General features: G+C 65.0%; 52 protein-coding genes and 5 tRNA genes (1 of these 57 running past the window's edge). 51 read left to right on the top strand and 6 right to left on the bottom strand.

What is annotated here, in order from left to right; translation table 11 throughout:
* The first annotated feature begins 167 nt into the window (after positions 1 to 167).
* From GBG68_RS10980 to GBG68_RS11080, 21 genes are all read left to right on the top strand, one after another.
* Positions 168 to 1,472, top strand: a complete 1,305-nt coding sequence (locus GBG68_RS10980; RefSeq protein ID WP_152147251.1) for a M18 family aminopeptidase — start codon at positions 168 to 170, stop codon at positions 1,470 to 1,472.
* Complete coding sequence (locus GBG68_RS10985) at positions 1,453 to 2,466, top strand: biotin--[acetyl-CoA-carboxylase] ligase (RefSeq protein WP_152147253.1); 1,014 nt, start codon at positions 1,453 to 1,455, stop codon at positions 2,464 to 2,466. The genes GBG68_RS10980 and GBG68_RS10985 overlap by 20 nt, the downstream gene beginning before the upstream one ends.
* Positions 2,463 to 3,191 (top strand): type III pantothenate kinase, encoded by a 729-nt coding sequence (locus GBG68_RS10990; protein WP_152147255.1) that lies wholly within the window; start codon positions 2,463 to 2,465, stop codon positions 3,189 to 3,191. The genes GBG68_RS10985 and GBG68_RS10990 overlap by 4 nt, the downstream gene beginning before the upstream one ends.
* Before the next feature lie 57 nt (positions 3,192 to 3,248).
* A tRNA-Thr gene (locus GBG68_RS10995) sits at positions 3,249 to 3,324 on the top strand.
* A 145-nt stretch (positions 3,325 to 3,469) separates the two neighbouring features.
* On the top strand, positions 3,470 to 4,846 hold the full coding sequence (locus tag GBG68_RS11000; protein WP_152147257.1) for a TIGR03013 family XrtA/PEP-CTERM system glycosyltransferase: 1,377 nt from the start codon (positions 3,470 to 3,472) through the stop codon (positions 4,844 to 4,846).
* Positions 4,847 to 5,049: 203 nt separating this feature from the next.
* Positions 5,050 to 5,694: an XrtA/PEP-CTERM system exopolysaccharide export protein gene (locus GBG68_RS11005; protein WP_152147259.1), complete on the top strand. Its 645-nt coding sequence runs from the start codon at positions 5,050 to 5,052 to the stop codon at positions 5,692 to 5,694.
* 25 nt (positions 5,695 to 5,719) lie between these two features.
* Entirely contained in the window at positions 5,720 to 7,171 is a 1,452-nt protein-coding gene (locus tag GBG68_RS11010) for an XrtA system polysaccharide chain length determinant (RefSeq protein WP_152147261.1), read from the top strand.
* Positions 7,172 to 8,038 carry a CpsD/CapB family tyrosine-protein kinase gene (locus tag GBG68_RS11015; protein ID WP_152147263.1) on the top strand — a complete coding sequence of 289 codons (867 nt, stop codon included), beginning with the start codon at positions 7,172 to 7,174 and terminating at the stop codon, positions 8,036 to 8,038. It abuts the gene before it with no gap.
* A gap of 48 nt (positions 8,039 to 8,086) precedes the next feature.
* Positions 8,087 to 9,439 carry an outer membrane beta-barrel protein gene (locus GBG68_RS11020; protein WP_152147266.1) on the top strand — a complete coding sequence of 451 codons (1,353 nt, stop codon included), beginning with the start codon at positions 8,087 to 8,089 and terminating at the stop codon, positions 9,437 to 9,439.
* A gap of 5 nt (positions 9,440 to 9,444) precedes the next feature.
* On the top strand, positions 9,445 to 10,374 hold the full coding sequence (locus tag GBG68_RS11025) for a hypothetical protein (protein WP_152147268.1): 930 nt from the start codon (positions 9,445 to 9,447) through the stop codon (positions 10,372 to 10,374).
* A 23-nt stretch (positions 10,375 to 10,397) separates the two neighbouring features.
* The gene (locus GBG68_RS11030) at positions 10,398 to 11,282 is read left to right on the top strand and encodes an XrtA system polysaccharide deacetylase (RefSeq protein WP_152147270.1); all 885 of its coding nucleotides are present in this window, start codon (positions 10,398 to 10,400) and stop codon (positions 11,280 to 11,282) included.
* Complete coding sequence (locus GBG68_RS11035) at positions 11,275 to 11,640, top strand: hypothetical protein (protein ID WP_152765730.1); 366 nt, start codon at positions 11,275 to 11,277, stop codon at positions 11,638 to 11,640. Before GBG68_RS11030 ends, GBG68_RS11035 begins: the two co-directional genes overlap by 8 nt.
* Positions 11,640 to 13,619 (top strand): asparagine synthase (glutamine-hydrolyzing), encoded by a 1,980-nt coding sequence (gene asnB / locus GBG68_RS11040; protein ID WP_152147274.1) that lies wholly within the window; start codon positions 11,640 to 11,642, stop codon positions 13,617 to 13,619. The genes GBG68_RS11035 and asnB overlap by 1 nt, the downstream gene beginning before the upstream one ends.
* A gap of 1 nt (position 13,620) precedes the next feature.
* Entirely contained in the window at positions 13,621 to 13,884 is a 264-nt protein-coding gene (locus GBG68_RS11045) for an acyl carrier protein (protein ID WP_152147276.1), read from the top strand.
* 1 nt (position 13,885) lies between these two features.
* On the top strand, positions 13,886 to 15,388 hold the full coding sequence (locus GBG68_RS11050) for a class I adenylate-forming enzyme family protein (protein ID WP_152147278.1): 1,503 nt from the start codon (positions 13,886 to 13,888) through the stop codon (positions 15,386 to 15,388).
* On the top strand, positions 15,385 to 16,404 hold the full coding sequence (gene nadE / locus GBG68_RS11055) for an NAD(+) synthase (protein WP_152147280.1): 1,020 nt from the start codon (positions 15,385 to 15,387) through the stop codon (positions 16,402 to 16,404). The genes GBG68_RS11050 and nadE overlap by 4 nt, the downstream gene beginning before the upstream one ends.
* Before the next feature lie 13 nt (positions 16,405 to 16,417).
* On the top strand, positions 16,418 to 17,002 hold the full coding sequence (locus tag GBG68_RS11060; RefSeq protein WP_152147282.1) for an acyltransferase: 585 nt from the start codon (positions 16,418 to 16,420) through the stop codon (positions 17,000 to 17,002).
* Complete coding sequence (locus GBG68_RS11065; protein WP_152147284.1) at positions 16,999 to 17,697, top strand: hypothetical protein; 699 nt, start codon at positions 16,999 to 17,001, stop codon at positions 17,695 to 17,697. The genes GBG68_RS11060 and GBG68_RS11065 overlap by 4 nt, the downstream gene beginning before the upstream one ends.
* Positions 17,688 to 18,812, top strand: coding sequence for a glycosyltransferase (locus GBG68_RS11070; RefSeq protein ID WP_152147286.1), 1,125 nt, complete (start codon positions 17,688 to 17,690; stop codon positions 18,810 to 18,812). Before GBG68_RS11065 ends, GBG68_RS11070 begins: the two co-directional genes overlap by 10 nt.
* Positions 18,785 to 19,852 carry a glycosyltransferase gene (locus GBG68_RS11075; RefSeq protein ID WP_152147288.1) on the top strand — a complete coding sequence of 356 codons (1,068 nt, stop codon included), beginning with the start codon at positions 18,785 to 18,787 and terminating at the stop codon, positions 19,850 to 19,852. Before GBG68_RS11070 ends, GBG68_RS11075 begins: the two co-directional genes overlap by 28 nt.
* On the top strand, positions 19,842 to 20,960 hold the full coding sequence (locus GBG68_RS11080) for a glycosyltransferase (RefSeq protein ID WP_152147290.1): 1,119 nt from the start codon (positions 19,842 to 19,844) through the stop codon (positions 20,958 to 20,960). Before GBG68_RS11075 ends, GBG68_RS11080 begins: the two co-directional genes overlap by 11 nt.
* Here GBG68_RS11080 and GBG68_RS11085 read toward each other — a convergent pair.
* Positions 20,905 to 21,612: a polysaccharide deacetylase family protein gene (locus GBG68_RS11085; RefSeq protein ID WP_152147292.1), complete on the bottom strand. Its 708-nt coding sequence runs from the start codon at positions 21,610 to 21,612 to the stop codon at positions 20,905 to 20,907. The genes GBG68_RS11080 and GBG68_RS11085 overlap by 56 nt on opposite strands.
* 345 nt (positions 21,613 to 21,957) lie before the next feature.
* On the opposite strand from GBG68_RS11085, the gene GBG68_RS11090 reads away from it, so the two are divergent.
* From GBG68_RS11090 to GBG68_RS11115, 6 genes are all read left to right on the top strand, one after another.
* Positions 21,958 to 23,283, top strand: a complete 1,326-nt coding sequence (locus tag GBG68_RS11090) for an O-antigen ligase family protein (RefSeq protein WP_193222311.1) — start codon at positions 21,958 to 21,960, stop codon at positions 23,281 to 23,283.
* Between the two features lie 4 nt (positions 23,284 to 23,287).
* Complete coding sequence (locus tag GBG68_RS11095; protein WP_193222312.1) at positions 23,288 to 24,802, top strand: lipopolysaccharide biosynthesis protein; 1,515 nt, start codon at positions 23,288 to 23,290, stop codon at positions 24,800 to 24,802.
* 2 nt (positions 24,803 to 24,804) lie between these two features.
* A complete protein-coding gene (locus GBG68_RS11100) occupies positions 24,805 to 25,635 on the top strand; it encodes an aspartate/glutamate racemase family protein (protein WP_152147298.1) in 831 nt (276 codons plus the stop codon).
* 2 nt (positions 25,636 to 25,637) lie between these two features.
* Complete coding sequence (locus GBG68_RS11105) at positions 25,638 to 26,669, top strand: ATP-grasp domain-containing protein (protein ID WP_152147300.1); 1,032 nt, start codon at positions 25,638 to 25,640, stop codon at positions 26,667 to 26,669.
* Positions 26,670 to 26,783: 114 nt separating this feature from the next.
* Positions 26,784 to 28,160 carry a phenylacetate--CoA ligase family protein gene (locus GBG68_RS11110; protein WP_152147302.1) on the top strand — a complete coding sequence of 459 codons (1,377 nt, stop codon included), beginning with the start codon at positions 26,784 to 26,786 and terminating at the stop codon, positions 28,158 to 28,160.
* Positions 28,160 to 29,593, top strand: a complete 1,434-nt coding sequence (locus GBG68_RS11115) for a hypothetical protein (RefSeq protein WP_152147304.1) — start codon at positions 28,160 to 28,162, stop codon at positions 29,591 to 29,593. Before GBG68_RS11110 ends, GBG68_RS11115 begins: the two co-directional genes overlap by 1 nt.
* Positions 29,594 to 29,666: 73 nt before the next feature.
* Here GBG68_RS11115 and GBG68_RS11120 read toward each other — a convergent pair whose 3' ends face one another.
* The 5 genes from GBG68_RS11120 to galE form a co-directional block, all read right to left on the bottom strand.
* Positions 29,667 to 30,998, bottom strand: coding sequence for a right-handed parallel beta-helix repeat-containing protein (locus tag GBG68_RS11120; protein WP_152147306.1), 1,332 nt, complete (start codon positions 30,996 to 30,998; stop codon positions 29,667 to 29,669).
* Positions 30,999 to 31,087: 89 nt separating this feature from the next.
* Positions 31,088 to 31,618, bottom strand: coding sequence for a hypothetical protein (locus tag GBG68_RS11125; RefSeq protein WP_152147308.1), 531 nt, complete (start codon positions 31,616 to 31,618; stop codon positions 31,088 to 31,090).
* 320 nt (positions 31,619 to 31,938) lie between these two features.
* Positions 31,939 to 33,267 (bottom strand): right-handed parallel beta-helix repeat-containing protein, encoded by a 1,329-nt coding sequence (locus tag GBG68_RS11130; RefSeq protein ID WP_152147309.1) that lies wholly within the window; start codon positions 33,265 to 33,267, stop codon positions 31,939 to 31,941.
* 10 nt (positions 33,268 to 33,277) lie between these two features.
* Positions 33,278 to 33,721 (bottom strand): hypothetical protein, encoded by a 444-nt coding sequence (locus GBG68_RS11135; protein ID WP_152147311.1) that lies wholly within the window; start codon positions 33,719 to 33,721, stop codon positions 33,278 to 33,280.
* 247 nt (positions 33,722 to 33,968) lie between these two features.
* A complete protein-coding gene (galE, locus tag GBG68_RS11140; protein ID WP_152147313.1) occupies positions 33,969 to 35,006 on the bottom strand; it encodes a UDP-glucose 4-epimerase GalE in 1,038 nt (345 codons plus the stop codon).
* 177 nt (positions 35,007 to 35,183) lie between these two features.
* Between galE and GBG68_RS11145 the strand changes: the two genes are divergently transcribed.
* The 24 genes from GBG68_RS11145 to rplV form a co-directional block, all read left to right on the top strand.
* Positions 35,184 to 35,268, top strand: a tRNA-Tyr gene (locus GBG68_RS11145).
* A 43-nt stretch (positions 35,269 to 35,311) separates the two neighbouring features.
* Positions 35,312 to 35,385 (top strand) — tRNA-Gly (locus GBG68_RS11150).
* A 36-nt stretch (positions 35,386 to 35,421) separates the two neighbouring features.
* A tRNA-Thr gene (locus GBG68_RS11155) sits at positions 35,422 to 35,497 on the top strand.
* Between the two features lie 77 nt (positions 35,498 to 35,574).
* Positions 35,575 to 36,765 (top strand): elongation factor Tu, encoded by a 1,191-nt coding sequence (gene tuf, locus GBG68_RS11160; RefSeq protein ID WP_152147315.1) that lies wholly within the window; start codon positions 35,575 to 35,577, stop codon positions 36,763 to 36,765.
* A 65-nt stretch (positions 36,766 to 36,830) separates the two neighbouring features.
* Positions 36,831 to 36,906, top strand: a tRNA-Trp gene (locus GBG68_RS11165).
* Positions 36,907 to 36,963: 57 nt separating this feature from the next.
* On the top strand, positions 36,964 to 37,329 hold the full coding sequence (gene secE, locus GBG68_RS11170) for a preprotein translocase subunit SecE (protein ID WP_152147318.1): 366 nt from the start codon (positions 36,964 to 36,966) through the stop codon (positions 37,327 to 37,329).
* A gap of 4 nt (positions 37,330 to 37,333) precedes the next feature.
* The gene (gene nusG / locus GBG68_RS11175; RefSeq protein ID WP_152147320.1) at positions 37,334 to 37,867 is read left to right on the top strand and encodes a transcription termination/antitermination protein NusG; all 534 of its coding nucleotides are present in this window, start codon (positions 37,334 to 37,336) and stop codon (positions 37,865 to 37,867) included.
* A gap of 91 nt (positions 37,868 to 37,958) precedes the next feature.
* Positions 37,959 to 38,390: a 50S ribosomal protein L11 gene (rplK, locus tag GBG68_RS11180; protein ID WP_152147322.1), complete on the top strand. Its 432-nt coding sequence runs from the start codon at positions 37,959 to 37,961 to the stop codon at positions 38,388 to 38,390.
* A 3-nt stretch (positions 38,391 to 38,393) separates the two neighbouring features.
* Complete coding sequence (gene rplA / locus GBG68_RS11185) at positions 38,394 to 39,089, top strand: 50S ribosomal protein L1 (protein ID WP_152147324.1); 696 nt, start codon at positions 38,394 to 38,396, stop codon at positions 39,087 to 39,089.
* Between the two features lie 262 nt (positions 39,090 to 39,351).
* Entirely contained in the window at positions 39,352 to 39,873 is a 522-nt protein-coding gene (rplJ, locus tag GBG68_RS11190) for a 50S ribosomal protein L10 (protein ID WP_152147326.1), read from the top strand.
* A gap of 62 nt (positions 39,874 to 39,935) precedes the next feature.
* On the top strand, positions 39,936 to 40,316 hold the full coding sequence (gene rplL, locus GBG68_RS11195; RefSeq protein ID WP_152147328.1) for a 50S ribosomal protein L7/L12: 381 nt from the start codon (positions 39,936 to 39,938) through the stop codon (positions 40,314 to 40,316).
* 218 nt (positions 40,317 to 40,534) lie between these two features.
* Positions 40,535 to 44,599 (top strand): DNA-directed RNA polymerase subunit beta, encoded by a 4,065-nt coding sequence (gene rpoB / locus GBG68_RS11200; protein WP_152147330.1) that lies wholly within the window; start codon positions 40,535 to 40,537, stop codon positions 44,597 to 44,599.
* 62 nt (positions 44,600 to 44,661) lie between these two features.
* Entirely contained in the window at positions 44,662 to 48,945 is a 4,284-nt protein-coding gene (rpoC, locus tag GBG68_RS11205) for a DNA-directed RNA polymerase subunit beta' (protein WP_152147332.1), read from the top strand.
* Between the two features lie 137 nt (positions 48,946 to 49,082).
* On the top strand, positions 49,083 to 49,457 hold the full coding sequence (gene rpsL, locus GBG68_RS11210; RefSeq protein WP_152147335.1) for a 30S ribosomal protein S12: 375 nt from the start codon (positions 49,083 to 49,085) through the stop codon (positions 49,455 to 49,457).
* A 46-nt stretch (positions 49,458 to 49,503) separates the two neighbouring features.
* Complete coding sequence (rpsG, locus tag GBG68_RS11215; RefSeq protein ID WP_152147337.1) at positions 49,504 to 49,977, top strand: 30S ribosomal protein S7; 474 nt, start codon at positions 49,504 to 49,506, stop codon at positions 49,975 to 49,977.
* Between the two features lie 17 nt (positions 49,978 to 49,994).
* Positions 49,995 to 52,094 (top strand): elongation factor G, encoded by a 2,100-nt coding sequence (gene fusA, locus GBG68_RS11220; RefSeq protein ID WP_152147339.1) that lies wholly within the window; start codon positions 49,995 to 49,997, stop codon positions 52,092 to 52,094.
* A 51-nt stretch (positions 52,095 to 52,145) separates the two neighbouring features.
* Complete coding sequence (gene tuf / locus GBG68_RS11225; protein ID WP_152147315.1) at positions 52,146 to 53,336, top strand: elongation factor Tu; 1,191 nt, start codon at positions 52,146 to 52,148, stop codon at positions 53,334 to 53,336.
* 8 nt (positions 53,337 to 53,344) lie between these two features.
* On the top strand, positions 53,345 to 53,656 hold the full coding sequence (gene rpsJ, locus GBG68_RS11230) for a 30S ribosomal protein S10 (RefSeq protein ID WP_152147341.1): 312 nt from the start codon (positions 53,345 to 53,347) through the stop codon (positions 53,654 to 53,656).
* Between the two features lie 71 nt (positions 53,657 to 53,727).
* Positions 53,728 to 54,378 carry a 50S ribosomal protein L3 gene (gene rplC, locus GBG68_RS11235; protein ID WP_152147343.1) on the top strand — a complete coding sequence of 217 codons (651 nt, stop codon included), beginning with the start codon at positions 53,728 to 53,730 and terminating at the stop codon, positions 54,376 to 54,378.
* The gene (rplD, locus tag GBG68_RS11240) at positions 54,378 to 54,992 is read left to right on the top strand and encodes a 50S ribosomal protein L4 (RefSeq protein ID WP_152147345.1); all 615 of its coding nucleotides are present in this window, start codon (positions 54,378 to 54,380) and stop codon (positions 54,990 to 54,992) included. Before rplC ends, rplD begins: the two co-directional genes overlap by 1 nt.
* Complete coding sequence (rplW, locus tag GBG68_RS11245) at positions 54,989 to 55,285, top strand: 50S ribosomal protein L23 (protein WP_152147347.1); 297 nt, start codon at positions 54,989 to 54,991, stop codon at positions 55,283 to 55,285. The genes rplD and rplW overlap by 4 nt, the downstream gene beginning before the upstream one ends.
* Positions 55,286 to 55,303: 18 nt before the next feature.
* Positions 55,304 to 56,128, top strand: coding sequence for a 50S ribosomal protein L2 (rplB, locus tag GBG68_RS11250; protein WP_152147349.1), 825 nt, complete (start codon positions 55,304 to 55,306; stop codon positions 56,126 to 56,128).
* A gap of 24 nt (positions 56,129 to 56,152) precedes the next feature.
* The gene (gene rpsS, locus GBG68_RS11255) at positions 56,153 to 56,428 is read left to right on the top strand and encodes a 30S ribosomal protein S19 (RefSeq protein ID WP_152147351.1); all 276 of its coding nucleotides are present in this window, start codon (positions 56,153 to 56,155) and stop codon (positions 56,426 to 56,428) included.
* Between the two features lie 9 nt (positions 56,429 to 56,437).
* A protein-coding gene (gene rplV, locus GBG68_RS11260) for a 50S ribosomal protein L22 (protein WP_152147353.1) crosses the window boundary here: on the top strand, positions 56,438 to 56,651 show its 5' portion. It continues 119 nt past the right edge of the window; the window shows 214 of its 333 coding nt (coding positions 1-214); it begins with the start codon at positions 56,438 to 56,440; its stop codon lies off the right edge, out of view.

A 56,651-nucleotide genomic window follows, 5' to 3' on the forward strand; every position in this document is an offset into this window, starting at 1 on the left:
GAAACCACTCAGCGCCGATGATAGTGCAGCCTCGCTGTTGTGCGAAAGTAGGTCATCGCCAGGCTCTTAATACCAAAACCCCCGAAGGAAATACCTTCGGGGGTTTTTCTTTGCGCGGGTGCGGGGCAGAATCGGGTTCCCTGCCCCGCTTACAGGAGATCTAGCCGATGCACGTCGAATCCAGGGACGCCGCCAGGGAGCTGCTCCAGTTCATCGACCGCTCTCCTAGCCCGTGGCACGCCGCCGCCAATATGGCTCAGGAGTTGCGGGCGGCCGGATTTCGGGAACTATCGGAAGCCCAGCCGTGGGATCTGCAGGCAGGGCAGGACTACTTCGTCCGCCGCGACGATTCTTCTCTGGTGGCGTTCAGGGTCGGCAAGCTGCCAGGTAGCAGCTTGCGCATCGTCGGTGCCCATACCGATTCACCCGGCTTTCGCGTCAAGCCCCAACCCATCATTGCTTCGGACGGCATGCTGCGGTTGGCCGTAGAGGTCTATGGCGGCCCGATCATTCCCAGCTTTACGGATAGAGAACTGGGCCTGGCGGGGCGTGTTCATTACCGCACGGCTGATGGAATCGTCCGCCGCCTGGTACACATTGACCGACCACTGCTACGCCTGCAGAACGTCGCCATACACCTCAACCGGGACGTTAACGAGCAGGGGCTGAAGCTGCAGCGCCAGGATCAGCTGCAATTGCTCCTCGGATTGGAGGCCGATGAGAAGGCCGGCCTGAATGCCTTCCGAGGGCTGCTCGCCGAGCAGGCCGGATGCGATGGAGCGGATGTGCTCGGTTGGGAGTTGGCGGTCGTCGATACCCAACCAGGCGCCTTCTTCGGCATGGCGGACGAGTTCATCGCCAACGGGCAACTCGACAATCTGGCCTCCTGCCACGCGGGTCTTCGGGCATTGCTCCAGGCCAGCGATGCCGGTACCACGCGAATCCTTGCGTGTTTCGATCATGAGGAGGTCGGCAGTGAAAGCTACGCTGGTGCTGGCGGCAATTTCCTCGAAACGGTGCTGGAGCGCATGCGGGATGCCCTAGGGGTCCCCCCTGCCGAGTGGGCTATTACCTGCAGTGATAGTCTGCTGCTCAGCGCCGACATGGCCCACGCCTACCATCCAGCCTATCCCCAGTTACACGACCCCCAGCACCGGGTCTACGTGAACGGCGGGCCGGTGATCAAGCACAACGCCGCACAACGATATGCAACGGACGGGGTGGGCGAAGCCTTCTTCACGGCCCTATGCCAGGGGCTCGGTTTGCCGGTGCAGCACTATGTGCATCGGAACGACCTTCCTTGTGGGAGCACTATCGGCCCGATGTCCGCGGCCCGACTCGGCTTGCGCACGCTGGATGTGGGGGCGGCGATGTGGGCGATGCACAGCGCCCGTGAGAGTGCGGGTGCCGCCGATCACCTGATGATGATCCGGGCCATGAGCGGGTTCTACGGTGCAGACAGCATTGGCTGAACCCGCGCCCAGTCTCAATGCGCCGGCGTATCGCGTGTGGAAGGTGCTCGCTGATGGCACTTTCCGCTCCGGCGAGGACTTGGCCCGAGCCGAGGGTGTGAGCCGTGCGGCCATCGGCAAGGCGGTGAACCGCCTGCGGGCGTTGGGCGTTGGAGTGCAGGCCGTCACCGGCCGTGGCTACCGCCTGGAAGAACCGGTGGAACTCCTTGATGCGCGGTGGTTGGAGCGCGCGCTCGCGGTGCAGTCCCGCAGCCAGGATTTTGCTCTTCGTGTTGTCCCCAGCGCCGATTCAACCAATGCGGTTCTGATGTCGGCAGCACGCTCCGGCGCCGCTGACCAAGCGCTCTTCGCCGAGTGGCAGACACTGGGGCGCGGGCGCCGGGGGCGCGGCTGGATAGCTCCGCCGGGGCGCAGTTTGTGTTTTTCGATCCTGCTACAAATGCCGGTGCTTCCCTGCTCCGTCGCCGCGCTGAGCCTCGCCGTGGGTGTCGCTGTGGTCGAGCGGCTGGAAACCCTGGGGATAATCGGGTTGGCGCTAAAATGGCCGAACGACCTCCTGGCGCCCGAAGGTAAGCTCGGTGGCATTCTGCTGGAGATGGTCGGTGAGCCCGAAGGGCCGTGCACGGTGGTCGTGGGCATAGGGCTTAACCTGGCGCTGACGGCTGCAGAAAGGGACGTGATCCAGCAGCCGGCGAGCGATCTGCGCTCTCTCACTGGGCGATTACCGGGGCGCAACAGGCTGGCCGCTGAATTGGTGAGTGCGGTAAGGCAGAGCGCAGAGCTATACAAACAGGCCGGGTTTGCCCCGTTCAGGGAACGCTGGTCCGGCTATGATGCTTACGCCGGTCGTGAGGTGGTACTACACCTTCCCACGGGCACCGTCTCGGGAGTTGCCCAAGGCATAGACGAGCAGGGAAGTTTGCGGTTGAAGACCACACAGGGGTTGCGCCTGTTCGGCAGCGGCGAAGTGAGCCTACGGGGTTCCAAGCCATGATGTTGCTGATCGACCAGGGCAATACCCGGATGAAGTGGCGTTTTCTGGACGGCCGTGGTCTGGTGTCCGGCGGGGCATCTGGCAACGGTGGCGAATTGCCCACTTCATGGCGCAAGGCACCGCTGGAGGGCGCCTTGCTTGCCAGCGTTGCCCCAGCCGGCGTGGTCGCCGAGCTCGAAACCAGCCTCGCCACGCTGGGGCTACGCGCTGAACGGGTTCGGGTGGTATCGCCGCAGCATGGCATACGCGTAGCGTATAGCGAACCTGGGCGGTTAGGCGTCGATCGGTGGCTAGGCATGCTCGGGGCCGCGCGCCTGGGGCTGCTCCCGGCGTGCATCGTCGACAGCGGCACCGCAGTCACCATCGATGCCGTGGATCGGCGCGGAAACCATCTCGGGGGCATGATCGCGCCGGGGCTGGGGCTGATGCGTCGATCCCTGGCCTCGGGGACCGGGGCGCTGGACGATGTGGCCGCTGGCGAGGCGCCCCTGTTCGCCCAGGACACCCCGTCCGCGCTACGCAGCGGCACCCTGCGCGGCCTGGCCGCGCTGGTGGATGGTGTGGGTGAGCAATATCGGCAGGCACTGCGGCACGAAAGTGATGTTCACGGCTTGCTGGTCGGGGGTGATGCGGCCATTTTGCACCCCTATCTGCGCGGCTCATGGGAGGTGCAGGAAGATCTGCTTTTCCATGGGCTGGCCCTGCTCGCGGAGCACAGCACCTGATGTCTTCGCGCCGCGTTGTTCCGAGGCGGCGTTTTCGCTAGGATTCCGAGCCTTGATGCTGGCGTAGCTCAGTTGGTAGAGCGGCTGATTTGTAATCAGCGGGTCGCAGGTTCGACTCCTGTCGCCAGCTCCATATCCCTCCTCCGCGCTTGTCCCCCTCGCCGCGGACCGGCTTGCTTTCGCGACCCCTAGGCTCCAACTGTGAGCAGGAAAGCCAGGAACCGATCACTGCCTGTGCAGTGAATGATCCGGCGGTTTGTCTCACGGGGGGCAGAGCTATGGAAAGCCGGCATAACGGCAGAAAGCTGCTGCTGGGTTTGTTCTGGGTGGAAATCACATCGGCTGGGCTGTTGTTCTGGTTCCTGCGTGAGCTGGTCGGCAGCGGCGTCCCCCAGGTCGCCGGCATGGTTCGTTGGTGGCCGCAGGCGGTGCTTTACGCCGTCTTGCTGGTTTTCGCCATGCTGGGCGCGGGGCTCTATAGCCGCCACCTGCGCGAGAGATTGCCTGGTATTTTGCTTCGGCTGTTGCTCAGCGTGGTTCTGGCCGTTGCCGGCTGGGCGCTGCTGTCCAGCACATTCACCGGTCGCGTGGCCGTATCCGGTCTCTTGATGCTGGGGATAACGACGCTAGTTTTGCTGGTGCTGGTCCGCGGGGCCTTTCTGCATCTGTCCGCATGGGGCTGGCTGCAACGGCGCGCTATCGTCCTGGGGGCCGGGCGTCGTGCACTGGAACTCGAACGGCTGCGGCGGCGCACGGATCTCCTGGGGCTGCGCATCGTCGGTTATGTTCCCTTGCCCGGTGAGGTGCGCCGCGTGTCCCCCGAGCGCCTGCTTCGCAGCCAGGGCGGACTGTTGCGACTGGCCCGGCGACAAGGCGCGGAGCAGATCATCGTCGCGGCCGATGAAAGGCGCCAACGCCTGCCCAATGAACAACTGGTCGCGGCCCGAACGGCCGGGCTACACATTGTGGATCTGATGGATTTTCTCGAGGAAGAGCTGGGCAAGATCAAGCTCGAATTACTCCGGCCCAGTTGGTTGATCTTCGGCGGTGGCTTTCAAGGTGGCAGGGGTGCCGCGGCCGCCAAGCGCCTGCTGGACATCCTGGTCAGCCTGCTGTTGCTGGGTCTGGCAGCGCCCCTGATGATCCTGGCCGCGGTCGCTGTCCTCATTGAAAGCGGGCGGCCGGTCATTTACCGACAGGCAAGGGTAGGGCGCGGCGGGCGCGTGTTCCAGCTCTACAAGTTTCGCAGCATGCGCGCGGACGCCGAGAAGGGCGGCGGGGCGCAATGGGCGCGCACCGACGATGATCGGGTCACCCGGGTTGGCCGGGTGCTCCGTCGTTACCGCATCGATGAATTACCCCAGCTCTACAACGTCCTGCGCGGTGAAATGAGCTTTGTGGGCCCCCGCCCGGAGCGGCCCGAATTCGTGAAAGAGCTGAGTGCCAGCCTGCCCTACTACCAGGAGCGCCACCGGGTGAAGCCAGGGCTCACCGGATGGGCGCAGATACGCTATCACTATGGCGCATCGGAGCGGGACGCCTTCGAGAAGCTCCAATACGATCTGTTCTACGTGAAGCACCAAGGAGTGTGGCTGGATGTGGCCATTCTTCTGCAGACCGCGGAAGTAGTCCTTTGGGGCAGGGGCGCCCGTTAGGGTCAGGCCCCCGCCCGTGCCACCGCGCCCGGCAAGTCCACGCAAGCGCTTACTTGGAAACCTCCCGCGGCACCCCCACCCACAACGCTGAGTCCGCCATGCCCGAGGGTGCATCGTGCACGGTGGGCGCAAAACGCTACTAAGCAGGATCGGAGCCGAGTTCACCTTGCGGCGTGAGCCCGGCACGCCCGAGGGAGGGGTCAATGATGCGTTTATCCTGGATTATCGGCCTGGCCGGTCTGCTGCTTGCCGCCGGCTGTGTGCAGCGCTCGGAACTTCGCCAGGGCCACGCACCCCAAGCCTGGGCGGATGAGAGACCGGCTTCGGAGCACGTCTCCCCCAAGGCCTATCGCATTGGGACGGACGACCAGCTACAGGTGAATGTCTGGCGCAACCCGGATCTGTCCGTGGACGCCCCCGTGCGCCCCGACGGCAAGATCACGTTGCCCTTGATCGGCGACGTACAGGCCGCGGGCCGCACGCCCGAGTCGGTCAGCCAAGCGGTGGAGGAGGCGCTGAAACAATATCTCAAGGCACCCCGGGTGGCGGTTATCGTGACCGAGATGCGCAGCCATGATTATGCGGCCCGGGTGCGTGTCACCGGCGCGGTTACCGCGCCGATTTCCCTGCCTCACCGCCCGGGCATGACCGTGCTGGACGCGATCCTGGAAGCGGGCGGCCTGAACGAATTCGCCGCGGCCAATCGCGCGCGGCTCTATCGGCGAGAGGGCGATGCTTCCAGCGCCCGGGTTATCCGCCTCGGCGACATCATCGAGCGGGGCGATCTGGGCACCAACGTGGCGCTGCAGCCGGGCGACGTGATCAGCGTCCCCGAGCGCCTGTTCTAGACACATCCTGGCCAGGGACAACGTCATGCGAACGGATCTGGAACATGAGCTGGACCTGTTGCTCCGGGAGGCCAACGCTCGACGCCGCTGGGTGTTGGGGGGGTACCTGCTGGTGATCGCCCTGGTCTTGGCGGTGGGCTGGGCGTGGCCGAAAAGCTACCAGACGTCCACCAGCCTCTACGTGGACAACCAGAACATCATCGGCCAGTTGATGGAAGGCGCGGCGGTCAGGACCACTGTCGCGGACAGCGCCGACAGTGCGCGCTCCATCATCCTCGGCCACCAGAACCTGGCCTGGGTGCTGGAACAAGGCGGCTGGCTGGCGTCATCGCCTTCGCCCGCGGAGCAGGAACAGCTCATGGCGTCGATTCGTCAGCGTACCCGGATCAGCAATGAGGGCGAGAATATCCTGCGCATCAGCTATCGGGACAGTGATCCGCAGCGGGCGCTGCGCACCACCCGTTTGCTGGCGGACGTGTTCGTGCGGGAGGTGCGTGAGGCGAAGCACGAGGAAAGCAAGGCCGCCTATACCTTCATTGATCGCCAGGCTAGCCAGTACGAGCAGCAACTCGCCGACAACGAGGCGCGGCTGAAACGGCTGGGGGTGGACCCGGAAATGGCGCTGGAACCGGACTTTGCGCAGCGCGCCAACGCGCTACGCGAACGGGTGGCGTCTCTGCGCCAGGAATTGCGTAGCGCGGAAATCACCCAGACCACCGTGCGCGAGCAATTGGCGCGATACCCCCGCCGGGCGGAGGGCAACGCGGAGCTGCGACAGCTGCAGGCACAATTGGCGCAGCTGCGTACCCAGTACCACGAAGCCTACCCGGACATCATCGCGGTGCAGGAACAGATTGGCGAGCTGCGCCGGCAGGCCGTGGGGGGCGATAGCACCGACCCCGTGTATCAGGAACTGCGCCGCAACCTGTTCGAGGTCAACACCCGGATCAAGACGCTGGGTGACCGACTGGGGGCCGCCGAACTGGAGCTCGAGTCCGCGGCCGGGCTGGGCTCCAGAAGCGCCGACGCCGAGGAGTTGGAACAACTGGTTCGGGACTACCGCATGGGGCAGGAAATCTACGCCGACCTGCGCCGGCGCCGGGAGGCGGCCCGGGTATCGATGAAGCTCGATTCCGAACAACAGGGTCTGACCTTGCGCGTGAATCAGCCGGCCTACCTGCCCCACCAGGCGGAAGGCCCCCGGCTGCTTCATTTCGCCTTGGCGGGTCTGTTGCTCGGCGTGGCCCTGCCTTTGGGATCGGTTTATGCATTGGCCCGGATCGATCCCCGCGTGCGCCGGCCGGAGTTTCTTAACGAGGAGCTGGGCCTGCCCGTTCTGGCGGTGGTTCCCCCGCTGCGCACCGCCGCGGAGCGACGAGCCGATGCCCGCGCGCTGGTCTACGCGGGTCTGGTGTTGCTATCGGGCGTAATGCTGGTGGTCGTTGTGCTGCTGTTGCGAGCCTTTGGGGGGGAGTAGATGAGCAAGATCGAAGAGGCCATGCGTAAGGCGGGGCAGGCACCAGGAGCGGTGGTATCGCGGGTTCGCCCCCAGGAACAAGCGCGGCCGACGTTGGAGAGCAACACCACGGCGGGTGGCGCCATGGTCGGGCTTGGCGCCGCCGAGCAAATTGCCAGAATGCGTGAATCCAGCCCCCGCTCTCACAGCGATCTGGAAGCGCGACGCCTTATCGACGAGCACAGCAGTGGTGCGCCCGTGGGCGAGGCTTTCCGCACGTTGCGCACCTCCCTGCTGCAAATCACCCAGGGGCGGAACTTCTCCTTGTTGGTGAGTTCGGTCTGCGTGGATGGTGGCGCGAGCTTCGTGGCCCGCAATCTGGCGGCGGCCTTCGCCATGGATCCCGGCAAGACGGCGCTGCTGCTCGATTGCAATCTGCTTGCAGCTGGCGATGAAGAGAGCTCCGACAGCGGGGGGCTCGCGGTGGCGCCAGATGCCGCCCCTGGGCTCACCGATTATCTACAGCGCAGCACGATGAAGGCCGAAGAGATTCTCTACCCGAGCGGCGTCGCCCGCTTGCGGGTCATCCCCAGGGGAACCCATTCCACGGCCGCCGTGGAGCACTTCACGGCGCCGCGTATGGCTAGCCTGCTCAAGGAACTGCGGGGCCGCTACGCGGAGCGTTTCCTGATCATTGACAGCCCGCCCATCGCAGAGTCCGCCGATAGCCGCATTCTCGCCGAGCTTTGTGATTTCGTGCTGCTGGTCGTGCCCTATGGGGGGGCAAGCGCGGCGCGCATCAGCGCGGCGGTGGATGCCGTGCCCGACGGGAAGCTGATCGGCAGCGTGATGAACGGGCAGCCGGAGCGTCTGCTGGCAGCTCACTGAGGTTCTGCATTGCTCAGGGCACCCTAACCATAATGACGAGGTTGGACCATGGACGGGACCCATCGCCTTTCGCTGTTTTTCTTGGTGTTCTGCCTGTTTGAATCGGCCCAGGCCATGCAGGGGGCCGCGAATGCCGGTGTCGGTCTGGAGTACAGCGACAACCTGGCCCGCTCCAGTGCCGATGGTGACGGCACCTGGGGGGCCATTGCCTGGATGGGTGGAGAGCTGTATGAGGACAGCGAGCGTCTGCAGTTGAGTGCCGAAAGCGGCCTGCAGTACGAAAATTACTTCAGCAGCGCCATCGACGATGAACTGCTCTTCAGCCTGGATGGCCGGGGACGTTACTGGTTGCTGCCCGGCCGTCTGAGCTGGATGGCCGAAAATCACTTCCAGCAGGTGCGTATCGAACCACTGCGCACCCGTACGCCGGCCAACCGTCAGGACGCGAATCTCTTCTGGACCGGCCCGGAATTGCGCTGGCCGGTGAGCGCCGCGGACACCCTGACCCTGGGTGCCCGCTACGGGAACGTCTACTACGAAGATACGCCGGCGGATAATGATCGGCTGCTGGGGAGCCTGCGTTGGTCCCGGGCGCTGACCCCCACCACCGAGCTCTCCGTCAACTATCAGTTCACGGATGTGCACTACGATGAGAACACCGCGGTCTACGACCAAGGCCGACTGGTCATGGTCACCGATGATTACAGCCGCAGTGATCTCTACGCCCGACTCGCGTACCGGCTGCCGTTGTGGCGTCTGCGCATGGAGGCCGGGCTCACGGAGTTGGATCGGGAGCATCTGGACGATGCCGATGGCCCGCTGTTCGCCGCCCTGCTGCAACGGGATCTGCCACGAGAGGGTTACATCGGCCTGCGAGCCAGGCGCCAGTACACCGATAGTGGCGAGACTCTCGCCGGCGAGGCGGCGCTCCCCAGTTTGTTCAACCTGGCTGCGAGCTCCGTGTTGCAGGACATAATCCTCGAGCAGCGCCTGGATGTATTCGCCGAGCTGAATCGGGATGATTGGTCCCTGCTGGGGGGGGTCTATCGCACCGAAGAGAATTTCGAAGAGCTGGAACTTGACCGGAAAGCCTACGGGCTGAGCGCCGAGCTGGCCTATGCGCCCTGGCTGACAGCGCGGGGAGCGGTGTTCTTCCGCTACGAAGACGAGCGCTACAGCGACATTGACCGGGACGATAACACCTACGCGTTGGGCGTGCGCGCGCAAAAACGGCTGGCCCGTCGCTGGGAGCTGGGGGCCGAACTGGGCCACGTAGAGCGGGACAGTAGTGCGGCGGGCTTTGATTTCACCGAATCCCGTGCGCTGCTTTACCTGCGCTTCGGACCCGCCCGCGCGCTGGATCCGGAGCGCCGACGCCGTTCTGATTTCGAGCGCTTCTGAGCGCTATGCCCTTGGCCATTGCCATGCACCCACTGGAGCGGACGCAGCAGGTGACGAGTCTTTATCCCAGCCGCGCGATCCGCCGGGCGCGGGTCTTTATCGAGTATACCCTGCAACGCCCCGACGGTTTCCTTGCCCTGAGTGGCGCGCGCGGCGCCGGCAAGTCCAGCCTGCTGCGGGAGGTCACCGAATACCTCCCGGTTTCCACACGGCTCGTGCAATTTTCCGCAGCGGCGTTCGCGCAAGCCAGCGGGCCTCACGGGGCCACGGAGGCATTGCAGCGTCAATTGCGCGAGGCGCGCCTGGCGCCGCGGGAAGGCGAGCAGTCGGTCTTGCTCTGGGTGGACGATGCGCAGGCGCTGGGTGAGGCAGCGCTGGGCCGGGTGATGCACCTGGCCGCCGAGGCGAGGGATGTCGATTGGCCGATGCGCGTCATTGTCAGCGGGCAGGGGTTATCGCCCCGCCTGAGCGACCGCGCGGGCCTGGGCCAGCTGGATACGTATGCCCCATCGCCACTGTATTTGGAACTTTGTGGCCTGGAGGATGCCGAGGTGGCCGGCTATCTCGATCATTGGCGGCAAAGTGTCCGCGTAGCACGCGCCCCGCTGTTCCGGGCGGAGGTGCATTCCTTGTTGCACGAGGCCAGCGCCGGCATGCCCGGGCGCCTCGCTTCCCTGTGTGACAGCTGCCTGCGCCATGCCCGGGATGCGGGCTCCGAATGGGTCGATGAGGCAATGGTGGTAGAGGTGCTGGCAAGAATGGACCGGCAATCATCCGCTGGCCCCGTCTCGTCGGCTTCGGCCGGTGCTCGGGATCCGCGCTCCGAGGCCCTGCTGGCTGCCGTGGAGCGCCTGTCCGGTGTCCTGAATGAGTGCGCGGGCTTGATCGAGCATGAGCTGCGATCCATGTCGGAGGGAGTGCGGCCATCGCGCTGACGATCGGTACGGGGAGGGGCGGCATGCACAATGCCATGACAGTGGATGTGGAGGACTACTTCCACGTGGCGGCCTTCGCATCGCGAATCGACCCGGGGGATTGGGATCGATACCCCAGCCGCGTGGAGGCCAACACCCATCGCTTGCTCGCGCTGTTCGCGGAGCGCCAGGTTCGGGCGACCTGGTTCGTTCTGGGCTGGGTCGCCCGCCGACATCCGCAGCTGGTCAAGGCCATAGCCGCTGGTGGCCACGAGGTGGCCTGTCATGGCATGAGTCATCAGCTGATCTACCGACAGAGCGTAGCGCGTTTTCGGGCCGAAACCCTGGCCGCCCGGAAGTTGCTGGAGGATCTTTCCCAGCAGCCCGTGGAGGGTTATCGGGCCGCGAGTTATTCCATCACGCGCCGCTCCCTGTGGGCCTTGGACGTGCTGGCCGAAGCCGGCTTTCTGTACGATTCCAGCATCTTCCCGGTGCATCACGACCGATACGGCATACCCGGCGCGCCGCGTCGGCCGCATCGGCGGTCTACCCCCGGTGGCGCCTCCCTGGTGGAATTCCCTCCCGCCACGGCCCGCTTCGGGCCGCTTTGCCTGCCCTGCGCCGGGGGCGGCTATTTCCGGCTCTATCCCTATTCGCTCACGCGTTATCTGCTCAAGCGTTGCAATGGGCAGGACGGGCAACCGTTCATGTTCTATCTGCACCCCTGGGAACTGGATCCGGACCAGCCCCGCTTGCCCGCGGGGCGCTTGAGCCGCTTTCGCCACTATCTGAACCTCCACCGTTGCGAGTCGCGCCTTACGGCCCTGCTGGCGGATTTTCGCTTCACCACCGCCCGCCGCGTGCTCGAAGCCGCCGGCCTTCTCGCTGCCCCGGCAGTGCCTGGCGGGGCGGGCGCGGCCTATGCCTAGCCGGGCGCGCTTCGGGTTGCTCTGGGCGGTACTCGGGCTGATGACCGTCGTACTCAGCCTCTTGCCCGGGGGCGGGGACTGGTTGGGCCGTTGGACCAGTGCGGGGCATCTGCCGGCATACGCCGTACTTACCGCCGCCGGTGCCTGGGCACGGCCCGGCCTGTTGGCGTCCCGCGGAGCCAGCCTTGCCCTGGCGGCCGCTGGGGCGCTGCTGCTGGGTGTGAGCATGGAACTACTACAGCCGCTGTTCGGCCGGCAGGCCTCCTGGCTGGATCTGGGGCTCAATATGCTCGGCGTCGGCTTGGGGCTGGTGCTGGCCGAGCTCGGCTGGCAGCGATACGCTCGGGTGGGCGGCTGATGTGTGGGCTGGCGGGTATCCTGGCGTGGCGGGCGGCGCCGCCGCAGCACAGCGAATTGGCGAGCATGGTGCGCATGCTGGCGCACCGCGGCCCCGATGCGATAGGGCTGCACCGGGTCGGCCCGCTTGCCCTGGGGCACGCACGCCTGGGCATCGTCGACAAGGCGGGCGGTGTTCAGCCCTGGCTGGACAAGAAAAGTGGAATCGCCCTGGTTTTCGCCGGCGAGATCTTCAACTATCTCGAATTGCGCGAGGAGTTGCGCCGCCGCGGTGAGCACTTCGAAGGCCGCTCCGATACCGAGGTGCTGCTCAAGGCCTATCTGCGTCATGGCTCCGATTTCGTGCAGCGGCTCAATGGTCAATTCGCCATCGCGCTGTGGGACCCCCGCCCGCGCGAGCTGCTCCTGTTTCGCGACCGCGTCGGTATAGCACCGCTGTTTTACCGCGAGGATCAGGGCCGTTTGCTGTTCGCCTCCGAAGCCAAGGCCTTTCTGCCGGTACAGCGGGAGGCGCCGCGGCTGAATCCCGAGGTGCTCGACCAGATCTTCACCTTCTGGGCTCCCGGCGGCGCGGATTCCCTGTTTGCCTCGGTGAAAAGCGTGCCCCCGGGGCACATGCTGCGCGTACGCCATGGCCGGCTACGGCTCCAGCCTTACTGGGACTGGCGTTTTCCCGTGCAAGGCGATCATGAGCAAGGAGACGAAGCCACACTGGCCGAGCAGTTGCATGCCTTGCTCGACGACGCCGTGCGTTTGCGGCTGCGGGCCGAGGTGCCGCTGGCCGGTTATCTCTCCGGGGGGCTGGATTCGGCGGCCATCAGCGCGCTGGCCCGCACCGGCGGGCGGGGGCTGGCGACCTTTTCGGTCGCCTTCGATCAGGCACCCTTCGATGAGTCCGCAGAGCAAGGTTTTCTCAGCGCGGCGCTGGGTACTCATCACCACACACTGCGGCTCACCCCCCAGGCCATCGCCGAGGGCTTCCCGGCGCTGGTCTGGCATACCGAACAGCCGCTGCTGCGTACCGCGCCCGCGCCGCTCATGCAACTTGCCGCGCAGGTACGTCGGAGCGGGGCGAAAGTGGTCTTGAGCGGCGAGGGGGCCGACGAGGTGCTGGGTGGCTACGAGATCTTCAAGGAGGCGAAGATCCGCGCATACTGGGCGCGGCAGCCGCAATCGCGCCGGCGCCCCCTGTTGCTGCGGACCCTCTACCCGTACCTGCCCATGCAGAGCGCGCGCGGTTACGTGGAGCGATTCTTCGCCCAGGGCCTGGATCAGCCGGATAGCCCCTTGTTCTCGCATTTGCCGCGCTGGGCCAGCACCGCACGCGCGAAATACTTCTACTCCGATGCGCTGCGCCTGACGCTTTCGCAACGGGGGAGCGACCCGCTGGCCACCCTGCTCGCCACACTGCCCACGGCCATGAAGGAATGGACGGCGCTGGCGCGAGCCCAGTATCTGGAGGCCAGGCTGTTGCTGCCCGGCTATCTGCTCAGCGCCCAGGGGGATCGGCTGCTGGCCGCCCACGGCCTCGAGGGGCGTTATCCCTACCTGGATCATCGCCTGATCGAGTTCGCCGCGCGGCTGGCGCCGCGCCACAAGCTGCGGGTGCTGCGTGAAAAGCACCTGCTGCGCCTCGCTCTTCGCGCGGTGCTCCCCGAGCAGGCCCTGCGACGCGGCAAACACGCGTACCGAGCACCGGATGCTGAGGTGTTGCGGGCATTGCTCACCAGAGAACCCGCCGCGGACCTGCTATCGCCAGCGGCGCTGAGGGCGAGCGACCTGTTCGATCCCCGGCGAGTGCAGGGGCTGCGCCGAAAGATCGGCACCGGGCGGCCCTGCTCGGCGTCCGATCAGGCCGCGCTGTGCGGGGTTTTAACCACCCAGCTGTGGCACCACCTATTCGTTGAAGGCCATTGGCAGTCCGGGCGGCAAGCTAACAACTTCAAGGACGATGACCTGCGACAGATTGAGGGGGCGTGACATGCTGCGGCGGCAACAACTCCGACGGTTCATCCTGGAGAACTACCTATTCACCGATGAACAGTGCGCCTTGGGCGACGATGACTCGTTTCTCGAGCGGGAAATTCTCGATTCCACCGGCATCATGGAACTGATCCTTTTCCTGGAGGAGCAGTACGGCATCACGGTGGAAGAGCAGGAAATGACGCCGGATAACCTGGATTCGGTAAGCCGCTTGCTCGATTACCTGCAGCGCAAGCAGTCCGCCATTGCGGTGGGCCACTGAGATGGGCGCCCTCCTGCTCGAGCGCCTGGGGCAGCACGCCCGCCAGCGGGGGCAGGCCACGGCGCTGGTGTATGGCGACGCCCGGCTACGATACGCGGAACTGTGGGACCAGGTGCGGCGCTTGGCGGCCTGGTATCGCTGCCGGGGCCTGCGGCCGGGTGAGCGGGTCGCGGTGCTCATGCACAATCGCCCGGAATACGTCGTGGCCTACTATGCGGCATGGGCCGCGGGCCTGGTCGCGGTGGGCCTGAACGCCGCCTGTCGGGCTGGGGAGTTGCTGCATTGCCTGCAGCACAGTGGCGCGCGCCTGCTGGTGGCGGAAGGCGCTCACCGGGCCTTGCCGGAGCTGGGCCGGCGCTGGCTCGGGGACATGCTGCTCACGGCGCCGGCACGGGTGACCTCGGTGCCTTGGCACGATGCCTTGGCGACCGAACCGGCCACCCCATCCGCGCCGGCCCCGGATGCTCTGGCCGCATTGGTCTATACCTCGGGCACCACCGGCCCGCCGAAGGGCGTGATGCTCGGCCATGGTGCTTTCGCGGCCAATGCCGATGCCATTGTCCAAAGTTTGCGCCTGCGCCCCACCGACAAGGCGTTGGCCTTGCTGCCGCTGCACTACGCCTATGGCGGCTCGGTAATGCACAGCCACTTGGCCGTGGGCGCGGGCCTGTTGCTGGAGAGCAGCCTGGTCTATCCCCGCGAAGTTCTGGCGCGGATGGAGCGGGAAGGCGTCACGGGTCTGCCGGCCGTGGCCCCTACCCTCAGTCTGCTGCTCAGTCCCGCGCGGCTGCACGAGTTTCCCCTGGGGCACCTTCGCTATATCACCCATGCCGGCGGCCCCATCGCCTGGGCCAGCGTGCGGCGTATCCGCGCCGCCCTGCCGCATGCCGCCTTTTACCTGATGTACGGCCAGACCGAAGCCACCGCCAGATTGTGCTGTCTGCCCCCCGGGCAGATCGACGAAAAGCCCGGTGCCGTGGGGTATCCGGTATCCGGCGTGCGCCTTGGCATCCGCGACCAGGCCGGTCGCGCCTTGCCCCCTGGCGAGGTGGGTGAGATCTGGGCCAGCGGCGCCAACATCATGCTGGGTTACTGGGGGGATCCGCGGGGCAGCGCACAAGTCCTTCGTGGAGGCTGGTTGCGCACCGGGGACCTGGGCCATATGGACGATGATGGCTGCCTGTATCTGGACGGTCGCGTCGGCGACATCATCAAGACGGGCGCCCACCGGGTGAGCCCCGTCGAGATCGAATCCGTCATCGGCCAGATCGACGGCGTCGAGGAGGTCTGTGTCAGCGCGGTGGGGGATGATTTGCTGGGGCAGGTGATTCATGCCCGCATCGTGCCGCGCCCGGGTGCGCGGCTTCAGGCCGGTCGCATTCGCGGTCACTGCCGAAGCCGCTTGGCCAGCTACAAGGTGCCCCGGCAGGTGGAGTTCTGCCAGGCCCTACCACGCAGCAATGGCGGCAAAGTGCTGAGAAGCTCAGGAGAGATCAGGCCATGAAGACCGACGATCCCTGGCGGGAATGCCAGGCGGACCGGCTCCAGCGCGCACTGGATCTGGATGAGCCGCTGGAGGTGCGCAAGATCCGCAGGAGTATCCGCGATCTGCTGCGTGCCCGGCTGCATAAACGCGGCGTGGTGGTGGCGCTGTCCGGTGGCATCGACAGCTCCGTGTGCGCGGCCTTGGCGGCGGAGGCGTTGGGGCCTCAGCGGGTGTTCGGCCTGCTCCTGCCGGAACGGGAATCCTCCTCCGGGAGTCTGGAGCGGGGCAAGCTGCTGTGCGGGCACCTGGGGTTGCGGCACCGGATCCACGACCTGAGCGCGGCGCTGGAAGCGGTGGGCTGCTACCGGGAGCGAGATCAGGCCATACGCCGGCTGTTCCCCGACTATGGACCCGCCTGGCGGAGCAAGATCGTGATCGGGGATTTCGGTGCCGGTGCCTTGCATCACTTCCGCCTGGTGGTGGAAGACCCGAGCGGTGTCGTGCACGAACGTCGGCTGGGGTTGCGGGAGTATCTGCAGATTGTCGCCGCCACCAATTACAAGCAGCGCCTGCGCAAGTCCGTGGAGTACTTCCACGCCGACCGGCTCAACTACGCGGTGCTGGGCACCGCAAGTCGGTTGGAGTACGACCAGGGTTTCTTCGTCAAGAACGGCGATGGTTCCGCCGATCTCAAGCCGATCGCTCATCTGTACAAGGTGCAGGTTTACGCCCTGGCCCGCTATCTGGGGCTGCCGGCGGCCATCTGCTCCGCCATTCCCACCACCGATACCTACAGCCTTCCCCAAGGGCAGGACGAATTCTATTTCTCCCTGCCCTACGACAAGATGGACCTCGCTCTGTGGGCCTATAACCACGACGTGCCTCCTCCTACCCTGGCCCCGGCCCTGGCCTTGAGCCGCGAGCAGACAGAACGGGTCTATCGGGATATCGAGGCGAAACGGCGCGCCACGCGCTATCAGCATGCCCCGCCTCTGCTCACCGAGGCCGTTCCCCAAGTGAACGCCATGGTCTGACAGGGGGGTGGCCATGTCATATCGGCACAAGAAATGGATCGTGCGTGCCTTGCACCTGCTCACCTTCCCGTTCTCGCTGATCAGCTTGGTCGCCTATCGCCGGTGGGGCAGCGAGGCGCCGTTCCAGTTCAGCGCGCGTCTGCTGAGTCTGGTTCCGGGGTACTTGGGGCGTTACCTGCGCTGCAGCTTCTACGTGGTCACGCTCCCCGCCTGCGCTCATGATCTGGCGGTGGATTTCTGCTCCTGGTTCGCGCACCCCACGGCCCGGGTTGGTCGCGGTGTGGTCATCGCCAGCTTCAGCATCATAGGGACGGCCACCCTGGCCGATGAGGTGCTCGTCGCAAGCCGCGTATCGGTTCTGAGCGGCAAGCAGCAGCATCCGCGCGGAGGTGACGGTGGCCGTGGTGGCCAGCCGCGCTACCAGCGGGTCACCGTGGGGAAGGGGAGTTGGCTGGGGGAGGGGTGCGTTGTCATGGCCGATGTGGGGGCGCGCTGCGTGGTTTCCGCCGGCAGCGTGGTGACCCGGCCCATGCCGGATCATGCCAGTGCGGTGGGCAATCCGGCCCGCTTCATGAGACTGAGCGAGGAGGCGGCATGAGACGCCCGGGCGGTGTTGTGGTCGCCAGCCTGTGGTTTTGCATTGCGTTGATTGCAGGGGGGGCGATGGCGGAGCAGCGGATTGTCTATATCGAGGCGTCCACGGTGCATCGCTGGAAACTCGAGCAACTGCCGGAGCGGATGGCTCTGGAAAACGTCTCCATCCGCGTGCACCGAATTCATGGCTTCGACAAGAGCGCGGCGGTGGCGGCAGTGCTGGGCTCGGGTGAGCGCCCGGATCTGGTGGTGTTGCAGCAGTGCTCCGTCTATTTCCCGGGCGAGTTGGGGGATTATCGCCGCAAGACCCTGTCGTGGCTGGAGCAACTGGAAGGGCAGGGCATTACGGTGGCGCTGGCCACCACCGTGCCCACGGCGGCGAGCCTCGGCTGGTGGCAGGATTTCAAGAATCTGGTGAAGACCCGGTTGCTCGGGCGCGAGGGGCAGCAGGAACAGATCACCAACTTCAACACCTGGCTCAGGCAGCTTGCCGCGCAGCGCCGCCTGCCGTTGTTCGACCCGGAGGCGGCGCTGCGTCAGGCCGAGCCCCCCGGCTACCTGGACCCCGCCTACGACGCGGGGGACGGCATTCATCTGAACGCCCGGGGCTATGAACGGCTGGACCGGGTTTTCTATCGGTTCCTGCAGGGGCTGGGGGCGCCACGGGCCTGCGAAGGGGCGGACCGTACATGCGCGTGATGCACATCATGGCCAGCAACTTCGTCGGCGGCCCCGAGCGCCAGGTGTTGCGTCATCTGGAACACCTGAGCGCGGAGCCGGGGTGGCAGATCTGCCTGGTGAGCTTCGCCGAACCGGGCGGGGAGGAACTGCTGGAGCGGGGCCGCGCCTTGGGTGCCGAGGTCTGGCGCCTGCCCGCCGCTCGGAGGCAGCTGTTTCGTGCCCGCGGACTGCTCGCCCAACAAATTGCCCGCTGGCAACCGGATGTGGTGTGCACCCATGGTTACAAGCCGCTGGCGCTGAGTTTGACAGTGCGGTCATCGCCGCCACGCATCGCCTTCTCCCGGGGCTGGACGCGAGAAGACTGGCGAATCCGACTCTATACCCTGCTCGACAAATTCCTGTTGCGCTTCCCCGACCGGGTGGTGGCCGTGGCCGAATCCCAGCGTCAGCGCCTGCGGCGCATTCGGGTGCCCGCGCACAAGATTCGGGTTATCGCCAATGCCTGCACCCTGGACGAAGCACCATGCCGCACCCCGGGCGACGATGTCCGCCGCGCGATGGGGCTGCCGGCCCGGGGGCCGTTGCTGCTGGCCGCGGGCCGACTGAGCCCGGAAAAAGGGCACCGGCATCTGCTTGCCGCGATGCCCGCGATTCTCAAGGCGCATCCGAGCGCCCAACTGCTGATCGCCGGTGATGGGCCACTGCGCGAAGAACTGCTGTCCGGGGTGGGGGGGGCTCTCCGGGCGCATGTTCACCTGCCCGGCTTCTGCCGAGAGGTGCACGGGCTTTTTCGGGCCGCGGATCTGCTGGTGCTGCCCTCGCTTTCGGAGGGTATGCCCAATGTCTTGCTGGAAGCCATGGCGCTGGAGTTGCCCGTGGTGGCGACCCGGGTAGGCGGCGTGCCGGAACTGCTGCAGAACGGGCGTCTGGGCGTGCTGGTGGAGCCAGCCAGCCCTGCGGCGCTCGCCGAAGCCTGCATAGCCGCGCTGGATCACCCGCAGAGCTGTCGGGAGAGGGCGGCCGAGGCGCGGATACAGGTCTTGCGCACGCACGGTTCCAAACGCCAGACCGAGAAACTGCAGGCCCTTTACAGGGAGGTGGTGGAATGGCGGAGTCGCATGCTCACGGTGTGATGCCCCGGGTCACCGTGATGGTGCCGGTGCGCAACGAAGCGCGTTACATCAAGGCCACCCTGTCGCAATTGGCCGAGCAGGACTACCCGGCCGGGTCTCTGGAAATCCTCGTGCTGGACGGTGATTCCGAGGACGATACCGCACAACGGGTACAGGCCTTCGCCACCGCGCACCCGGGCTTGAACCTGCGCTTGCTCCGCAACCCGCGCCGCCTATCCAGCGCGGCCCGAAACCTCGCCTTGGCGCATGGCCGTGGGGATTACTTTCTGCTCATCGACGGCCATGTGCACATACCCGGGCGTCGGATGATTCGGGATCACGTGGAAATGGCGCTTGCCCATGGCGCGCTGGTGCTCGGCCGGCCCCAGCCCCTGGATCCGCCGGGCATCACCAGCTTTCAACAAGCGGTGGCGTTGGCACGGCGCTCGCGCCTGGCCCATTCCGGGGAGTCGCTGATTTTCAGCAACAGGCAGGCTTGGTGCAGCCCGCTCAGTGTGGCGGTGTTCTATCACCGAAGCGTCTTCGAACGATGTGGTCGTTTCGATGAACGCTTCGATGCCGCCGAGGACCTGGAATTCAACTACCGGCTGGAGCGCGCCGGGCTGCGCTGCCTGATCTCGCCCCGCTTCACGGTGCGCTACTACCCACGGGAGAATCTCTCAGGGCTGTTCCGGCAGCTTGTCCGCTACGGCCTGGGCCGGGGGCGATTCCTGCGCAAGCACCCGATGCGGCTGCGTCCCGAGATGCTGGCGCCGCCATTGTTGCTGCTCGGCCTGGTGGTGGGCGTGCTGGGCAGTCTATTCAGCGGATGGTGGCTGGGGCTGTTCGTGCTGGCGCTGGCGGCCTATGCATTGCTGCTGGAGGTGGAAGCCCGGCGTCTGGTGGCCGGCCAGCCGGGCCAGTCAGCGCATCGGCTGGCACTGATCATCGCCACGATTCACCTGGGGCTGGGCTATGGCCTGCTGCGAGGCCTCCTGACACCCTGGCCCACGGTGCAAGCGGGCCCGCGTTTCGACGAGGAACGGGACCTTGCCGGCTAAGCGCGTCCTGTTTCTGCTCGATTGCCTGTACCAAGGCGCCGGCGGGGGCAGCGAGCGACAGTTCCTGAAGCTCTACCGCCACGCCGCCGAAATCGGCATTGACCCCTATGTGGCGTTTCTGCGCACCGAGGCCGTGCATCGACAGCTGGACTGGGCGCGCCCGCCGCTGCAACTGCAGTTGAAGTCACTGCGCAGCCCGGCGTTGCCGCTGGTGCTGTGGCGTCTGAAAAGGCTGGTGAGCCGGGAGCGGATCGAGGTGCTGCATACGCTGTTCGACGACGCTACCCTCTGTGGTGGTCTATTGAAGGCTCTCTGTCCGGGCTTGAGGCTGATCTGCAGTCAGCGCAACCTGGGGCACGCCCACTCCGGCTTGCGCAAGCGCCTGCTCGGAGCGGTGTTCCGGCGTGGCGAGCAGGTGGTGGTCAACGCCCGGGTCATCGCCCACATGCTGGAGGCCGAATACGGCGTAGCGCCCCAGCGTACCCGGGTCATCCCCAATATGTATGAGGCCGCACCCGCGGCGCGCCCCGGTGGCGCGGATCTGCATGCGCTGCGCAGGCGACATGGGATGCTTGCCGTGGTGGTGGCCAATCTGCGTCCCGTGAAGGGAATCGACGATCTGCTGGCCGCCGCCCGCCAGACGGCGGACCTGGATCTGGGCTATGTGCTGATCGGCGATGGTGGGGGGCTGGCGAGCTATCGGCGTGAAGTGGCGGCGGCGGGTTTGCAGGCGCGTGTGCACCTGCTGGGCGCGCGTGATGACGTGCCGGCCTGGCTGGCGATGGCGGATTTGGCGATCTTGCCCTCCCGTTCCGAGGGCATGTCCAATGCGCTGGTGGAGTACATGTTCGCCGGCCTGCCGATTGTGGCAACGCGAGTGGGGGGCAACGTGGAAGCGCTTGACGGCGGGCGCTGCGGCGTACTGGTGGCGCCCCGGTCGCCGGCGGGATTGGCCGCCGGGATCCGCGCCCTGGTGGACGATCCGCCCCGCAGAGCGCGTTTGGGGCGGTGTGCCCACCGCTACGCCGAGGGGCGTTACACCGTGTCGCGGGTCAGTGCCGCCTACCGGCGATTGTACCGGTGCGGTCCGGCAGGCAGTCCGCGGTGAGCTCCGGTGCGATGGCGGGACGCGATGGCGCCGCGCTCTCCAGGGCTTCGAAGCGAAAACCCTCGGCCCGGTATCGTGGAATCATCTCATCCAGATAGTCCCGCGTGAGCTGGAACTGGTCGTGGAACAGCAGGATGTCGCCCGCTTCCAGTGTGCCGAGATTGTGGGCAATGGCGTGGGTGGATTTCGCGCGATAGTCCCGCGCGTCCCGGGACCAGAGCACGATGTCGAAGGGCACTTCGCGACTGCAGCGAAGCAGGTTCCAGCTGAGGTGTCCGTAGGGTGGGCGGTATAGCGTGGGGCGCCAGTTCGGCAGCACCGCCGTTATAGCCCGGGTACACCGCAGATGCTCTTCCTGCAACTGCTGACGGTTGAGCCGGCGCGGGGATCGGTGGCTGTAGGAGTGGGCCCCCACCGTGTGCCCCTCGGCCACCATGCGTCGCAAGAGTTGTTCCCGTCCCGCAATGCGGTTGCCCAGGATAAAGAAGCTGGCCCTGACCTTGTGGCGCGCCAGCGTATCGAGAATGGCCGCTGTGCGCGAATGCGGCCCGTCATCGAAGCTCAGGTAGAGCGCGGGCGCGCTGCCGCGCACGCGATAGCGCAGATTTGGCGCCAGGGCCGTGAGCAGCATTCTAGCCAGACGGCTGGCCATCAGGTTCGTACCGTGATCAAGTGCATGGGAACCCGCCTTTTCGCTGTTCTACGCGGTTTCTCGGAGATGCCGGTCCGTCCCCCGGGCCGACCTCCAAGGCAGTGTTTCCTTGAGTAATCGGATTGTGGTCGTGTTCGGCGTATGCAAGAGCCGCCCCCGGTGTCTCTTGACGCGGCCCCCGGGTGCTTGAAAGTTCACGCTTCGCCTTTACCTCACGTGTAGCAAACCATTCCTTTGGGCCTCGGCTGCAGCCAGGCGGCCCGCCGTTGGCTGGGGTTTCCTCGAAGATCGTTTACGCAGAGGGGGCAATGCGCGATGACTCAGGCCGCACAAGGAACGGCCCCGTTGGCGCGGCTGCCTGATGGGGGTTGGAGCCTCGCGCTGGTGCTGGTCGGCGTGTACCTTTGGGCGCTTATCGCGACCCCGCAGTATCGCTTCGATATTCTGGCCACGCTGCACTACGAAAAGCTGCTGGTGGCCGCCGCCTGGTTGAGTCTGCTGCTCGCCGGCCGCGTTCAGGCCCGCTTGTCCACCACCAGTGGCCTGCTATTGCTGCTGTACCTGTTCATGTGGGTCAGCCACTTGTTCTCGCCCTATCCCCAGACCGCCGACGCCCAGTGGTGGGTGAGTACCTACTGGAAGCTTCTGCTGTTCTACTTCCTTGTGCTGTTCACCGTGTCCGGCGTGCGCGACGTGCAGCGACTGTTCGCCGCGTTGGTGGTGGTCTCGCTGCTCTACCAGCTGCATTCCTGGCTGGACTTCGTGCAGGGGGGCGCCTACGTATGGCAGCAGGGCGTGCGGCGGATCATCGGCGTCTGGTCCGCCAGTGGCATGGGGGCACCCAACGCCTTTGGCATGCTTGCCCTGTTCACCCTGCCGTTCGCGCTGGCCTGGCGAGACGTCAGCACCGGGGCCTGGCTGCGCCGGGCACTGCTGGGCGGCGCCTTGCTCTGCGCGGCCTCTATTCTGTTCAGCGGCACACGCGCCGCGCTGGCGGGCCTGATCTTCTACCTGCTGCTGCGATATGGCCGGGCACTGGCCCGTCCCGCCGTGCTGATGGGTTTGGCGCTGGTGGGGGTGCTGGCCCTGGCGGCGTTGCCCACCGACATGCGCTTGCGTTACCTCTCCTTGGTGATGGACGTGGAACAGCTGGAGCGGCCGGCCGAGGAGCTTGCCAGCGCATCCGCGCAGAGTCGCCTGCAAGGCCTGCGCGATGGTGTCGCCCTGGGTTTTCAGCGGCCGCTGCTGGGCTACGGCCCGGGCGCCTCGGCGGCGGCCCGTGCCGAGCGCTTGCCGGGCGAGCAATGGCTGGACATCGAAGGCGAAGCGCTGCAGCTGCACAACCTGTATGGGCAGCTGATGGCCGAGGGAGGGCTGCCCGGCACGCTGTTGGCCGTGCTGCTGATGCTGCATGTGCTGGGCAGCCTTCGTCGGCTGCGACGGGACGCCGACCCTTTGACCGCGCACTGGGCCGGCGCGCTGATGCTCGGGGTGCTGGTTTTCATGTTCTATGGCTTGGCCAGTCATACCCTGTACCGGTTCCACTGGCTGCTGCTGTTCGCCGCCCAGGCCGCTTTGGTGGGTGCCTGGCGCCGGGCGAGTGTACCGGCCGGCACGCCACCGGCGGGCCTGGCCGGAGTGGCCCGCGCCCTGGCCAGACCGCGCGGCTAGCCCCGTGAATCGGCCCGATCAACAGCGGGGAATATTCGGCGCGCTGGCGCGTCATTCGCTGATTTATGGCGTGGGCAGCGCCCTGGGTGCGGCGGGCGGGTTTCTGCTGATTCCGCTGTACACCCATGTGCTGGCCACCGAGCAGTACGGCTTGCTGGAACTGCTCAACCGGATCGCCGACATTCTGTTGCTGGTCATGTTCATGGGCCTGCGTCAGGCGTATATACGTTTCTACTTCGAACAGGACACGCCGGATTGGCGGCAGCGGGTGACCGGCAGCACGCTGGTGTTCGTACTGGCGTCGGGGCTGATCCTGGCGAGCCTGTTCTGGCTGCTCCATGAACCGCTGCTTGGCTTGTTCGCGGATGCGGCCGAGCTGCGGGTGCCGGTGATGCTGTTGCTGCTCTGGATGCCCGCGGAAATGGTGCTCCAGCTGGGCATGGTCGATTTGCAAGTGCGGCTGCGTTCGCTGCTCTACGTGCTCGTCAGTCTGCTTCGTCTGATCGGCTTCATCGCGCTGAATGTATATCTCATCTGGGTGCGTGATTTCGGCGTGGTGGGGGTGTTGCTCGCCCAGGCGCTGGTGACGGGGCTGATCGCGCTGGGGTTTCTCGGCTTGCTCGGCTGGCAGACCCGTGTGCGCTGTTCCGCCGCGCTGGTCCGCCGCTTGCTGGCCTTTGGGCTGCCCTACCTGCCGGCGGCGGCCTTCATGTACGTGGTCAACAATGGTGATCGCTACGTGATCGGTGCCTATGAGTCGCTCGCCGCGGTGGGGATCTACGCGCTGGCGCACAAGATCGGGATGATGGGCACGCAGTTCCTGATGGACCCGTTCAACAAGGTCTGGTCGCCGTTTCTGTTCCGGCACTACAGCGACCCCGGTGGCCCGCGGCTGGTGGGGAGGGTCTATACCCTCTATACCATGGTGAGCCTGTTCGTGGCGCTGGGCATATCCTTGGCGGCGCCGGTGGCACTGCCCTGGATCTCCGCCGCCGAATACCACGGGGCCGCCACGCTGGTGCCGTTGATCGCCCTGGCATCGGTGTTCTACGGCATGTCCTGCCTGGGCGATGCGGGCATCCTGATTGCCAAGCGTACCCGCTACAAGCCACTGATATGCGCCCTGGCCGCGCTGGTCAGCGTGCTGGCCAATTTCTGGCTGGTGCCGCGCTGGGGGGCGACGGGCGCGGCCGTGGCCGCCGCGCTCGCCTTTCTGACACTGCTGCTGAGCACGCTCTGGGTGGCCAACCATTTCTACCGCATGTGGCTACCACGCGGGCGGATCGTGGTCATGTTCGCCCTGAGTGCGCTTTTGTATCTGCTGGGGCTGGGGGCGATGCGCTTGCTGAGCGTTTCCTGGGTGACGCCGCTGATCGCGGGCCTGGCGCTGGCGGCGTTTCCCCTGCTGATGTGGCATGGCGGCTTCTTGCTGGCCGAGGAGAGAAGCATGGTGACGGAGCTGCTGAGGCGCCTGCGGCGGGGGGCGGTTCGACGCTACGCCGGGCACGGGGAGGCCTGAACATGAGCCTGAGCAGGGTGTACGGGGAGACGCACGGTTCGCGGGCGATCGGCATCGTGGGCGGTGTGGGTTGTTTTGCCGGCCTGGATCTCAATCGCAAGATCTACCAACACAGCCTGGCCCGCACCGATCAGGAACAGGTCAGCGTCTACCTGCTGTCGGCCGGTGCGCGTATCGCTGATCGCAGCGCCTTCCTGCTGGGCCGCAGTGAGGTGAACCCGGCCAGTGGCATCCTGCAGGTGTTGCGAATGCTGGACGAAATGGGGGTTGCGGTGGCGGCGATTCCTTGCAATACCGCCCATGCGGCCCCCATCTTCGATCCGGTGGTGGGGCAACTGCAGGCCGAGGAGCGCCGCATTCGATTGATCAGCATGGTGGATGCCCTGGCGGATCACCTGTTGGCGGAGGCGCCGCGGCTCACCCGGCTGGGGGTGCTGGCCACTAGCGGGGCGGTGCGGGCCGATGTCTATGGTCTGGCCCTGCAGCGCTGGGGGGTGGAGGTTCTCTATCCGGGGGAGCGGCGGCAGCGGGCTCTGCAGGCGGCGCTCTACGACCCGGATTACGGCATCAAGGCCACGGGCCAGCCGGTCAGCCTCAAGGCGCGTACCGCGTTGCTGGACGCGCTGCAGGACCTGCGTTTGCGCGGCGCGGAGTCGGTGGTGCTGGCGTGCAGCGAGTTGCCACTCGCGGTAAGGCCCGGCGTGTTGGCCGGTTGCCCCATTATCGATGCCACGGCAGTGCTGGCCCGTGCGCTGCTGCGCGAGGTTGCGCCCGCCAGGCTGCGCCCGCTCAACTGGGAGCGTCAGGGGCGTCCAAAGACTGCCAGGGGGTGAGCATGAGCAGCGAGCCAAGGGCGGTGCTGTTTCGTTCGGAGCGACGTTTCCAGGCCTTCCACGACAGCCTGCGGGAGCGCGGTGTATCGGTGGATGTGCTGGACTTCACCGATCCCGCTTGGCAGGACTACGACTTTCGCCGCGCACACATACTGATTTACTTTCCGCATTTCGAGTACACATCCAATCATCCCCTGGCCCTGCACCGGGTCCAGGACGAGCTGATGTTCCTGCACCGGCGGCACCCGCATCTGCGCATGTTCCCTGACCCGCGGGTGACGCCCTATTACTCCGACAAGTACCGTCAGCTGCTCTTCCTGCGCGCCACGGGGCTGCCCCATCCGCGGACCCTCAGCCTGGACGGCGAGGCTGCGCTCGCTCGCGCCGAGCGGGAGCTGGGCTACCCCATGGTCATCAAGAACCGGTTCGGCGCTGGCGGCGATTACGTCTTCAAGGTCGATGAACCGGGCGAGCTGCGCGAGCTCTATCGCCTGTCACGCCTGGACATGGTTCATGGCGGCGCCTGGCGGCGGGGTATCAAGGCGCTCGCCCGGCGCAGCTTTCACTGGCACCTGTGGAAGAACCGGCGCCTGGCCTACCCCTTCCTGTCGCCGCCCCTGCTGGCCCAGCAGTTCATCAGCCACGAGAGTGACCTGAAGACCGTGGTGGGTGACGGCGAGGTGGTGGAGGCGCACTGGCGCCACCGGGCCGACCCGCGCATGTGGAAGATGAACATCGATGGCGGCGGCATCGGTGAATGGTCCCATGTGCCGCCCGAGCCCTTGCGGATTTCCGAGCAACTGGCGCGGCAACTCGGTGCCCGCTGGCTGAATGTGGACATCATGCGCAGCGGCGGTGATTACCTGGTTTCCGAGTTCTCGCCGGTGTGGCATCACTATGCGTACCGGGAAAAGGCGAGCTTCGTTTACAAGGACGATTACAACATCCCCAGGCCGCTGCGCGAGGCGCTGGACCTGGAGCGCATGGTGGTGGCTTCCTTGCTGCGGCCTTCACCGCTGCGCCGGGCGGGCTGAGCCGCGCCTTGCAAGCGCCCCCCGCCGGCCCAAGGGATTTGGTCAGTGACGCCTGAGGGTCTGCCCCGGCCGCTTGCGGATCACAGTAATGGCGACCGACGACAGAGGGCGAATATGGATATCGCCAGCACGCTGGTGCGAGAAGCGTTCTTTCCGCTGTGGGCCTGGTGGGACGGTGACGGGGAGCTGCCGCGTCACCGTCACGCTTACGCGCAGCTCGACACCCAGGGCCCGGCCCAGGTCCGCGAGGCCCAGCTGCAGGGTTTGCGCAGCATGCTGCGTCATGCGCACAGCAACACGCCGTTCTATCGCGAACGTCTCGATCGCTGCGGCCTGGACCCGGAGCAGTTCAGCGGGCTTGCCGATCTGCGCCGTCTGCCCCTGCTTGGCAAGGCGGAAATACGTGACGCCGGGGATGCCTTGATCGCGCGCAACATTCCCGCCGCCGATCTACTGCCGGCCTCCACCGGCGGGTCCACCGGCCGGCCCCTGCGCTTCTATCGAGACCGTCAGGCGGTGCACCGGCGCAAGGCTCAAGAGTGGTACTTCGATCGTTGGATGGGGCACAGCCTGGGCGAAAAGGCCGCACTGTTCGTGGCGGCCTCGCACTACCAGGGCGCCGGGGGGCGGCTCAAGGGGCGTTTGCGCAACGCCACCTGTGAGCGCCTGCTGCGCTTCGACCCGGCGCGCACCGATGAACCCTCCATGGAAGCCTTCGCCCGGGCCTATCGCCGCTTTCGGCCCGCGGTCATCAAGTGTTTTCCCAACGCCCTGTGGGTGTTCGCGGAATTCGTGCGCCGCCGCGGCATCCAGCTGCCCCCGGTACGGGCCATTTCCTGTACAGGCGAGAATCTCTACCCCCATCAGCGCGAGCTGTTCCAGGAACTGTTCGGTGGCGAGGTGTTCGAGAAGTACGGCACCAAGGAGGCGGGCGTCATCGCCTGCGAATCCGCCGCCCATGACGGGCTGTATGTCTTCTCGCCTGGCGTGCTGGTGGAGGTGCTGCGCGAGGACGGCGAGCCGGCGGCGCCGGGCGAGATGGGCCGAGTGGTGATCACCGATCTGTTCAACCGGGGCATGCCGCTGTTGCGCTACGACATCGGCGATATGGCGGTGGCCGGCCCGCTGGAGCCGCCCGCCGGTGGCCCGCCGCTGCCGGTGCTGCAGCGATTGCTGGGACGGGACCGGGACATACTGCAGGACGAGGCCGGCCGCCCCCGGCCGGGGTATCTGTTTGTCGAGGTCATCAATCGGCTGAACCTGGGTGCCCAGTTTCAGATCATCCAGTCCGCGCCGGACCGGGTGCGCGTCAAGTACGTGCCGGACCGCGATGAACCGCCGGAGCTCGCGCCGCTGGCGCAGGCGTATCGTGAGCTGCTGGGCCCGGGCGTTGCCCTGGAGTTTCAACGCGTCACGGCCTTGCCCCGGGACCCCTCGGGCAAGTACCGCTACGTGGTGTCGGAAATCCCCCCCCGGCCGAGGGCGGCCTGATGGGCGCGGCGACCTTGGTGAATCGGCTGCGTACGGCCGCCAGTCTGCTGAAATACCGCGCGGATCTCTGGCTGCCGGCCTACTGGCGCCAACAGCGTGCCTGGCGCGCCCAGTCCGCCACGTGCCGAGGCGTGGTGGATGTCATGGTGCTGGTGGCCGACCACTTCGAGCCGGCGCGCAGCGAGGGGGAGCGCGGTGTGGAGCGGGTGCGGGAATGGTGCGAGCGCTACGCCGCCATCGTCAGCTCGCACCGCGACAGCGACGGCGTAGCGCCTCAGCACACCTGGTTCTATCGTTACGATTACCCCAACTTCGATTGCATACGCATCCTCAGCGAGTACTGCTACCAAGGGCTGGGGGAGATCGAGTTTCACCTGCATCATGGCCACGACAGCTCCGAGGGCTTCCGGCAGCGCTTGCGGGAGGGCGTGGCATGGTTCGCGGGAGCCGGGGCCATGGTCTCCGCCGAGCCGGATCCGCGGCATTATTTCGCCTACGTGGCGGGTAACTGGGCGCTGGATAACGGTCGGCGCGACGCGCGGTACAGCGGCGTGAACAACGAGCTGGAGCTGTTGCGCGAGGCGGGCTGCTATGCCGATTTCACCTTTCCGGCCTTCGGCTGCACGGCGCAGCCCCACATGGCCAACTGTCTCTATTACGCGCGGGACCATCCGGGGCCCAAGTCCTACGATCGGGGTCGTCCGCTGCGGGTGGGCGGGGAGCGTTGGGGGGATCTGCTGATCTTCCTGGGGCCGTTGTACATCGACTGGCGTGCGGGCCATATCGAGTACGCATCGCTGGAGGATTTCACGCCGTACCACGGGCGCCGCTGCGACTATTGGCTGGCGGCGGGCGTGCATGTGCTCGGGCAGCCCAATTGGCGCTTCATCAAGCTGCACACCCATGCCATGCAGAGCCGGGAGAGCTTCCTGGGCGATCAGCTGCACCGCTTGTGCGCCGATCTGGAACGGCGTTTCGGCCGGGACGGTTACCGCCTGCACTATGTGACGGCCCGCGAGGCCTACAACATCGCCAAGGCCGCGGAAGCGGGCGAGCAGGGCGACGCGGGCGGGTTTCGCGATTATCTGCTGCCGCCGCCGGCCAATCGGCGGGTGCATTGCAATGCCCCCTACCGGCTGCATCGATACGGCGTGCGCGGGGTGGAGCTGGAAGTGCTGGCGCCGGTGCGGGACAGCCGGGTGTGGCTGAAGGACGGGCCGCTGGCCCGTGTCGAGGGCGGTCGGTTGCGGCGGCTGACGCTGAACCTGCGCCAGGGGCATGTGGAAGGCTTGCGGCTGGAGGGGGAAGGGGAGGTGGTGTTGACCTACCGGCATCCGGGCCGGCCGCGATTGGCCTCCGTCAGCGAGCGCCGCCGGCTGCCCTTGCGATTGAGTCGCCAACCGCCCCCGAGGGCCAGTTCCGGGTCACCGTAGAGGGGGAGTGTTCTGGAAGAACGGTGCCGGGGCAGTTGCTCCGGCACCGCAGGCCACTTGGCCGGGGAGGCGCTCAGTGGGCAGCGAGCCCCGCCGGCGCCACCGGCACGTCCTTGGCGGGGTAACCGCAGTCCTTGGCGCTGAGCTCGTAGCCCGTGCCGTTGATGTCACTGCTCTGCAGCCCCGTGGCGCAGAAGGAGATATCACGGCTGCCGTTACTCAGGCGAACACTGCCCTGGAAGCGGTCGTGGTTGAAGCGCAGCTTGCTGGAGGCGTATGCGTACAGGGCGTAGGTCCATTCCGGCCCGGTGGTCTCGGCGACATTGTTGTAGAACACCACATCGCTGCCGCTTTCCACCGAGATCGCACGCATCTGGCTGCGAATGCGGTTGTCGCGCACGATGGTGTTGCGCGGCACCCCGTAACCGCCACTTTCGCCGATGCGCAGGCCGATGGTGTAGTTGCCTTCGGATACATCGATGTCGTTGCGATAGACCATGGTGTTGTCCGAACCGTAACGGATTCGGATGCCGGCGGAGGCCTCGTTGCCGTTGCGCTGGTTATTCATGCGGATCTTGTTGTCGAGCACCCGGTTGTCGTCGGAGTTGCCGTCGATCAGGATCGCCCGGGTCTTGTAGGAGGCGGCCTCGATGGTGTTGTTGCGGATGATGTGACCACTGCCGCCCCACAGGCTGATGGCCTGGGCCTGGCCCACGTCGGCGGCGAGCTCGATGGTATTGTCGGAGATCTCCACCGGGCCGCGTCCGCTGAGGGCGATGGCGCGTCCGTAGCCGGCCGGCTGGCGGTCCATGCGCGCCAAGCGGATGGTGTTGCCGTGAATCTGCCCCTGCCAGCGCGCGTTCGGATCCAGTGAGATGCCATAGCCCGCGCTGGTGGTGCTGAGCTCGATAGTGTTGTAGGCGATGCGGTTGCCCCAGGAACGCTGGCTGTTGCCACCCAGGCGCATGCCCCAGGCGTAGGCGCCGCTTTGCGCGCCGCCGCGGCTGATCAGGATGGTGTTGTCGTGGATGTTCAGCCCGCGGTGGTTGCCGGTGGCGACGATGGCGTGGGAGTCCTCGCCGCTGCGCGGCTCATGGCGACCCTGCTTGAGGGTGAGGTTCTTGATTTCCAGTGAACTGACCGGATAGTCCACGTACACGCCGTTGCCGGCGCCGCGGTCGGCGTAGGTCAGGGTATGGCCCTGGCCGTCGATGACGACATTGTCGGCCCTGATGGTGATGGCGCGGCCGGAACCGACGCTCAGGTCGCGGCTCAACACATACGTCTCGCCGGCCTGGTCGGCGATGTAGGGGAGTTGGTCGATTTCCACGGCGGCCAGCGCGGAGTGGGTGTAGAGGCTGCCGGCAGCCAGGCCGATCAGGCCGAGTCGGGTCAATGCACGCATGATGGGTTTTCCTGTCACTCGTTGTTTCCTGCTCGCCTCCTTGGGGGCGCGTACCGCGCCGCCCAAGCAGGCCCGATGGCGCGGGCTGTTTATTGCACCGTTACCACGACTTCGTTGGAGTAGGCGCTGTCATTGCCGTCCATGTCGGTGGCCTTGACGGCGAAGTACCAGGACGCGGCGCTCAGGTTCTCCACGGTGTAGCTGCAGACACGCTGGTCGTCCGCGTTCTGCTGGCAGTCCACATCGTCGAAATCCAGCGCCAGGGTCTGATTGTAGGTGCTCGGCGAGAGGCCGTAGCTGACCTTGTAGCCCACCAGATCGCGCAGCGGGCTGCCGTCGGTATTCTGCGTCGGCTGCACCCAGCGCAGTGCGGCCGAGGAGCTGCCGGTGCCGCCGGTCGCGCCACCACCGGTGTTCCCATTGGCGCTGCCGCCGGAACCACCCATGCCGCCGGTGCTGCCGCCGGTGTCGGTGCTCGAATCGGGCGCGGGCAGAGTGCTGCCGCCCGGGGCGGGCGAGGGCTTGCTGCTGCCGCCGCCGCCACTGTTACAGGCGACAATCAACGCACTGGAGAACACCAGCGCCAGGGAGCGAAGCATAAGGGTATTGGATCGAGTCATGGCTGCTTTCCTCGTCGTTGCGAGCGGTGCGCGGGTCGCGAGGACCCGCGGGGTCGGTTGACGGGTTGCAGCGCAGCGAATGACGGTCTGTGCCGTCTGGTGCTGGCCACCCCCCCCGTTTCGGTGAACGCACTGTAGGAGGGGGGCGGGGCGAGGAATGAGAGGCCGTTCACGGCTTGGGGGGGGGTGGCTGGCAAAGGTGTGGATCTGTGAGGGGGGTCACGATTAAGTATCGTAAAAACAGTCGCTTAAGAGCGACCCTGTCGCCCTGGGGAGACAGGGCCCGGGTCGCGCCGCGGCGACCCGGGGGGGGGCTGGTTCTAGCCTTGACGCAGGTTCCGCGGCGCCTTGGGAGCGGTCGCGGCGGGATAGCCGCAATCGCCCTCGCTGAAGCGGTAGTCGTGGCTGCCCGAGCCTTCGCTGATATCACCCGCGGTGACATTGGTGGCGCAGAAGCTCACATCGCTGACCTCGCCCACCAGGTGCACGCTGCCTTGGAAACGGTCCTGGTTGAAGCTCAGACCGTGACTCGGGCCCGCCAGGTAGGCGGCGTAGCCACCGCTGCTCTCCATCAGATTGTCGTAGAAACGCACATCGGCCCCTTCCTCGACGGAGAGCGCGCGGCTGGCGCTGCGCAACTGGTTGCCGCGTACCACGGTGCCCGCGGGTATGCCCAGTCCGTCGCTGCCACCTATGCGCAAGGGGAAGGCCTCCCGAGCCTCGCGGGTATCGATGTCGTTCTCCAGCACCCAGGTGCGGTCGGAGCCGTAGCGGACCCGTATGCCGGCGGAGGCACCGCCGGGCGCCACGCTGCGCATGACGATGCGGTTGCGGTACACGGTGTTGTCGTCGGAGTTTCCGTCCACCAGGATGGCGCGGGTGTGGGCGGAGTCGGCGATGATCTCGTTGTCTCGGATCATGTGGCCGGAAGCGCCCCAGAGGCTGATGCCCTGAACCTGCTCCAGGCTGTCGGCCAGTTCGATGTGATTGCCGTGGATCTGAATGTGGCCGTCGCCGCTGATGGCGATGGCACGGCCGTAGCCGGCGGGCTCTCGACCCATGTCCGCGAGGCTGATGCGGTTGCCCTCGAGCTGTCCCTCCCAGCGCGCGCCGGGGTCAATGCTGATGCCGTAGCCGCCACTGCGGCCGCGCACGCTGATCGTGTTGTAGGCGATGAGGTTTCCCCAGGAGCGTTGCCGATTACCACTGAGGTTGATGCCGGCGCCGTAGGCACCGGCCTGGCTGCCGCTGTGATTGATACGCAGGGTGTTGTGATGGATGTTCAGGCGGCCGATGTCTCCACGCCCCCAGATCGCGAACACGTTCTCGCCGGCGGACGGGTCATGGCCGCCCTGGTCCAGAATGAGGTTCTTGAGCTCCAGACCGTTGGTGCCGTCCTGGATCAGCACACCGTTGCCCGCGCCGGTGTCCGCGTAGCGGATGGCATGACCGGCGCCATCGATCACCACGTTGTCCGCCGCTACGGTGATGGCCGCACCGGAGGCGGTGCTGAGATCCTTGGCGAGCACATAGGTCTCACCGGCCTGGTCGGCGGTGAAGGGCAGGGTGCTGATCTCGGTGCGCGCCATCAGCTGCTGCGAGCTCAGCGCGGCGAACAGGCCCAGGCTGATACGTAAAGTCTTTTTCATGGCGATCTCCTTATTCCACGTTCACGGTCAACGGGGCGCTGTGGGCGCTCAGCCGGCCATTGCTGGCCACGGCCTGCACCGTGACGTACCAGGTGCCGCTGGCCAGCCCGCCCAGCCGGTAGCTGCAGCGCTTTACCGCGTCCTCGTCGATGGCGCAGTCCACCGCTTTCAGGTCAACGCTCTTGCTCTCGGAGTAACTGCCGGGGCTGGCGCCATGATTGAAGCGATAGGCCACTGTGTCGCGCAGGGTGCTGCCGTCGGTGTTCTCGGTCGGGGCGTCCCATTGCAACAGGACGCCGGCATCGGCGGCGGTCGCCGCGGCGACCGCCGCAGCTACGGCGGGACTGCTGCCACCACCGCCCCCTCCGCCACCACCGCCCACGCAGGCACTGATGACGAGGGTGCTGGCGGTGACAAGGCAAGCCGTACGAAACCGTTTGGGGAAGTGTTTCATTGACTGGTTCCTCTGGAGTCACGAAATGCGTCGGGAGCAGCCGGGCTGCCCCGTGGCGGAACGGACTCTAGAGACCGGTCAGGGGGATGCTTGAGAGTTGGCGCACACTATGTGCAGAACGCGGCACGTTGCCACCATGCACGCTGCTCAGAGCGTGATGTGGCGCGGGAAAGAGGAACGAAAACAGTCGCCTGCGGGCGACTGTGTGGGGCGTAGGCGACAGGGGGGGGAGCCGGTCAGCGTTGCTCTAGTGGCTGCGGGCTGCCATGGCGGATTGCTGCGCGGGGATAGGTGGGGCGGGCCAGCCGCGCAGCTCCCAATCCAGGGCGGTGCGGATGATGAAGTGCAGGTCGTCATGGCAGGGGCGCCAGTTCAGGGTGCGGCGGATGCGCGCCGCGTCAGCCACCAGTGCGGACGGATCTCCGGGGCGGCGGGGGCGCTCCACGGTGGGCAGGGGCTTGCCGCTCACCGCCGCCACTGCGTCCAGCACCTGGCGCACACTGTATCCGTGGCCATAGCCACAGTTGAGGGTGGTGGATTCGCCGCCGGCCCGCAGATAGTCCAGTGCCTTGATGTGGGCGAGCGCCAGATCCTCCACATGGATGTAGTCACGCACGCAGGTTCCGTCCTCGGTGGGGTAATCCGTGCCGAAGATCTCCACCCTCGGGCGTTTTCCGGCGGCGGCCTGGCAAGCCACCTTGATCAGCAGCGTGGCTTCGGGTGAGTCCTGACCGAGGCGGCCCAGGGGGTCGTTGCCGGCGACGTTGAAGTAGCGCAGGGTCACATGGCGCAGCGGGCTCGCCGAGGCCAGATCCCGGAGCATCCACTCGCTCATGAGCTTGGAGGCGCCGTAGGGGGTGATGGGCGCGACCGGGGTTGTTTCGTCGACAATGCCCTGGCGGGCGCCACCGTAGACCGCCGCCGTGGAGGAGAATACGAAGTGGCGCACGCCGGCCCCCTGGCAGGCCTCCAGCAGACAATGGGTATTGGCGGCGTTGTTGCCGTAGTACTTGAGTGGGTCCCTCACCGATTCCGGGACCACGGTGTTGGCGGCGAAATGCATTACCGTATCGATGCGGTGCCGCCCGAGCAGTTGCCGGAGCAGCGCCCGGTCGCCCACGTCACCGATGACCAGTTGTCCGTGCAACACCGCCTGGGCGTGGCCCGTGGAGAGATTGTCCAGAACGAGGACGCGCTCCCCTTGCTCGCCGAGTTGTCTGACGACGTGGCTGCCGATATAGCCGGCGCCGCCGGTCACCAGGATCGTGCCCTCCTTGGCCCCCATGAGTTCCCCCTTTGTTGAACACGCCCCGCGACAAGGTGTCGCGAAATATTCACTGGGGGCTCGCCAAAGCCAAGGCAAGTGGCTATAATCCGCCGCCTTGTCGTTGCCCGCGCCGATATGTTTGCGCTGGTGGTTGACAGGGAGTGAGCGCGTAAAGAGAATACGCAGTTCGCAAACGGAGGGGTTCCCGAGTGGCCAAAGGGGGCAGACTGTAAATCTGCTGGCTCAGCCTTCGGAGGTTCGAATCCTCCCCCCTCCACCAGATTCTTGTTGGAATGCTGGGTGTTACGCGGCGCCGGATCAGCGCGGGTGTAGTTCAACGGTAGAACCTCAGCCTTCCAAGCTGATGATGTGGGTTCGATTCCCATCACCCGCTCCAGACGCAGCTTCCAGTGTGGCTGTTTGGTTCAGCAGGGCCCATGTAGCTCAGTCGGTAGAGCGCGTCCTTGGTAAGGACGAGGTCAGCGGTTCAACTCCGCTCATGGGCTCCATTTCTTGGTTTGGTGGTTGGCTCTTCGGGCAGCACAGCTCTCGGGCATTTGGAAAGGATAGACGGGGAGATAAGGTCGTGTCCAAGTCGAAGTTTGAGCGTAGTAAGCCGCACGTAAACGTGGGAACGATCGGTCACGTTGACCATGGCAAGACCACTCTGACCGCGGCGCTGACGAAGGTGCTGGCGGAGACCTATGGTGGTGACGCCCGTGCGTTCGACCAGATCGACAACGCCCCCGAGGAGCGTTCCCGTGGTATCACGATCTCCACCTCGCACGTGGAGTACGAGTCCGACCAGCGCCATTACGCGCATGTGGATTGCCCGGGTCATGCTGACTACGTCAAGAACATGATCACCGGTGCCGCCCAGATGGACGGCGCGATCCTGGTCTGCTCCGCGGCCGACGGCCCGATGCCCCAGACCCGCGAGCACATCCTGCTGGCCCGTCAGGTGGGTGTGCCGTTCATCGTGGTCTACCTGAACAAGGCGGACATGGTGGATGACGAGGAGCTGCTGGAGCTCGTGGAGATGGAAGTGCGCGAGCTGCTGTCCGCCTACGATTTCCCGGGTGACGACACTCCGGTGATCACCGGCTCCGCGCTGAAGGCCCTGGAGGGTGACAGCAGCGAGATCGGCGCGCCGTCGATCGTGCGTCTGGTCGCGGCGATGGACGAGTATATCCCGACGCCCGAGCGTCCGGTGGATCTGCCGTTCCTGATGCCCATCGAGGACGTGTTCTCCATTTCCGGCCGCGGCACCGTGGTGACCGGTCGCGTGGAGCGCGGCATCGTCAAGGTGGGCGAGGAAGTCGAGATTGTCGGCATCAAGGACACCGTGAAGACCACCTGCACCGGTGTGGAGATGTTCCGCAAGCTGCTGGATCAGGGTCAGGCCGGCGACAACGTGGGTGTGCTGCTGCGCGGCACCAAGCGTGATGACGTCGAGCGTGGCCAGGTGCTGTGCAAGCCCGGCTCCATCAACCCGCACACCAAGTTCGAGTGCGAAGTGTACGTGCTGTCGAAGGAAGAGGGCGGTCGTCACACCCCGTTCTTCAACGGCTATCGTCCGCAGTTCTATTTCCGCACCACCGACGTGACGGGTTCCTGTGACCTGCCGGAAGGTGTGGAGATGGTGATGCCGGGCGACAACGTGAAGATGACTGTTTCCCTGATCGCGCCGATCGCGATGGAAGACGGTCTGCGCTTCGCCATCCGCGAAGGTGGCCGCACCGTCGGCGCCGGCGTGGTCTCCAAGATCATCGAGTGATCGATGTGTGGAAAGCCGCGGATAATGGCGTTCGCGGCTTTTCAATATCTGCAGTTTGAAACTGCAGGCCAGTAGCTCAATTGGTAGAGCAGCGGTCTCCAAAACCGCAGGTTGGGGGTTCGAGTCCCTCCTGGCCTGCCATCTTTGTTCGTAACGCGGGCGCCCTGGGGTGTACCGCGCTTTTGGTTGTCTAGCCGTATGGTCGCAGAAAAGTCGCCCCTCGACGCCGCCAAATTGATCTTCGCTCTTGCGTTGGTCGCTGCGGGGGTGGTCGGTTTCTACTACTACGAAGACCAGTCTCAGTTGTACCGGGTGCTGGGGCTTCTGGTGGTGGTTGCCATGGCGGCGGCGGTCGCTATGACCACTTGGTTGGGGCGCAATGTCTGGGCCTCGGGCAAGGCCTCCTACAACGAGGTGCGGCGGGTTATCTGGCCGACGCGTCAGGAAACCCTGCAGACGACCTTGGTGGTCATGGTGGTGGTGCTCATCGTTGCGATATTCCTGTGGCTGGTCGACAGCCTGTCGCTGTGGGTGGTCCGCTGGCTGACGGGGCTGGGAGGCTAAGGATATGGCGAAGCGCTGGTATGTGGTCCATGCCTACTCGGGCTTTGAGAACCAGGTACGCAAGTCACTGATCGATCGCGTCAAGCGCGCCGAGATGGAAGACCTGTTCGGCGAGATTCTCGTGCCCACCGAAGAGGTGGTGGAGATCCGCGAAGGGCAGAAGCGCCGTAGTGAGCGCAAGTTCTTCCCCGGCTATGTGCTGGTGCAGATGGAAATGAACGATGCCACCTGGCATCTGGTGCGCGAAGTGCCCCGGGTGATGGGCTTCATCGGTGGTACCACCGATAGGCCGGCGCCCATCACGGAGCGTGAGGCTGAAGCCATCCTCAATCGCGTCAAGGAAGGGGCCGAGAAGCCCCGGCCGAAGGTGCTGTTCGAGGTGGGCGAAGTGGTGCGGGTCACCGAGGGCCCTTTCACCGACTTCAATGGCGTGGTGGAAGAGGTCAATTACGAGAAGAGTCGCCTGCGCGTGGCGGTACTCATCTTTGGTCGTTCCACCCCGGTCGAACTGGAGTTCGGCCAGGTTGAGAAGACCTGACGATTTTTGTGGCGGGCGCCGGTGTGCCGGGGCCCGTGTCGGTATGGATCGGGGAGCCGCAAGGCGTTCGCACCCGCCCAAGGAGTCTTGAATGGCCAAGAAAGTAACGGCTTACATCAAGCTGCAGGTCGCAGCTGGTCAGGCGAATCCCAGTCCCCCGGTCGGGCCCGCACTGGGTCAGCACGGTGTCAACATCATGGAGTTCTGCAAGGCGTTCAACGCCCAGACGCAGAACATCGAGGCGGGTCTGCCGACTCCCGTGGTGATCACCGTCTACAACGACCGCAGCTTCACCTTCGTCACCAAGACCCCGCCCGCGGCGGTGCTGCTGAAGAAGGCCGCCGGCATCAAGTCCGGCAGCGGCCGTCCGAACACCGAGAAGGTCGGCACCGTGACTCGCGAACAGCTCGAAGAGATCGCCAAGACCAAGATGCCCGATCTCAATGCGGCCGAGCTGGATGCGGCGGTGCGCTCCGTTGCGGGTACCGCCCGCAGCATGGGCCTGAACGTGGAGGGACTGTAAGTCATGGCGAAGCTCAGCAAGCGGCAGAAAGCCATCCGTGAAAAGCTCGAGCCGGGCAAGGCCTATGAACTGGTCGAGGCCCTGGAGCTGCTGAAGTCCTTCCCGACCGCGAAGTTCGCCGAGTCGGTGGATGTCAGCGTCAACTTGGGTGTGGACCCCCGTAAATCCGATCAGGTAGTGCGCGGTTCCACCGTGTTGCCCAACGGCACCGGCAAGACCGTGCGCGTCGCCGTGTTCGCCCAGGGCGACAACGCCGAAGCAGCCAAGGAAGCCGGCGCCGACCTGGTCGGCATGGACGATCTGGCCGAGCAGATCAAGGGCGGCGATCTGAACTTCGATGTGGTTATTGCCAGCCCCGACACCATGGGTGTGGTGGGTCGTCTGGGAACCATCTTGGGCCCTCGTGGTCTGATGCCGAACCCGAAGGTTGGTACCGTGACCACCGATGTGGCGGGTGCCGTGCGCAACGCCAAGGCCGGTCAGGTGCGCTACCGCACCGACAAGGGCGGCGTGATCCACTGCTCCATCGGCAAGCTCGATTTCGAGGTGCCGGCGCTGCAGCAGAACCTGGAGGCGCTGATTGCTGACCTGACCAAGGCCAAGCCGTCGGCTGCCAAGGGCGTGTATCTGAAGAAGATCACGATCTCTTCCACCATGGGCCCCGGCCTGGCGGTGGATACCGGCGCCTACGTCGGTTAACGATTCAAGCCCCGTCGGCACGTCCGGCGGGCAAAGTGTCTTGAGGCTGTCGGTTGATGCGGCAGCCGTCAAAGACCGCATGGTGCGCGCAAGCGCTTAAAGGCAAGGGGCGACCCAAGCCGCCTGCGCAGACGGTGAGTAGCTCAGACAGGATTTCCTGCATGAGGCCACCGTGTCGAGGGGCGAGCTCGTGCTCGGCCCTCACTGGGTGACGGCGATGTCCGTCGTCGCTCGGACCATGCACGTTCCAGGAGGAAATAGAATGGCTCTCAATCTGGAACAGAAAAAGGCGATGGTGCAGGAAGTCGCCGCTGTCGCGCAGGACGCCCAGGCCGCCATTGGCGCGGAATACCGTGGGCTGACTGCGGTGCAGATGGATGAACTGCGAGCCGAGGCGCGCAAGCAGGGTGTCTACCTTCGGGTGGTCAAGAACACTCTGATGCGTCGAGCCGTGGAGAACACTCCCTTCGAATGCATGAAGGAAGGCTTCACCGGCCCGTTGCTGATGGCGTTTTCGCAGGAAGAGCCCGGTGCTGCGGCCCGAGTCCTGAAGGATTTCGGCAAGCAGAACGAGAAGCTGGTCGTGAAGCTGATAGCCCTGCAGGGCCGACTGCTGAACGCCGGCGACCTCGATCGGGTCGCATCCATGCCCACTCGCGACGAAGCGATCAGCGTGCTCATGGCGACCATGCGCGCTCCGGTCCAGAAGCTGGCAACCACCTTGAACGAGGTGCCCGGCAAGCTGGTTCGGACCCTGGCCGCTGTGCGCGATGCCAAGCAGTGAGCTGAGCCTTTTTCTTTCTACCGTTTAGCGGAAACTAACGCGTCAACCCAGGAGTTACGACTATGGCCGTTTCCAAAGAAGATATCCTCGAGACGATTGGCAACATGTCCGTGCTTGAGGTCGTCGATCTCATCGAAGCCATGGAAGAGAAGTTCGGTGTGACCGCCGCCGCCGCCGTGGCCGCCGCCCCGGCCGCCGCGGGTGGTGGTGATGCCGCCGCCGCCGAAGAGCAGACCGAGTTCGACGTCATCATGACCAGCTTCGGTTCCAACAAGGTCTCCGTGATCAAGGCCGTGCGCGGCATCACCGGTCTGGGCCTGAAGGAAGCCAAGGAAGTCGTGGAAGGCGCCCCGAGCCCGATCAAGGAAGGCGCTTCCAAGGAAGAGGCCGACGACATCAAGGCCAAGCTGGAAGAGGCCGGCGCCAGCGTCGAGATCAAGTAAGCCTTGATCCACGCGCGGCACGATCGTCGCTGACAGATGGCTGGTGGCGCCACGGCGCCACCAGCCTTTTCCCGTTTCTGGGAAAAGCGAGTGCAAACTTGCGAGTTTCAGGGCCGCAGGCCCCCGTCCCCCCGGCGCAACGGGAAGGTTCGCAAAGGGGTGGAATTCGGAACTTTGGACTCGCCCGCCTGAACCGAGACATTAGGTGAGGAACCTCGATGGCCTATTCGTTCACCGAAAAGAAGCGCATCCGCAAGGACTTCGGCAAGCTGCCGACTATCCTGGACGTACCCTATCTCCTTGCCACGCAGATCGAGTCGTATCGAGAGTTCCTGCAGGACGATGCGGCGAGCGACTCGCGTCGGGAAGTGGGTCTGCATGCCGCTTTCCAGTCCGTGTTTCCGATCAGCAGCTACTCGGGCACGGCCGTGCTGGAGTATGTCAGCTACCGTATCGGTGAGCCCGGCTTCGACGTCAAGGAATGCCAACTGCGTGGCCTGACCTATGCGGCTCCCTTGCGGGTGCTGGTACGTCTGGTAATCAAGGAGAAGGACGGCGGCGCCGTCAAGGAAGTCAAGGAACAGGAAGTGTACATGGGCGAATTGCCGCTCATGACTCGTAACGGCACTTTCGTGGTCAATGGCACCGAGCGCGTCATCGTCTCCCAGTTGCACCGTTCGCCGGGTGCGTTCTTCGATCACGACAAGGGCAAGACCCACTCCTCGGGCAAGCTGCTGTTCTCCGCCCGGGTGATTCCGTACCGCGGCTCCTGGCTTGACTTCGAGTTCGATCCGAAGGACGCGATCTTCGTGCGTATCGACCGCCGTCGCAAGTTGCCGGCTACGGTGCTGCTGCGCGCGCTGGGTTATGACGCCGAGCAGATCCTGGATATGTTCTTCGAGAAGAACACGTTCCGCTTCCAGGGCGACAAGGTGGTGCTGGACCTGGTGCCCGAACGGCTACGCGGCGAGACCGCCACCTTCGACATCAAGATTGACGGTAAGGTGCTGGTGGAAACCGGCCGCCGGGTGACCGCGCGTCATATCCGCGAGATGGAGAAGGCCGGCACGACCACTTTGGAAGTCCCCTTCGAGTATCTGGCCGGCAAGATACTGTCCCACGATGTGGTGAACACCAAGACCGGCGAGATTCTTGCCGAGGCCAATGCCGAGCTTACCCCCGAGTTGGCGCAGCAGATCATCGACGCCGGCGTCGAGCAGATCGACACTCTCTATGTGAACGATCTGGACCACGGCCCGTATATCTCCAACAGCCTGCGTATCGATGCCACCCGCAGTCAGCTGGACGCGCTGGTGGAAATCTACCGCATGATGCGCCCGGGCGAGCCGCCCACCAAGGACGCGGCCGAGAACCTGTTCCAGAACCTGTTCTTCAGTGAAGACCGCTACGACCTTTCCCCGGTTGGCCGGATGAAGTTCAACCTGCGCGTGGGTCGGGATGAAGTCACTGGTTCCGGCGTGCTGGACAATGACGACATCCTCGCCGTGCTGCACGAGCTGATCAACATCCGCAACGGCAAGGGCACCGTCGACGACATCGACCATCTCGGGAACCGCCGGGTGCGATGCGTGGGTGAAATGGCCGAGAATGTCTTTCGCGTCGGGCTGGTGCGTGTCGAGCGTGCCGTGCGCGAGCGCCTGACCCTCGCCGAGAGCGAGGGCCTGATGCCCCAGGAGCTGATCAACGCCAAGCCGGTGGCGGCGGCGATCAAGGAGTTTTTCGGCTCCTCGCAGCTGTCCCAGTTCATGGACCAGAACAACCCGCTCTCCGAGATCACCCACAAGCGGCGCGTGTCGGCGCTGGGCCCGGGTGGTCTGACCCGCGAGCGCGCCGGCTTCGAGGTGCGTGATGTGCACCCGACCCACTACGGGCGCGTCTGCCCCATCGAGACGCCGGAAGGCCCGAACATCGGCCTGATCAACTCTCTGGCCGCCTATGCGCGCACCAACGAGTACGGTTTCCTGGAAACGCCGTACCGCCGGGTCGCGGATGGCGTGGTGACCGACGAGGTGGATTACCTTTCGGCCATCGAGGAGAGCCGCTACATCATCGCCCAGGCCAACGCCCGGCTGGATGAGAGTGGCCGTCTGGTGGACGACCTGATCTCCATTCGCCATCAGAACGAGTTCGGCATGGCGACGGCGGACAAGGTCCAGTACATGGATGTTTCGCCCAAACAGACCGTGTCCGTGGCCGCCGCCATGGTGCCGTTCCTGGAACACGACGATGCCAACCGTGCGTTGATGGGTTCCAACATGCAGCGCCAGGCCGTGCCCACCCTGCGGGTGGACAAGCCCGTGGTCGGTACCGGCATGGAGCGCACCGTGGCCATCGACTCCGGTGTCACTGTGGTCGCCGAGCGCGGTGGCGTGGTTGACCAGGTGGACGCTGCGCGCATCGTGGTCCGGGTCAATGATGACGAAACCGTAGCCGGCGAGCCGGGTGTCGACATCTACAACCTGACCAAGTACACCCGTTCCAACCAGAACACCTGCCAGAACCAGAAGCCGCTGGTGCGTCCGGGCGACGTGATCGCCCGCGGCGATGTGATGGCCGACGGCCCCAGCACCGACATGGGTGAGCTGGCCCTGGGTCAGAACATGCTGGTCGCCTTCATGCCCTGGAACGGCTACAACTTCGAGGACTCCATCCTCATCTCCGAGCGGGTAGTGGAAGAGGATCGCTTCACCACCATCCACATTGAAGAGATGACCTGTGTCGCTCGCGACACCAAGCTGGGGCCTGAGGAGATCACCGCCGATATCCCCAATGTGGGCGAGTCCGCGCTGGCGAAGCTGGATGAGTCCGGCATTGTCTACATCGGCGCCGAGGTGAAGACCGGCGATATCCTGGTCGGCAAGGTCACCCCGAAGGGCGAGACTCAGCTTACCCCCGAAGAGAAGCTTCTGCGGGCGATCTTCGGCGAGAAGGCCTCCGACGTGAAGGATACCTCGCTGCGTGTGCCCACCGGCATGGACGGCACTGTCATCGACGTGCAGGTGTTCACCCGAGATGGCGTCGAGAAGGACGAGCGTGCGCTGTCCATCGAGGCCGAGCAGCTGGCTTCCGTGCGCAAGGACCTGAACGACCAGTACCGGATCTTCGAGGACGACGCCTATGCCCGTCTGCGCCGACTGCTGATCGGCCAGGTGGCTGAAGGTGGTCCGAACAGGCTCAAGGCCGGCACCGAGCTGACCGATGAGTATCTGGACTCCCTGGAGCGTCCGCACTGGTTCGAGATCCGCATGCGCGACGACGAGCTGGACAAGCAGCTGGAGAAAACCCAGGCCCAGCTCAAGGCGCAGAAGGAAGCCTTCGATCGCCGCTACGAGATCAAGAAGGGCAAGATCACCGCCGGCGACGACCTGGCGCCCGGTGTGCTGAAGATGGTCAAGGTGTATCTCGCCGTGCGCCGTCGTCTGCAGCCGGGTGACAAGATGGCCGGCCGCCACGGTAACAAGGGTGTGATCTCCCGCGTTGTGCCGGTGGAGGATATGCCCTTCACCGCCGACGGCGAGCCGGTCGACATCGTGCTGAACCCCCTGGGTGTGCCCTCGCGCATGAACATCGGGCAGGTGCTCGAGACCCACCTGGGCTGGGCGGCCAAGGGCTTGGGCCGGAAGATCGGTCGCATGCTGGAGGCCAAGGCTCAGGTTGCGGAGCTGCGCAAGTTCCTCGCGGAGATCTATAACAGCTCCGGCAAGGTGGAAGACCTGGACAGCTTCTCCGATGAGGAAATCGTCGAGCTGTGCGGCAACCTGCGCGGCGGCGTGCCCATGGGGACGCCGGTGTTCGACGGCGCCGACGAGGGCGAGATCAAGCACATGCTGAGGCTCGCCGACCTGCCGGAGTCCGGTCAGACCACCTTGTACGACGGCCGTAGCGGCGAGGCCTTCGACCGTCCGGTAACCATTGGTTACATGTACATGCTGAAGCTGAACCACCTGGTGGACGACAAGATGCATGCGCGTTCCACCGGGCCGTACTCCCTGGTGACCCAGCAGCCGCTGGGCGGCAAGGCGCAGTTCGGCGGCCAGCGCTTCGGCGAGATGGAGGTCTGGGCCCTGGAGGCCTACGGTGCGGCCTACACGCTGCAGGAGATGTTGACCGTGAAGTCCGACGACGTGAATGGCCGTACCAAGATGTACAAGAACATCGTGGACGGCGATCACAGCATGGAGGCCGGCATGCCCGAGTCCTTCAATGTGCTGGTCAAGGAAATCCGCTCGCTCGGTATCAATATCGAGCTGGAGCAGGACTGAGGGGTGCCCCGCGCACCCCTCGCGGTCAACCGTTTTAACGAATCGAGGAACGGGCAGCGGACATGAGAGATCTACTCAATCTGTTCAAACAGCCGGGCGGCCAGCTGGAAGACTTTGACGCCATCCGGATCGGCCTGGCTTCGCCGGACATGATCCGTTCGTGGTCCTACGGCGAAGTGAAGAAGCCGGAGACCATCAACTACCGCACCTTCAAACCGGAGCGCGACGGCCTGTTCTGCGCCAAGATCTTCGGTCCGGTGAAGGACTATGAGTGCCTGTGCGGTAAGTACAAGCGCCTCAAGCACCGCGGCGTGGTGTGCGAGAAGTGCGGCGTGGAAGTGACTCTGGCCAAGGTGCGCCGCGAGCGTATGGGCCATATCGATCTGGCCAGCCCCACGGCGCACATCTGGTTCCTGAAGAGCCTGCCGAGCCGCATCGGTCTGCTCATGGACATGACCCTGCGTGACATCGAGCGCATCCTGTACTTCGAAGCCTTCGTGGTGATCGAGCCGGGCATGACCCCCATGGAGCGCGGCCAGTTGCTGACCGACGAGGGTTATCTCGACGCGGTTGAGCAGTACGGCGACGAATTCGACGCCCGCATGGGTGCCGAGGCGGTGTTCGAGCTGCTCAAGAGCATCGATCTGGAAGCCGAAGCGCGCCAGATGCGTGAAGACATGGACGCCACCAACTCCGAAACCAAGATCAAGCGCCTCACCAAGCGCCTGAAGCTGGTCGAGGCGTTCATGGAGTCCGGCAACAAGCCCGAGTGGATGATCATGACGGTCCTCCCCGTGCTGCCGCCGGATCTGCGTCCGCTGGTGCCGCTGGACGGTGGTCGTTTCGCCACCTCCGATCTGAACGATCTGTACCGCCGGGTCATCAACCGCAACAATCGCCTCAAGCGCCTGCTCGAGCTCGCCGCGCCCGATATCATCGTGCGCAACGAGAAGCGCATGCTCCAGGAAGCGGTGGACGCGCTGCTGGACAACGGCCGCCGTGGCCGTGCCATCACCGGCACCAACAAGCGCCCGCTGAAATCCCTGGCCGACATGATCAAGGGCAAGCAGGGACGCTTCCGCCAGAACCTGCTGGGCAAGCGCGTCGACTACTCCGGGCGCTCCGTGATCGTGGTCGGGCCCACCCTGCGTCTGCATCAGTGCGGTCTGCCCAAGCGCATGGCGCTGGAACTGTTCAAGCCCTTCATCTTCAGCAAGCTGCAGCGCCGTGGTCTGGCGACCACCATCAAGGCTGCCAAGAAGATGGTCGAGCGTGAAGAGGGCGAGGTCTGGGATATCCTCGAAGAGGTGATCCGTGAGCATCCCGTGATGCTCAACCGCGCGCCCACCCTGCATCGACTGGGTATCCAGGCCTTCGAGCCGGTGCTCATCGAGGGCAAGGCCATACAGCTGCACCCGCTGGTCTGTACCGCCTTCAACGCCGATTTCGACGGCGACCAGATGGCTGTGCACGTGCCGCTTTCGCTGGAAGCCCAGTTGGAAGCGCGGGCGCTGATGATGTCCACCAACAACATCCTCTCGCCCGCCAACGGCGAGCCCATCATTGTCCCCTCCCAGGACGTGGTGCTGGGTCTCTATTACATGACCCGCGAGAAGGTGGGCGCCCGCGGCGAAGGCATGGCTTTCGCGGACACCAAGGAAGTGCATCGCGCCTATGAGGCGCGCAAGGTCGAGCTGGGCGCGCGGGTTCAGGTGCGCATCCGGGAAGTGCTGGTCGATGAGGACGGCAAGGCCAGCGAGAACCTGCGCCGCGTGCAGACCACCGTCGGCCGGGCGCTGCTCTACGACATCATCCCCGAAGGCCTGTCCTTTGACCTGGCCAACCGGGACATGACCAAGAAGACCATCTCCGGGCTGATCAATGCCTGTTATCGGCGTGTGGGGCTGAAGGCCACCGTGATCTTCGCCGACCAGCTGATGTACATGGGCTTTCGCATGTCCACCCGGGCCGCCGTGTCCATCGGCGTGGAAGACATGGTCGTCCCCGAGGACAAGGCCACGATACTGGCTGCCGCCGAGGATGAGGTGAAGGACATCGAGGAGCAGTACGCTTCCGGTCTGGTTACCAACGGCGAGCGCTACAACAAGGTGGTGGATATCTGGTCGCGCACCAACGACCAGGTGGCCACCGCCATGATGGAGAAGCTGGGCAAGGAGAAGGCCCTGAACCTGAAGGGCGAGGAAGAGGAGCAGAAGTCCTATAACTCGATCTTCATGATGGCGGACTCCGGCGCGCGAGGCAGCGCGGCACAGATCCGCCAGCTCGCCGGCATGCGTGGACTGATGGCCAAGCCCGACGGCTCCATCATCGAGACCCCCATCACCGCCAACTTCCGTGAGGGTCTGAACGTACTGCAGTACTTCATTTCCACCCACGGTGCCCGAAAGGGTCTGGCGGATACGGCGTTGAAGACCGCCAACTCCGGTTACCTCACCCGCCGTCTGGTGGACGTGGCCCAGGATCTGACCGTCACCGAGCCGGATTGCGGCACTCGCGAAGGCCTGCTGATGACTCCGATCATCGAAGGCGGCGATGTGGTCGAGGGTCTGCGTGAGCGAGTGCTGGGCCGCGTTGTGGCTCGGGACGTGCTTCGTCCCGGTGGCAAGGAAGCGGTCGCCCTGCCGGGCACGCTGCTGGATGAGGCCTGGGTGGACAAGCTGGAAGCCGAAGGCGTCGACGAGGTGTGGGTGCGCAGCCCCATTACCTGCGAATCCCACTACGGTGTGTGCTCCGCCTGCTACGGCCGTGATCTGGCTCGCGGGCATCAGGTCAACATCGGTGAGTCGGTGGGCGTAATCGCCGCCCAGTCCATCGGTGAGCCGGGCACCCAGCTGACCATGCGTACCTTCCACATCGGTGGTGCGGCTAGCCGTGCGGCGTCCATCAACAATGTGCAGATCAAGTCCGCGGGTACCGCGCGCCTGCACAACCTGAAGGTGGTGAAGCACCATTCCGGCAATTTGGTGGCGGTGTCCCGTTCCGGGGAGCTCACCGTGATGGATGATCACGGGCGTGAGCGCGAGCGTTACAAGGTGCCCTACGGCGCCACCATCACGGTGGCTGACGGGGAAGGGGTGCAGGCCGGCCAGATCCTGGCGACCTGGGACCCGCATACCCACCCGATCATCACCGAGGTGAAGGGCCGCCTGAAGTTCTACGACTTCGTGGACAGCGGTTCGGTGGAGCGTCGGACTGATGAGGTCACCGGCTTGTCCAGTCTGGTGGTGATGGACCCGAAGAGCCGCGGCGCGGGCGAAGTCCGCCGCACCGTCGTGGATGACAAGGGCAAGACCACGGAAGAGCGGGTGGCCTACAAGGATCTGCGGCCCATGGTCAAGCTGGTGGATGAGGACGGTAACGACCTCAACATCGCCGGCACGAGCATCCCGGCTCAATACTTCCTGCCCGCGGGCGCCATTGTCGCCGGCACCGACGGCCAGGACGTGGACGTGGGTGACGTCATCGCCCGTATTCCGCAGGAATCCTCCAAGACTCGCGACATCACCGGTGGTCTGCCCCGTGTGGCCGACCTGTTCGAGGCGCGCAAGCCGAAGGAGCCGGCGATCCTTGCCGAGATCTCCGGCACCGTGGGTTTCGGCAAGGAGACCAAGGGCAAGCAGCGTCTGGTGATCACCCCCAATGAAGGTGATGTCTACGAGGAGCTGATTCCCAAGTGGCGCAACGTTACCGTGTTCGAGGGCGAGCACGTGGAGAAGGGTGAGGTCATCTGCGATGGCGAGCCCAACCCCCACGACATCCTGCGCCTGCTCGGTGTCACCGCGCTTGCCTCCTACGTGGTCAAGGAGATCCAGGACGTCTACCGGCTGCAGGGTGTGAAGATCAACGACAAGCACATCGAGGTGATCATTCGCCAGATGATGCGCAAGGCCGAGATCAAGGACCCGGGTCAGACCCGCTTCCTCAAGGGCGAGCAGCTGGAGCGGGCCAAGGTCCTCGAGGCCAATGCCGCCGCCGCCAAGAAGGATCTGGAGCCCGCCCAGTACGATCCGGTGCTGTTGGGTATCACCAAGGCCTCTTTGGCGACGGAGTCGTTCATCTCCGCCGCTTCCTTCCAGGAGACCACCCGGGTACTGACGGAAGCCGCAACCAAGGGCTTGCGCGATGACCTGCGTGGCCTTAAGGAGAACGTGATTGTGGGTCGTCTGATACCGGCAGGTACGGGCTACGCCTACCATGAGGATCGCCGTCGGCGCCGTCAGCCGCTGCAGGAGCGCTCTCTTGCCGAGTTGGCGGCCGAAGCGGAGGCTGATGGCGGTCTTGGCAACCCTGGAGCCTCCGCGGCTCCCTCCGGCGGCGACGAGTGAGTCCCGCCCGCGCGATTGGGTAAAACGCAGCCCGGTCGCGCGGTTGACAGCCCCCAGGGCTACACCTACAATTGCGCACCTTCGACAGGCCGGACCCCGGCCTGTCGTTTGTTTTCAGAGTTGGAGTGACCGTCCCGATGGCAACGATCAACCAGTTGGTACGCAAGGGCCGCAAGAGCAAGCCGGAGAAAAGTAATGTCCCGGCGCTGGAGGCTTGCCCCCAGAAGCGCGGCGTGTGCACCCGTGTCTACACCACGACCCCGAAGAAGCCGAACTCGGCGCTTCGCAAGGTGGCGCGCGTGCGCTTGACCAACGGTTACGAGGTGAGCTCCTACATCGGTGGTGAAGGGCATAACCTTCAGGAGCACTCCGTGGTGCTGATTCGCGGCGGTCGCGTAAAGGACTTGCCGGGTGTGCGTTATCACACCGTGCGTGGCGCGCTGGACACCGCCGGTGTCGACAAGCGGCGCCAGGCGCGTTCCAAGTACGGCGCCAAGCGGCCCAAGGGCTGAAGGCCGGGTCGCCGCGTTTCACCGCACAGGTATCAGGTAGAAAGCAATGCCGCGTAGAAGAGAAGTCCCCAAGCGTAAGGTGCTCCCGGATCCGAAGTTCGGAAGCGAGATGCTCACCAAGTTCATGAACATGGTGATGGAAGACGGCAAGAAGTCCGTCGCCGAGCGGATCGTCTACGGTGCGCTGGCTCGCATCGCAGAGAAGGGCAAGGCCGAGAATCCGCTGGAAGTGCTCGAGACCGCGCTGGAAAATGTGCGCCCCCTGGTGGAGGTCAAGTCTCGCCGGGTCGGTGGCGCCACCTATCAGGTGCCGGTCGAGGTTCGCCCGGAGCGGCGTACCACCCTGGCCATGCGCTGGGTGCTGGACGCTTCCCGCAAGCGTGGCGAGAAGAACATGGCCGGGCGGCTGTCCGGTGAGTTGATGGATGCGGCCGAGAATCGCGGCGCGGCCATCAAGAAACGTGAAGACACCCACCGCATGGCGGAGGCCAACAAGGCCTTCTCCCACTATCGCTGGTAACAGCAAGGTTTTTGACCGTGGCACGCAAGCATCCTATCGAGCGGTATCGCAACATCGGCATCATGGCGCACATCGATGCCGGCAAGACGACCACCACCGAGCGAATCCTGTTCTACACCGGCATCTCCCACAAGATTGGCGAGACCCATGAAGGTGCCGCCACCATGGACTGGATGGAGCAGGAGCAGGAGCGGGGTATTACCATTACCTCCGCGGCCACGACCTGTTTCTGGCAGGGCATGGATCAGCAGTACCCGCAGCACCGCATCAATATCATTGATACGCCGGGTCACGTGGATTTCACCATCGAGGTGGAGCGATCCCTGCGTGTGCTGGATGGGGCGGTGGCCGTGTTCTGTGCCGTGGGTGGTGTGGAGCCGCAGTCCGAGACCGTCTGGCGCCAGGCCAACAAGTACGGCGTGCCGCGCATGGCGTTCGTCAACAAGATGGATCGTGCCGGCGCCAACTTCCTGCGCGTGGTCGAGCAGATCAAGACGCGGCTGGCTGCGCCGGTTCTGCCGATCCAGTTGCCTATCGGTGCCGAGGAAGGCTTCGAGGGTGTGGTCGATCTCATTCGCATGAAGGCGATCTACTGGAACCCCAACGACGCGGGCGTGACCTACGAGGAAAAGGATATTCCTGCCGAGCTCGCGGATGAGGCGGCGGAGTACCGCGAAGCCCTGGTCGAGGCGGCTGCCGAAGGCTCCGAGGAGCTGATGGAGAAGTACCTCGAAGACGGCGACCTGAGCAACGACGAGATCAAGGCGGGTCTGCGTGCGCAGTGTCTGCGCAACGAGATCGTCCCCGCTATGTGCGGTACCGCGTTCAAGAACAAGGGCGTGCAGGCGATGCTCGACGCAGTCGTCGAGTTCATGCCCAGCCCGGTTGATGTGCCCGCCATCCAGGGTGTGCTGGATGACGGCAAGGAGACCCCGGCCGAGCGCAAGCCCAGCGATGATCAGCCCTTCTCGGCGCTGGCCTTCAAGATTGCGACCGACCCCTTTGTCGGCACGCTGACCTTCTTCCGGGTCTACTCCGGTGTCGTCAACAGCGGCGACAGCGTGTTCAACTCGGTGAAGAGCAAGAAGGAGCGGTTCGGGCGTATCGTTCAGATGCACTCCAATAACCGTGAAGAGATCAAGGAAGTGCGTGCCGGCGATATCGCCGCGGCCGTCGGCCTGAAGGATGTCACCACCGGTGACACCCTGTGCGACCCGGACAACAAGATCATCCTCGAGCGGATGGATTTCCCCGAGCCGGTGATCTCCGTGGCCGTGGAGCCGAAGACCAAGGCTGATCAGGAGAAGATGGGTGTTGCGCTGGGCAAGCTTGCCCAGGAGGACCCGTCGTTCCAGGTGCGTACCGACGAAGAGTCCGGCCAGACCATTATCTCCGGCATGGGCGAGTTGCATCTCGAGATCATCGTCGATCGCCTCAAGCGCGAGTTCAAGGTTGAGGCGAACGTGGGTCAGCCCCAGGTGGCCTACCGCGAGACGATTCGCAAGGCGGTGGAGCAGGAAGGCAAGTTCGTCCGCCAGTCCGGTGGTCGCGGTCAGTTCGGTCACGTTTACATCAAGCTGGAGCCGCAGGAGCCTGGCGCCGGGTACGAGTTCGTCAATGCGATCACCGGCGGCGTGATTCCGAAGGAATACATTCCTTCCGTGGACAAGGGCATCCAGGAGCAGATGGACAACGGCGTGCTGGCCGGGTTCCCGGTGGTGGATCTGAAGATCACCCTGTACGACGGTTCCTACCACGACGTGGACTCCTCGGAAATGGCGTTCAAGATCGCCGGCTCCATGGCCTTCAAGGAAGGCTTCGCGAAGGCCAGTCCGGTGCTTCTCGAGCCCATCGCGAAGGTCGAGGTGGTCACCCCGGAAGAATACATGGGTGATGTGATGGGCGACCTTAACCGTCGCCGCGGCATGGTCCAGGGCATGGATGACGTGCCCACCGGCAAGGTGATCCGCGCCGAAGTGCCCATGAAGGAAATGTTCGGTTACGCGACCGATCTGCGTAGTGCGACCCAGGGCCGTGCGGCCTACAGCATGGAGTTCGCGAAGTACGCCGAGGCCCCGAGCAGCGTCGCCGACGAAGTGATCAAGAAGGCGTCCTGATTTCGGCGTCCCATAGACAGCGAAAGCATTCAGATTCAAGCGAGGTGAGCCGTGTCCAAGTCGAAGTTTGAGCGTAGTAAGCCGCACGTAAACGTGGGAACGATCGGTCACGTTGACCATGGCAAGACCACTCTGACCGCGGCGCTGACGAAGGTGCTGGCGGAGACCTATGGTGGTGACGCCCGTGCGTTCGACCAGATCGACAACGCCCCCGAGGAGCGTTCCCGTGGTATCACGATCTCCACCTCGCACGTGGAGTACGAGTCCGACCAGCGCCATTACGCGCATGTGGATTGCCCGGGTCATGCTGACTACGTCAAGAACATGATCACCGGTGCCGCCCAGATGGACGGCGCGATCCTGGTCTGCTCCGCGGCCGACGGCCCGATGCCCCAGACCCGCGAGCACATCCTGCTGGCCCGTCAGGTGGGTGTGCCGTTCATCGTGGTCTACCTGAACAAGGCGGACATGGTGGATGACGAGGAGCTGCTGGAGCTCGTGGAGATGGAAGTGCGCGAGCTGCTGTCCGCCTACGATTTCCCGGGTGACGACACTCCGGTGATCACCGGCTCCGCGCTGAAGGCCCTGGAGGGTGACAGCAGCGAGATCGGCGCGCCGTCGATCGTGCGTCTGGTCGCGGCGATGGACGAGTATATCCCGACGCCCGAGCGTCCGGTGGATCTGCCGTTCCTGATGCCCATCGAGGACGTGTTCTCCATTTCCGGCCGCGGCACCGTGGTGACCGGTCGCGTGGAGCGCGGCATCGTCAAGGTGGGCGAGGAAGTCGAGATTGTCGGCATCAAGGACACCGTGAAGACCACCTGCACCGGTGTGGAGATGTTCCGCAAGCTGCTGGATCAGGGTCAGGCCGGCGACAACGTGGGTGTGCTGCTGCGCGGCACCAAGCGTGATGACGTCGAGCGTGGCCAGGTGCTGTGCAAGCCCGGCTCCATCAACCCGCACACCAAGTTCGAGTGCGAAGTGTACGTGCTGTCGAAGGAAGAGGGCGGTCGTCACACCCCGTTCTTCAACGGCTATCGTCCGCAGTTCTATTTCCGCACCACCGACGTGACGGGTTCCTGTGACCTGCCGGAAGGTGTGGAGATGGTGATGCCGGGCGACAACGTGAAGATGACTGTTTCCCTGATCGCGCCGATCGCGATGGAAGACGGTCTGCGCTTCGCCATCCGCGAAGGTGGCCGCACCGTCGGCGCCGGCGTGGTCTCCAAGATCATCGAGTAAGTGTAGTCATGGCGAACCAGAGAATTCGTATTCGCTTGAAGGCATTCGATCATCGCTTGATCGATCAGTCTGCCCGCGAAATCGTCGAGACGGCCAAGCGCACCGGTGCCCAAGTGAAGGGCCCGATCCCGCTGCCGATCAAGAAAGAGCGTTACACCATCCTGATTTCACCGCACGTGAACAAGGATGCCCGTGACCAGTACGAAATTCGGACGCACAAGCGCCTGATGGACATTGTTGATCCGACGGACAAGACGGTCGATGCGCTGATGAAGCTCGACCTGTCCGCCGGCGTCGACGTACAGATCAAGCTGTACTAGGGCGTTACGCGCTACAGCGGGACTCCCCTCCCTTCGAGGGGTAGTCCCATTTGTCTCTAGAGAGGGTAACGATGGGTATCGGAATCGTCGGTCGTAAGTGCGGCATGACGCGGGTTTTCACCGAGGAAGGTCAGTCCGTCCCGGTGACCGTCATCGAAGTCACCCCCAACCGCATCACGCAGTTGAAGACCCCTGAGGTCGACGGCTACCGCGCGGTGCAGGTGACGGTGGGTGAGCGTCGTGCGTCCCGTGTGAGCAAGCCGCAGGCAGGTCATTTCGCCAAGGCGGGCGTGGCCGCCGGCCGCGGTGTGTGGGAGTTTCGTCTGGAAGACGGCGACACGTTGGAGCTGGAAGTTGGCGGCGAGATCAAAGCCGACACCTTCGAAGTCGGCCAAGCCGTCGATGTCGTCGGCACCAGCAAGGGCAAGGGCTTCGCGGGTGTGGTCAAGCGCCACAACTTCCGCACCCAGGACGCCAGCCACGGTAACTCCCTGGCCCATCGTGCTCCGGGTTCCATTGGTCAGAACCAGAGCCCAGGCCGCGTCTTCAAGGGTAAGAAGATGGCTGGCCAAATGGGGAATGCGCGCACCACGGAGGCGAACCTGCAGGTCGTCAGCGTCGATGCGGAGCGCAATCTGCTGTTGGTCCGCGGCGCGGTGCCGGGCAGTGTCGGTGGCGACGTGATCGTGCGTCCTGCGACCAAGACGAAGAGGGCTTCCTGATGGAGTTGCAGCTTCACGAAGCCGCCGGGAAGGGTGGCAAGATCGAGGTGGCGGAATCCGCCTTTGGGCGCGAGTTCAACGAAAGCCTGGTGCATCAGATCGTGGTGGCCTACATGGCGGGCGGTCGCAGCGGCACCAAGGCCCAGAAGACGCGCTCCGAGCGCCGTGGTGGCGGGGCCAAGCCCTGGCGGCAGAAGGGCACCGGTCGTGCCCGCGCCGGCACCACGCGCAGTCCGATCTGGCGCAAGGGTGGTATCACCTTCGCCGCGAAGCCGCGTAGCTACGACCAGAAGGTCAACAAGAAGATGTACCGCGCCGGCATGGCAGCGATCTTCTCCGAGCTTGCCCGTGAAGGTCGTCTGCTGGTGGTGGAGTCCTTCGATCTGGACGTGCCCAAGACCAAGGCGCTGGCCGAGCGGCTGGACGCCCTGGGTACCAAGGATTGCCTGATCGTCACGCCGGAGATCAGCGAGAACCTGTTCCTGGCGGCGCGCAACCTCCATACCGTGGATGTGGCCGACGCTGACAGCGTCGATCCGGTGAGCCTGGTCGGTTTCGAGAACGTGGTGATCACGGTGGATGCCGTGCGCCAGATCGAGGAGTGGCTGGCATGAATCAGGAACGTATCTACAAGGTGCTCAACGGGCCCCACGTGTCCGAGAAAAGCACCCTGATTGCGGAAGGTGCGGGTCAGGTGGTCTTCAAGGTCGCCAAGGCCGCCACCAAAGCCGAGGTTAAGGCCGCCGTCGAACAGTTGTTCGAGGTCAAGGTCAAGGATGTTCGCGTGGCGAACATGAAGGGCAAGCAGAAGGGCTTCGGTCGCGTGCGCGGTCGCCGCTCCGACTGGAAGAAGGCGTACGTCGCGCTGGAAGAAGGCCAGGAACTGGACTTCATTGGCGGCGAGTAAGTAGACAAGGGCAATACGATGGCACTGGTCAAGACCAAACCGACCTCCCCCGGCCGCCGCTTCGTCGTTCAGGTCAAGGATGCGTCCTTGCACCGTGGCGAGCCTTACGGCCCGCTGGTGGAGAAGCTGAACAAGAGTGGCGGGCGCAACAATGCCGGCCGCATCACCACTCGCCATCGTGGCGGTGGTCACAAGCGCCGTTACCGCGTGATTGACTTCAAGCGGAACAAGGACGGCGTGCCTGGTCGCGTAGAGCGGATCGAATATGATCCGAATCGCAGTGCGAATATCGCATTGGTACTTTATGCGGACGGCGAGAGAAGGTATATTATCGCGCCTCGCGGGGTTAAGGCCGGTGATCCGGTCCAGTCCGGTAGCGACGTTGCCATCAAGCCCGGTAATGCGCTGCCGCTGCGGAATATCCCGCTGGGTACTCAGGTGCACTGCATCGAGATGAAGCCCGGCAAAGGCGCCCAGTTGGCGCGCTCGGCCGGTGCTGCGGTGCAGCTCGTGGCTCGCGAAGGTGCTTACGCCACGCTTCGGCTACGCTCCGGCGAGACCCGTCGGGTGTTGGCCGACTGCAAGGCCACCGTGGGTCAGGTCGGTAATCCCGAGCATTCCTTGCGCTCCCTGGGCAAGGCCGGTGCGACCCGTTGGCGGGGTGTGCGCCCCACGGTGCGTGGCGTGGCCATGAACCCGGTCGATCATCCGCACGGTGGTGGCGAAGGTCGCACCTCCGGCGGGCGTCATCCGGTCACCCCCTGGGGTGTGCCGACCAAGGGCCACAAGACCCGCACAAACAAACGCACCGCAGGCCTGATTGTGCGCCGGCGGAAACGTTGATCGGATACAGAGGTTGGGTGAACAGTGCCACGTTCAGTTAAGAAGGGACCGTTCGTCGACGGGCATCTGCTGGCTAAAGTGCAGCAGGCCGTGGAGAGCAACAGCAAGCGTCCGATCAAGACCTGGTCGCGTCGCTCGATGATCGTGCCGGACATGGTCGGTCTGACCATTGCCGTGCATAACGGCCGCCAGCACGTGCCGGTTCTTGTCAACGAGAACATGGTCGGCCACAAGCTGGGCGAATTTGCTGCCACCCGGACGTATCGCGGCCACGCCGCGGACAAGAAGTCCAAGCGCTAGAGGTGAGTCATGGAAACGGCGGCCAAGCTTAAGTTTTCGCATATCTCGCCGCAGAAGGCGCGTCTGGTCGCGGACCAGATCCGCGGCTTGGCGGTGGACAAGGCTTTGCAGGTGCTGGAGTTCAGCCCCAAGAAAGCCGCGCACATCATGAAGAAGGTGCTCGATTCGGCTATTGCCAATGCCGAGCACAACGAAGGCGCGGACATCGACGAGCTGCGCGTGG

The organism is Alkalilimnicola sp. S0819, from assembly GCF_009295635.1.
Lineage (GTDB): Bacteria > Pseudomonadota > Gammaproteobacteria > Nitrococcales > WHIW01 > S0819.

Bases quoted from the DNA above. Each gene is read 5' to 3' on its own strand.
- GBG68_RS11020 (WP_152147266.1), top strand. From the start codon at position 8,087: ATGGACGGGACCCATCGCCTTTCGCTGTTTTTCTTGGTGTTCTGCCTG.
- nadE (WP_152147280.1), top strand. From the start codon at position 15,385: ATGAAGACCGACGATCCCTGGCGGGAATGCCAGGCGGACCGGCTCCAG.
- rplD (WP_152147345.1), top strand. From the start codon at position 54,378: ATGGAGTTGCAGCTTCACGAAGCCGCCGGGAAGGGTGGCAAGATCGAG.
- GBG68_RS10980 (WP_152147251.1), top strand. From the start codon at position 168: ATGCACGTCGAATCCAGGGACGCCGCCAGGGAGCTGCTCCAGTTCATC.
- GBG68_RS11120 (WP_152147306.1), bottom strand. From the start codon at position 30,998: ATGCGTGCATTGACCCGACTCGGCCTGATCGGCCTGGCTGCCGGCAGC.
- GBG68_RS11060 (WP_152147282.1), top strand. From the start codon at position 16,418: ATGTCATATCGGCACAAGAAATGGATCGTGCGTGCCTTGCACCTGCTC.
- GBG68_RS11070 (WP_152147286.1), top strand. From the start codon at position 17,688: ATGCGCGTGATGCACATCATGGCCAGCAACTTCGTCGGCGGCCCCGAG.
- GBG68_RS11075 (WP_152147288.1), top strand. From the start codon at position 18,785: ATGGCGGAGTCGCATGCTCACGGTGTGATGCCCCGGGTCACCGTGATG.
- GBG68_RS11110 (WP_152147302.1), top strand. From the start codon at position 26,784: ATGGATATCGCCAGCACGCTGGTGCGAGAAGCGTTCTTTCCGCTGTGG.
- GBG68_RS11115 (WP_152147304.1), top strand. From the start codon at position 28,160: ATGGGCGCGGCGACCTTGGTGAATCGGCTGCGTACGGCCGCCAGTCTG.
- asnB (WP_152147274.1), top strand. From the start codon at position 11,640: ATGTGTGGGCTGGCGGGTATCCTGGCGTGGCGGGCGGCGCCGCCGCAG.
- rpsL (WP_152147335.1), top strand. From the start codon at position 49,083: ATGGCAACGATCAACCAGTTGGTACGCAAGGGCCGCAAGAGCAAGCCG.
- rplB (WP_152147349.1), top strand. From the start codon at position 55,304: ATGGCACTGGTCAAGACCAAACCGACCTCCCCCGGCCGCCGCTTCGTC.
- GBG68_RS11065 (WP_152147284.1), top strand. From the start codon at position 16,999: ATGAGACGCCCGGGCGGTGTTGTGGTCGCCAGCCTGTGGTTTTGCATT.
- rplA (WP_152147324.1), top strand. From the start codon at position 38,394: ATGGCGAAGCTCAGCAAGCGGCAGAAAGCCATCCGTGAAAAGCTCGAG.
- GBG68_RS11015 (WP_152147263.1), top strand. From the start codon at position 7,172: ATGAGCAAGATCGAAGAGGCCATGCGTAAGGCGGGGCAGGCACCAGGA.
- GBG68_RS11005 (WP_152147259.1), top strand. From the start codon at position 5,050: ATGATGCGTTTATCCTGGATTATCGGCCTGGCCGGTCTGCTGCTTGCC.
- GBG68_RS11125 (WP_152147308.1), bottom strand. From the start codon at position 31,618: ATGACTCGATCCAATACCCTTATGCTTCGCTCCCTGGCGCTGGTGTTC.
- GBG68_RS11130 (WP_152147309.1), bottom strand. From the start codon at position 33,267: ATGAAAAAGACTTTACGTATCAGCCTGGGCCTGTTCGCCGCGCTGAGC.
- GBG68_RS10990 (WP_152147255.1), top strand. From the start codon at position 2,463: ATGATGTTGCTGATCGACCAGGGCAATACCCGGATGAAGTGGCGTTTT.
- rplC (WP_152147343.1), top strand. From the start codon at position 53,728: ATGGGTATCGGAATCGTCGGTCGTAAGTGCGGCATGACGCGGGTTTTC.
- rpoC (WP_152147332.1), top strand. From the start codon at position 44,662: ATGAGAGATCTACTCAATCTGTTCAAACAGCCGGGCGGCCAGCTGGAA.
- GBG68_RS11025 (WP_152147268.1), top strand. From the start codon at position 9,445: ATGCCCTTGGCCATTGCCATGCACCCACTGGAGCGGACGCAGCAGGTG.
- GBG68_RS11045 (WP_152147276.1), top strand. From the start codon at position 13,621: ATGCTGCGGCGGCAACAACTCCGACGGTTCATCCTGGAGAACTACCTA.
- GBG68_RS11050 (WP_152147278.1), top strand. From the start codon at position 13,886: ATGGGCGCCCTCCTGCTCGAGCGCCTGGGGCAGCACGCCCGCCAGCGG.
- GBG68_RS11100 (WP_152147298.1), top strand. From the start codon at position 24,805: ATGAGCCTGAGCAGGGTGTACGGGGAGACGCACGGTTCGCGGGCGATC.
- rpsJ (WP_152147341.1), top strand. From the start codon at position 53,345: ATGGCGAACCAGAGAATTCGTATTCGCTTGAAGGCATTCGATCATCGC.
- GBG68_RS11030 (WP_152147270.1), top strand. From the start codon at position 10,398: ATGCACAATGCCATGACAGTGGATGTGGAGGACTACTTCCACGTGGCG.
- secE (WP_152147318.1), top strand. From the start codon at position 36,964: ATGGTCGCAGAAAAGTCGCCCCTCGACGCCGCCAAATTGATCTTCGCT.
- GBG68_RS11010 (WP_152147261.1), top strand. From the start codon at position 5,720: ATGCGAACGGATCTGGAACATGAGCTGGACCTGTTGCTCCGGGAGGCC.
- GBG68_RS11105 (WP_152147300.1), top strand. From the start codon at position 25,638: ATGAGCAGCGAGCCAAGGGCGGTGCTGTTTCGTTCGGAGCGACGTTTC.
- rplL (WP_152147328.1), top strand. From the start codon at position 39,936: ATGGCCGTTTCCAAAGAAGATATCCTCGAGACGATTGGCAACATGTCC.
- rpoB (WP_152147330.1), top strand. From the start codon at position 40,535: ATGGCCTATTCGTTCACCGAAAAGAAGCGCATCCGCAAGGACTTCGGC.
- GBG68_RS11035 (WP_152765730.1), top strand. From the start codon at position 11,275: ATGCCTAGCCGGGCGCGCTTCGGGTTGCTCTGGGCGGTACTCGGGCTG.
- GBG68_RS11000 (WP_152147257.1), top strand. From the start codon at position 3,470: ATGGAAAGCCGGCATAACGGCAGAAAGCTGCTGCTGGGTTTGTTCTGG.
- rplK (WP_152147322.1), top strand. From the start codon at position 37,959: ATGGCCAAGAAAGTAACGGCTTACATCAAGCTGCAGGTCGCAGCTGGT.
- galE (WP_152147313.1), bottom strand. From the start codon at position 35,006: ATGGGGGCCAAGGAGGGCACGATCCTGGTGACCGGCGGCGCCGGCTAT.
- GBG68_RS11085 (WP_152147292.1), bottom strand. From the start codon at position 21,612: ATGGCCAGCCGTCTGGCTAGAATGCTGCTCACGGCCCTGGCGCCAAAT.
- rplJ (WP_152147326.1), top strand. From the start codon at position 39,352: ATGGCTCTCAATCTGGAACAGAAAAAGGCGATGGTGCAGGAAGTCGCC.
- rpsG (WP_152147337.1), top strand. From the start codon at position 49,504: ATGCCGCGTAGAAGAGAAGTCCCCAAGCGTAAGGTGCTCCCGGATCCG.
- GBG68_RS11135 (WP_152147311.1), bottom strand. From the start codon at position 33,721: ATGAAACACTTCCCCAAACGGTTTCGTACGGCTTGCCTTGTCACCGCC.
- nusG (WP_152147320.1), top strand. From the start codon at position 37,334: ATGGCGAAGCGCTGGTATGTGGTCCATGCCTACTCGGGCTTTGAGAAC.
- rplW (WP_152147347.1), top strand. From the start codon at position 54,989: ATGAATCAGGAACGTATCTACAAGGTGCTCAACGGGCCCCACGTGTCC.